The 55,952-nt window shown below is 64.3% G+C and carries 55 protein-coding genes (2 of these 55 cut by a window edge); 22 read left to right on the forward strand and 33 right to left on the reverse strand.

All coding sequences use genetic code 11. The features are described from left to right. The 3 genes from RLDS_RS54570 to RLDS_RS41490 all read right to left on the reverse strand — a co-directional run. Positions 1-933, reverse strand: partial view of a glycoside hydrolase family 99-like domain-containing protein gene (locus tag RLDS_RS54570; protein ID WP_021226322.1) — the 5' end (the start) only. Its footprint begins 3,345 nt before the window's first position; only the first 933 of its 4,278 coding nucleotides appear in the window; it begins with the start codon at positions 931-933; its stop codon lies off the left edge, out of view. Between the two features lie 57 nt (positions 934-990). Beyond that, positions 991-1,605 carry a hypothetical protein gene (locus RLDS_RS41485; protein WP_021226323.1) on the reverse strand — a complete coding sequence of 205 codons (615 nt, stop codon included), beginning with the start codon at positions 1,603-1,605 and terminating at the stop codon, positions 991-993. Positions 1,606-1,749: 144 nt separating this feature from the next. Then, on the reverse strand, positions 1,750-5,169 hold the full coding sequence (locus RLDS_RS41490) for a sulfotransferase family protein (protein ID WP_021226324.1): 3,420 nt from the start codon (positions 5,167-5,169) through the stop codon (positions 1,750-1,752). 334 nt (positions 5,170-5,503) lie between these two features. Between RLDS_RS41490 and rfbA the strand changes: the two genes are divergently transcribed. The 3 genes from rfbA to rfbD are packed head-to-tail and all read left to right on the forward strand — an operon-like array spanning position 5,504 to position 7,784. Continuing rightward, entirely contained in the window at positions 5,504-6,388 is an 885-nt protein-coding gene (gene rfbA, locus RLDS_RS41495) for a glucose-1-phosphate thymidylyltransferase RfbA (protein ID WP_021226325.1), read from the forward strand. Further along, positions 6,385-6,930: a dTDP-4-dehydrorhamnose 3,5-epimerase gene (gene rfbC / locus RLDS_RS41500; protein WP_021226326.1), complete on the forward strand. Its 546-nt coding sequence runs from the start codon at positions 6,385-6,387 to the stop codon at positions 6,928-6,930. Before rfbA ends, rfbC begins: the two co-directional genes overlap by 4 nt. Continuing rightward, entirely contained in the window at positions 6,927-7,784 is an 858-nt protein-coding gene (gene rfbD / locus RLDS_RS41505) for a dTDP-4-dehydrorhamnose reductase (protein ID WP_021226327.1), read from the forward strand. Before rfbC ends, rfbD begins: the two co-directional genes overlap by 4 nt. On the opposite strand, the gene RLDS_RS41510 is transcribed toward rfbD, so the two are convergent. The 4 genes from RLDS_RS41510 to RLDS_RS41525 are packed head-to-tail and all read right to left on the reverse strand — an operon-like array spanning position 7,768 to position 11,442. Beyond that, entirely contained in the window at positions 7,768-8,979 is a 1,212-nt protein-coding gene (locus RLDS_RS41510; protein WP_021226328.1) for a glycosyltransferase family 4 protein, read from the reverse strand. The two genes, rfbD and RLDS_RS41510, sit on opposite strands and share 17 nt — an antisense overlap. Further along, entirely contained in the window at positions 8,976-9,632 is a 657-nt protein-coding gene (locus RLDS_RS41515; RefSeq protein WP_009822221.1) for an ABC transporter ATP-binding protein, read from the reverse strand. The genes RLDS_RS41510 and RLDS_RS41515 overlap by 4 nt, the downstream gene beginning before the upstream one ends. Next, positions 9,629-10,438: an ABC transporter permease gene (locus RLDS_RS41520; protein WP_021226329.1), complete on the reverse strand. Its 810-nt coding sequence runs from the start codon at positions 10,436-10,438 to the stop codon at positions 9,629-9,631. The genes RLDS_RS41515 and RLDS_RS41520 overlap by 4 nt, the downstream gene beginning before the upstream one ends. Further along, a complete protein-coding gene (locus RLDS_RS41525; RefSeq protein WP_236616858.1) occupies positions 10,438-11,442 on the reverse strand; it encodes a hypothetical protein in 1,005 nt (334 codons plus the stop codon). Before RLDS_RS41525 ends, RLDS_RS41520 begins: the two co-directional genes overlap by 1 nt. A gap of 275 nt (positions 11,443-11,717) precedes the next feature. Between RLDS_RS41525 and RLDS_RS41530 the strand changes: the two genes are divergently transcribed. The 4 genes from RLDS_RS41530 (at position 11,718) to RLDS_RS41545 (ending at position 16,260) form a co-directional block, all read left to right on the forward strand. Then, a complete protein-coding gene (locus RLDS_RS41530) occupies positions 11,718-13,031 on the forward strand; it encodes a UDP-glucose dehydrogenase family protein (RefSeq protein WP_021226331.1) in 1,314 nt (437 codons plus the stop codon). 16 nt (positions 13,032-13,047) lie between these two features. After that, entirely contained in the window at positions 13,048-14,082 is a 1,035-nt protein-coding gene (gene gmd / locus RLDS_RS41535; RefSeq protein ID WP_021226332.1) for a GDP-mannose 4,6-dehydratase, read from the forward strand. Between the two features lie 12 nt (positions 14,083-14,094). Beyond that, on the forward strand, positions 14,095-14,994 hold the full coding sequence (locus RLDS_RS41540; RefSeq protein ID WP_021226333.1) for an NAD-dependent epimerase/dehydratase family protein: 900 nt from the start codon (positions 14,095-14,097) through the stop codon (positions 14,992-14,994). 93 nt (positions 14,995-15,087) lie between these two features. Further along, a complete protein-coding gene (locus tag RLDS_RS41545; RefSeq protein ID WP_021226334.1) occupies positions 15,088-16,260 on the forward strand; it encodes a polysaccharide biosynthesis/export family protein in 1,173 nt (390 codons plus the stop codon). Positions 16,261-16,319: 59 nt separating this feature from the next. Here RLDS_RS41545 and RLDS_RS41550 read toward each other — a convergent pair whose 3' ends face one another. Beyond that, positions 16,320-17,420: a mannose-1-phosphate guanylyltransferase/mannose-6-phosphate isomerase gene (locus tag RLDS_RS41550; protein WP_330217102.1), complete on the reverse strand. Its 1,101-nt coding sequence runs from the start codon at positions 17,418-17,420 to the stop codon at positions 16,320-16,322. A gap of 281 nt (positions 17,421-17,701) precedes the next feature. Here RLDS_RS41550 and RLDS_RS41555 point away from each other — a divergent pair, with 281 nt between their 5' ends. Beyond that, the gene (locus RLDS_RS41555; RefSeq protein ID WP_021226337.1) at positions 17,702-18,493 is read left to right on the forward strand and encodes a sulfite exporter TauE/SafE family protein; all 792 of its coding nucleotides are present in this window, start codon (positions 17,702-17,704) and stop codon (positions 18,491-18,493) included. 15 nt (positions 18,494-18,508) lie between these two features. Here RLDS_RS41555 and RLDS_RS41560 read toward each other — a convergent pair whose 3' ends face one another. The 8 genes from RLDS_RS41560 to RLDS_RS41595 form a co-directional block, all read right to left on the reverse strand. After that, positions 18,509-19,621, reverse strand: coding sequence for a glycosyltransferase (locus tag RLDS_RS41560; protein ID WP_031298254.1), 1,113 nt, complete (start codon positions 19,619-19,621; stop codon positions 18,509-18,511). Further along, complete coding sequence (locus tag RLDS_RS41565) at positions 19,618-20,706, reverse strand: sugar-transfer associated ATP-grasp domain-containing protein (RefSeq protein WP_021226339.1); 1,089 nt, start codon at positions 20,704-20,706, stop codon at positions 19,618-19,620. Before RLDS_RS41565 ends, RLDS_RS41560 begins: the two co-directional genes overlap by 4 nt. 3 nt (positions 20,707-20,709) lie before the next feature. After that, complete coding sequence (locus RLDS_RS41570) at positions 20,710-21,525, reverse strand: NTP transferase domain-containing protein (RefSeq protein WP_021226340.1); 816 nt, start codon at positions 21,523-21,525, stop codon at positions 20,710-20,712. Further along, positions 21,525-22,556, reverse strand: coding sequence for a D-alanine--D-alanine ligase family protein (locus tag RLDS_RS41575; protein ID WP_021226341.1), 1,032 nt, complete (start codon positions 22,554-22,556; stop codon positions 21,525-21,527). The genes RLDS_RS41570 and RLDS_RS41575 overlap by 1 nt, the downstream gene beginning before the upstream one ends. A 116-nt stretch (positions 22,557-22,672) precedes the next feature. Further along, on the reverse strand, positions 22,673-24,301 hold the full coding sequence (locus RLDS_RS41580) for an NAD(P)/FAD-dependent oxidoreductase (protein WP_031298258.1): 1,629 nt from the start codon (positions 24,299-24,301) through the stop codon (positions 22,673-22,675). A 36-nt stretch (positions 24,302-24,337) separates the two neighbouring features. Next, the gene (locus RLDS_RS41585) at positions 24,338-25,624 is read right to left on the reverse strand and encodes a PepSY-associated TM helix domain-containing protein (RefSeq protein WP_021226343.1); all 1,287 of its coding nucleotides are present in this window, start codon (positions 25,622-25,624) and stop codon (positions 24,338-24,340) included. Then, the gene (locus tag RLDS_RS41590; protein ID WP_021226344.1) at positions 25,624-27,663 is read right to left on the reverse strand and encodes a TonB-dependent receptor family protein; all 2,040 of its coding nucleotides are present in this window, start codon (positions 27,661-27,663) and stop codon (positions 25,624-25,626) included. Before RLDS_RS41590 ends, RLDS_RS41585 begins: the two co-directional genes overlap by 1 nt. Positions 27,664-27,762: 99 nt before the next feature. Beyond that, positions 27,763-28,173, reverse strand: a complete 411-nt coding sequence (locus RLDS_RS41595; RefSeq protein WP_021226345.1) for a DUF2946 family protein — start codon at positions 28,171-28,173, stop codon at positions 27,763-27,765. Positions 28,174-28,294: 121 nt separating this feature from the next. Here RLDS_RS41595 and RLDS_RS41600 point away from each other — a divergent pair, with 121 nt between their 5' ends. Beyond that, on the forward strand, positions 28,295-28,705 hold the full coding sequence (locus RLDS_RS41600; RefSeq protein WP_021226346.1) for a MerR family transcriptional regulator: 411 nt from the start codon (positions 28,295-28,297) through the stop codon (positions 28,703-28,705). A 40-nt stretch (positions 28,706-28,745) separates the two neighbouring features. Further along, positions 28,746-30,548, forward strand: a complete 1,803-nt coding sequence (locus RLDS_RS41605) for an acyl-CoA dehydrogenase C-terminal domain-containing protein (RefSeq protein WP_021226347.1) — start codon at positions 28,746-28,748, stop codon at positions 30,546-30,548. Between the two features lie 69 nt (positions 30,549-30,617). Here the strand turns inward: RLDS_RS41605 and RLDS_RS56515 are convergent, their stop codons facing one another. The 3 genes from RLDS_RS56515 to RLDS_RS41620 all read right to left on the reverse strand — a co-directional run bounded on the left by RLDS_RS56515 (position 30,618) and on the right by RLDS_RS41620 (position 31,970). Then, positions 30,618-30,767, reverse strand: a complete 150-nt coding sequence (locus tag RLDS_RS56515; RefSeq protein ID WP_169534107.1) for a hypothetical protein — start codon at positions 30,765-30,767, stop codon at positions 30,618-30,620. A 151-nt stretch (positions 30,768-30,918) separates the two neighbouring features. Then, the gene (locus RLDS_RS41615; RefSeq protein ID WP_021226349.1) at positions 30,919-31,434 is read right to left on the reverse strand and encodes a 2'-5' RNA ligase family protein; all 516 of its coding nucleotides are present in this window, start codon (positions 31,432-31,434) and stop codon (positions 30,919-30,921) included. Further along, positions 31,431-31,970 carry a peroxiredoxin gene (locus RLDS_RS41620; protein WP_031298260.1) on the reverse strand — a complete coding sequence of 180 codons (540 nt, stop codon included), beginning with the start codon at positions 31,968-31,970 and terminating at the stop codon, positions 31,431-31,433. Before RLDS_RS41620 ends, RLDS_RS41615 begins: the two co-directional genes overlap by 4 nt. A gap of 110 nt (positions 31,971-32,080) precedes the next feature. On the opposite strand from RLDS_RS41620, the gene RLDS_RS41625 reads away from it, so the two are divergent. Continuing rightward, positions 32,081-32,503: a hypothetical protein gene (locus RLDS_RS41625; protein ID WP_031298261.1), complete on the forward strand. Its 423-nt coding sequence runs from the start codon at positions 32,081-32,083 to the stop codon at positions 32,501-32,503. Between the two features lie 22 nt (positions 32,504-32,525). Here RLDS_RS41625 and mltG read toward each other — a convergent pair whose 3' ends face one another. The 4 genes from mltG to RLDS_RS41645 all read right to left on the reverse strand — a co-directional run bounded on the left by mltG (position 32,526) and on the right by RLDS_RS41645 (position 36,020). Beyond that, positions 32,526-33,524 (reverse strand): endolytic transglycosylase MltG, encoded by a 999-nt coding sequence (gene mltG / locus RLDS_RS41630; protein ID WP_021226352.1) that lies wholly within the window; start codon positions 33,522-33,524, stop codon positions 32,526-32,528. A gap of 152 nt (positions 33,525-33,676) precedes the next feature. Continuing rightward, a complete protein-coding gene (gene fabF, locus RLDS_RS41635; protein WP_031298262.1) occupies positions 33,677-34,936 on the reverse strand; it encodes a beta-ketoacyl-ACP synthase II in 1,260 nt (419 codons plus the stop codon). Between the two features lie 177 nt (positions 34,937-35,113). Then, on the reverse strand, positions 35,114-35,347 hold the full coding sequence (locus RLDS_RS41640) for an acyl carrier protein (protein ID WP_007689016.1): 234 nt from the start codon (positions 35,345-35,347) through the stop codon (positions 35,114-35,116). Between the two features lie 196 nt (positions 35,348-35,543). Beyond that, the gene (locus RLDS_RS41645) at positions 35,544-36,020 is read right to left on the reverse strand and encodes a hypothetical protein (RefSeq protein ID WP_236616859.1); all 477 of its coding nucleotides are present in this window, start codon (positions 36,018-36,020) and stop codon (positions 35,544-35,546) included. Positions 36,021-36,139: 119 nt separating this feature from the next. Between RLDS_RS41645 and betI the strand changes: the two genes are divergently transcribed. The 3 genes from betI (at position 36,140) to ahpF (ending at position 39,236) form a co-directional block, all read left to right on the forward strand. Continuing rightward, a complete protein-coding gene (betI, locus tag RLDS_RS41650) occupies positions 36,140-36,796 on the forward strand; it encodes a transcriptional regulator BetI (protein ID WP_031298264.1) in 657 nt (218 codons plus the stop codon). 107 nt (positions 36,797-36,903) lie between these two features. After that, positions 36,904-37,467, forward strand: a complete 564-nt coding sequence (gene ahpC, locus RLDS_RS41655; protein WP_021226356.1) for an alkyl hydroperoxide reductase subunit C — start codon at positions 36,904-36,906, stop codon at positions 37,465-37,467. A gap of 185 nt (positions 37,468-37,652) precedes the next feature. Further along, positions 37,653-39,236, forward strand: coding sequence for an alkyl hydroperoxide reductase subunit F (ahpF, locus tag RLDS_RS41660; protein WP_021226357.1), 1,584 nt, complete (start codon positions 37,653-37,655; stop codon positions 39,234-39,236). Positions 39,237-39,295: 59 nt separating this feature from the next. On the opposite strand, the gene RLDS_RS41665 is transcribed toward ahpF, so the two are convergent. Further along, entirely contained in the window at positions 39,296-39,727 is a 432-nt protein-coding gene (locus tag RLDS_RS41665; protein WP_021226358.1) for a cupin domain-containing protein, read from the reverse strand. A 90-nt stretch (positions 39,728-39,817) separates the two neighbouring features. Between RLDS_RS41665 and RLDS_RS41670 the strand changes: the two genes are divergently transcribed. Then, on the forward strand, positions 39,818-41,128 hold the full coding sequence (locus tag RLDS_RS41670) for an amino acid permease (RefSeq protein WP_031298268.1): 1,311 nt from the start codon (positions 39,818-39,820) through the stop codon (positions 41,126-41,128). A gap of 95 nt (positions 41,129-41,223) precedes the next feature. Here RLDS_RS41670 and dnaJ read toward each other — a convergent pair whose 3' ends face one another. After that, a complete protein-coding gene (gene dnaJ / locus RLDS_RS41675; protein WP_021226360.1) occupies positions 41,224-42,357 on the reverse strand; it encodes a molecular chaperone DnaJ in 1,134 nt (377 codons plus the stop codon). Positions 42,358-42,417: 60 nt separating this feature from the next. Then, positions 42,418-44,316 carry a molecular chaperone DnaK gene (gene dnaK / locus RLDS_RS41680; RefSeq protein WP_021226361.1) on the reverse strand — a complete coding sequence of 633 codons (1,899 nt, stop codon included), beginning with the start codon at positions 44,314-44,316 and terminating at the stop codon, positions 42,418-42,420. Between the two features lie 176 nt (positions 44,317-44,492). Here dnaK and RLDS_RS41685 point away from each other — a divergent pair, with 176 nt between their 5' ends. The 3 genes from RLDS_RS41685 to RLDS_RS56005 all read left to right on the forward strand — a co-directional run bounded on the left by RLDS_RS41685 (position 44,493) and on the right by RLDS_RS56005 (position 46,030). Further along, positions 44,493-44,963: a copper chaperone PCu(A)C gene (locus tag RLDS_RS41685; RefSeq protein WP_021226362.1), complete on the forward strand. Its 471-nt coding sequence runs from the start codon at positions 44,493-44,495 to the stop codon at positions 44,961-44,963. Next, entirely contained in the window at positions 44,960-45,424 is a 465-nt protein-coding gene (locus tag RLDS_RS41690) for a hypothetical protein (RefSeq protein WP_021226363.1), read from the forward strand. The genes RLDS_RS41685 and RLDS_RS41690 overlap by 4 nt, the downstream gene beginning before the upstream one ends. 276 nt (positions 45,425-45,700) lie before the next feature. After that, complete coding sequence (locus tag RLDS_RS56005) at positions 45,701-46,030, forward strand: hypothetical protein (protein WP_152528054.1); 330 nt, start codon at positions 45,701-45,703, stop codon at positions 46,028-46,030. 434 nt (positions 46,031-46,464) lie between these two features. Here the strand turns inward: RLDS_RS56005 and RLDS_RS41695 are convergent, their stop codons facing one another. The 4 genes from RLDS_RS41695 to sdhC form a co-directional block, all read right to left on the reverse strand. Continuing rightward, complete coding sequence (locus tag RLDS_RS41695; protein ID WP_021226364.1) at positions 46,465-46,956, reverse strand: nucleoside deaminase; 492 nt, start codon at positions 46,954-46,956, stop codon at positions 46,465-46,467. A gap of 177 nt (positions 46,957-47,133) precedes the next feature. Continuing rightward, a complete protein-coding gene (gene sdhA / locus RLDS_RS41700; RefSeq protein ID WP_021226365.1) occupies positions 47,134-48,936 on the reverse strand; it encodes a succinate dehydrogenase flavoprotein subunit in 1,803 nt (600 codons plus the stop codon). Next, positions 48,936-49,325 carry a succinate dehydrogenase, hydrophobic membrane anchor protein gene (gene sdhD / locus RLDS_RS41705; protein ID WP_021226366.1) on the reverse strand — a complete coding sequence of 130 codons (390 nt, stop codon included), beginning with the start codon at positions 49,323-49,325 and terminating at the stop codon, positions 48,936-48,938. Before sdhD ends, sdhA begins: the two co-directional genes overlap by 1 nt. Next, the gene (gene sdhC / locus RLDS_RS41710) at positions 49,325-49,723 is read right to left on the reverse strand and encodes a succinate dehydrogenase, cytochrome b556 subunit (protein WP_021226367.1); all 399 of its coding nucleotides are present in this window, start codon (positions 49,721-49,723) and stop codon (positions 49,325-49,327) included. Before sdhC ends, sdhD begins: the two co-directional genes overlap by 1 nt. A gap of 187 nt (positions 49,724-49,910) precedes the next feature. On the opposite strand from sdhC, the gene RLDS_RS41715 reads away from it, so the two are divergent. Genes RLDS_RS41715 through RLDS_RS41725 form a run of 3 tightly spaced genes read left to right on the forward strand, consistent with a single transcriptional unit; the run spans position 49,911 to position 53,021 of the window. Continuing rightward, on the forward strand, positions 49,911-51,245 hold the full coding sequence (locus RLDS_RS41715) for a methyl-accepting chemotaxis protein (RefSeq protein ID WP_031298271.1): 1,335 nt from the start codon (positions 49,911-49,913) through the stop codon (positions 51,243-51,245). 39 nt (positions 51,246-51,284) lie between these two features. Further along, positions 51,285-52,286, forward strand: a complete 1,002-nt coding sequence (locus RLDS_RS41720) for a 50S ribosomal protein L11 methyltransferase (RefSeq protein WP_021226369.1) — start codon at positions 51,285-51,287, stop codon at positions 52,284-52,286. 18 nt (positions 52,287-52,304) lie between these two features. Beyond that, entirely contained in the window at positions 52,305-53,021 is a 717-nt protein-coding gene (locus tag RLDS_RS41725; RefSeq protein WP_021226370.1) for a dienelactone hydrolase family protein, read from the forward strand. An 18-nt stretch (positions 53,022-53,039) separates the two neighbouring features. Here the strand turns inward: RLDS_RS41725 and RLDS_RS41730 are convergent, their stop codons facing one another. Both RLDS_RS41730 and RLDS_RS41735 read right to left on the reverse strand, forming a co-directional pair. Beyond that, positions 53,040-54,170, reverse strand: a complete 1,131-nt coding sequence (locus tag RLDS_RS41730) for a M14 family metallopeptidase (protein WP_021226371.1) — start codon at positions 54,168-54,170, stop codon at positions 53,040-53,042. Continuing rightward, the gene (locus tag RLDS_RS41735) at positions 54,167-54,760 is read right to left on the reverse strand and encodes a hypothetical protein (protein WP_021226372.1); all 594 of its coding nucleotides are present in this window, start codon (positions 54,758-54,760) and stop codon (positions 54,167-54,169) included. Before RLDS_RS41735 ends, RLDS_RS41730 begins: the two co-directional genes overlap by 4 nt. 201 nt (positions 54,761-54,961) lie before the next feature. Here RLDS_RS41735 and ykgO point away from each other — a divergent pair, with 201 nt between their 5' ends. Beyond that, on the forward strand, positions 54,962-55,087 hold the full coding sequence (gene ykgO / locus RLDS_RS41740) for a type B 50S ribosomal protein L36 (protein WP_004210176.1): 126 nt from the start codon (positions 54,962-54,964) through the stop codon (positions 55,085-55,087). 143 nt (positions 55,088-55,230) lie between these two features. On the opposite strand, the gene pyk is transcribed toward ykgO, so the two are convergent. Next, positions 55,231-55,952: the end of a pyruvate kinase gene (gene pyk, locus RLDS_RS41745; protein ID WP_021226373.1), read on the reverse strand. 745 nt of this gene lie beyond the right edge of the window; the window shows 722 of its 1,467 coding nt (coding positions 746-1,467); its start codon lies beyond the right edge, outside the window; it ends in the stop codon at positions 55,231-55,233.

The following is a 55,952-nucleotide window of genomic DNA, read 5'->3' on the forward strand; positions in this document are numbered from 1 at the left end:
TTCCGCAGCCCGCACCGCCACAGCAAGAGGCCGACCAAGCAGAGGCTTGAGCCAGATGGCCGGGCCATCGACCAGTTGCAACGGGTCTTGGCCCAAGGTCAGCCCCAGGCGCGGCAATGCCGTATTGAGGGCATCGACCAACCTCTTGCGCCCCGCGTCCTGGCGGTCGAGCACGGAGGCACGAACGCCAGAAAGCCCCCATTGCGCATCGCCGACGAAGGCGGATTGAAGCGCGAGCGCCTGCTCAATGGAATCGCCCGAACCATCCTGCGGCGATATCCATAGGATATCTGCATAGCCATCCAGTGCGCCCGACCCGGCCACTCGCGAAAAGCCGCGCGCATTGCCCGCCTCATCCGCTTCACCCAACAGGGTCAAGGAGGCGATATTATCCGGCAGGGCCTCAGTCCCGAGCCGATCCATCGCCCCCATCAGGAACAGGTCGAGCGCGCCAAGGCGGGAAAGCATCTTCCCGATTTTCGCACCGTCATCCTTGAGCGCGAGGTTGAGGACGACAGCGAGCGGGGCATTGGGTTCCAACCCGCGCAGTCCGAACGCATCGGTCGCATGGCGGATATCGCATGTTCCTTCGACCGCCCCAGGCGCCGGCTGATGCGCTTTTGCGACGGATTCGACCAGTTTCACCGGGGACTTGCGCGCCGGCAACGGCTCGCGTCCTTCCGCCTCGCCATAGCGGATATAATGGAGCAACGGGTCCATGCCCGCCGCCACGACATCGGGATTGACCTCGACATAATGACGTGTGTCGAACCGGGGGCCAGGATCGCGCTGAAGCAGAAGGCCGAAGCGCACGAAATGCTGAATGGGGGTGACGTCTACCAGCCGCGCGTCGGGAAAGGTCTTCACATACCAGTCCGCGTCGAACAGCCCGGATTGTTCGACTTCGCGCGCAAGATCATCAAAAGTCAGCATTGTCAGCCTTTGCAAAAAACCGGAAGCGCCCGAAGGCGCGCGTAGAGGGCAAGAGGTTCAGCGCGGCTTTTCCTGCAGCGCGGCCGCGCAACGGCGCAGATCCTCCATCGTGCGATTGACCGAGCGCCCTTCGCGCAGGCCGTGGGTGACGAAATGCTCGGCCGCGTTGACGCCCGCTTCGGACACGTCCGGGTTCTGGTTGAGATACCATGTGGCGTCGAACAGGCTATGCTCGTCCAGCAACGCGCATTTACGCTGCAAACGCACATTGGCTGGCAGATATTTGGGCGCCGCCTGACGCAACAGGGCGCCGAGCAGGCGCGTGACCAAAAGATGAACCTTGTCCGCTTGCGCCACCAGTTCCTGAACGCGCATTTCGCGATCCTGCGCGTGCTTGAGCGCAGACATCAACGTCGCATTTTCCTTAAATCGCGCGGCCAGAGCGGCCTCATGCTCGCGCACCGCCGCTGCCTGCTGATCTTTGGCGGCAAGCAATTCGGCCTTCAGCTTCTGAAGGGCGCCGTCGGCCCGCTTGGCCTGAGCCTCTGCGGCCTGCCGCGCCGCCGTTTCATCCGCCAGCTGTGCGCGCAGGAACCGTAATTCCGCAGCGGACTGATCGTCCGCCGTCGCAGCGGCGCCGACCGCATTCCCCTGGCTTTCCAAATCCACCACCGCTCCGCTTCCTTTGTTCAAAACTGCCTTCCGCCAAGCTCAGTCATGCCGGTTCCCGCCTTTGAACCAAGCGCCGCAGAATGATGCCGCGACTATGGCAACGACCCAGCCGATGCAAGCCTCGGCCCGGTGCGCCTGGCCGCATCAGCGCTTTGCCGACGACTGCGCCAACTCCCGCAGCGCAGCCATTTTCGCGTTGGGCGAACGACCTTCGGCCAGGCCGTGACGAATGAAGTGCAAGGCAGGGTCAAGCGGTGACACGGCAACGTCGGGATAAGCCGATACATACCAGTCGGCATCGAAACCGCCATGTTCGACGATCAGGCGGCGCTGCTGCTGCTCGGTCTTCTTCCGAGTCAATTTGGGGAATGGCAAGACCGCCTGGGCCAGCATCGTTTCCAGCGACGACAACAGGCGATGATAGAGATCGATATTATTTTGCTGTGTCGTCAAAACCGTCGCGCGAAGAATTTCCCTCTTGCGCGTCATATCCTGAAGATCGGCTTCGACGCCCTTCAAATCGTACGCGTGGGCCTTACGCAGATTTTCTATTTCGGCAGCTTGTTGTTCCATGTCGCCTTGCAGGCGCGCAAGTTCTTCAGACCGCAGACGCTCCTGTTCCTGCGTATGCGCAAGCCGTTGACGATGATCGCGAAGCGCTGTTTCATGATTATCAAGCACCTCACGCGACTTGCGCAACTGGTCTTCCCGCTCCCTCAGAACATTCTGAAACCGCTCTTCCTGGGCTTTGACTGTTCGCGCAGCGTCGGCTTTGCTTTCCTCCAGTTGCGCCATCAGATGTTGCACCGACTGGCGCGCACGATCCAGATGTTGGGCTTGTTCGCTACGCGCCCTATCAAGTTGAGCCGCTTGCTGCGCCATTTCGTCCCGCAGACGGGTTAGCTCCTCGACCTGTTCCCGACCCTGCTCCTGCGCATCATCCAGCCGCTGCCGGTGCTCACCAAGCGCGATGTCCCGCTCGGCGAGGGATTGTTCCAGATCGCGCACCTGCTCCTGCGCCTGACGGAGCCGCTTCTGCTCCTCGTCGCGCATGCGCGTCTGTTCGGCCAGGTCCGCCCGAAGCTGCTCGATCGCACCATCCCGTTCGGCGAGATTGGTTTCCGCATCGCCATGCCGTTGGCGCATTTCACTCAGCATCTGCCGGGTTTGCGCCAGTTCCAGTTCGCGATGATTGACCGACGTCTGAAGCTGGATGGTTTCCGCCGTGCGCTCGCGCAAATTCTGTTCGAGCGTCGTGATGGATCGGTTCGCCCGTTCCATGGCGACGCCATGCCGCTCGCGCTCCGCCTCATGGCGGTCGTTTGCGGCGCGCAACTGCGCGTCGCGCTCGTCCAAGGACTGGTTCGCCTCCACCAGGGCCTGACGCGCCTGCGCAAGCCCCATTTCGCTCAACGCAAATTGCTCGGTCAATGTCGCGATTTCGCTGAACCGGGCCTTGAGCGCCTCTTCGGCGGCCGCCTTGGCCCGCTCCAGATCGCGCAGCTTGGCCTGGGCCTGCGCTAAGGATTGTTCAAGCTCGGCGCGTGCTTTCGCATCAGCACCCTGCTGCTCGTGCCAGTCGTTGCGGGCATTGAGCAGAGCCTCGGCCGCCTGTTCGGTTTCCAGCTGGCGCTGGCGCAGAGCGCTCTGCGTCTGCGCCAGTTCATCCTGAAGCCGCGAAAGCTCTTCCTCGTGCGTGGCGCGCTCCTGCGCCAGCTGCCCGGATAATTGCTCGGCGCGCTCTTCCCACTGTTTGGCAAGCGCCTCGGTCTGGGCGCCCTTCACCTGATGGTCGGACGATGCCTGTTCCGCCTCCTCCAGCTTGCGCAAGGCATCGGACAGCGACTGCGCGCTTTCTTCCTGCCGCGCGGCGGCTTGGCGCTCTGCCTCCTCGGCCCGACGCTTGGCCTCCTCAAGGGCGGCGGCGCTTTCTTCCTGCCGCGCAGCCGCTGCTCGCTCCGCCTCCTCGGCCCGGCGCTTCGCCTCCTCAATGGCGGCGGCGCTCTCGTCCCGTTGCGTGGCGGCCTGTCGCTCGGCTTCCTCCGCGCGACGCTGCGCCTCTTCTATCGCGGCGGCGCTTTCTTCCGCCTTCTGCCGCGCAGTCGCAGCCTGTTGCTGCGCCTCCTTCACTGCCGCCAGCGCGCTGGACAGGTCGCCCTCCAGCTTGGCCCGCATTTCCCGAAGCGTATCGCGCTCTTTTTGCGTCGCCAGGTGCCGCGCCTCCAGCGCCTCCTTGGCGCGCTGGATGGCGTCGGCCTGCTCCTGCGCCTTCACCGCGCGCGCCTCGACCTCCGACTGCGCCGCCTTGAGCTCCTCGACCTGCTTGCGCGATCCGCCAGCCTGCTGCTCCAGCAACCGGCCGCGCTCGCGCAGGCTGTCGCGTTCCTTGCGCGCCTCTGCCAGCTGTTGTTCAGCGCTTGCCCGCCCCGTTTCCAGCGCGGAAAGGCGATCCTGCGTCGACGACAGGCTGCGTTCCAGCTCCGCCTTGCCGGCGCGCAGGACGTCAAGCTCGGCCTGTGCAGCGGCCGCAGCGCTCTCCAGCTCGGCCTGCCGGGCGCCCGCCTTGTCGCGCTCCTGCTGCAACTGCGCGATCTTGGCGTGCCGGTCCTCATTATCCTTGGCGATCGTGCCAAAGGCGTGACTGGCCGCGACAAATTGGCTGCGCACATCGTCCAGCGCCGCGCGCCCCTCCGGGCTCTCGCCGTCGGCGGCAAAGCCCATCAGCGTTTCATAGGTGCGAGAAATCCAGTCGGACGCATAGCTGAGCGACCGGAGCACACGGGCATTATCACGATGGTGCCGCATGTCGGCCGAGAGGAACTGCGCGATTTCGCGGCGTGCCTTGACCGAATTGCGCGGCCAGATCAGGCCCAGATCGTCCTGCGTCCGCTCGATGAGGCCGGCCGTATCCTCCAGCAAATCGTCAAACGTCGTGAAGATGCGGCGCAGGCCCCGCGTTCCACGCTCGCCATCCAGCGTATAGCGCAGCCAAAGCAGCACGCCCTTGGACATCAGGAAATTGTTGCGCCGCTCCAGCGACCGCGCGACTTCGACGGGATTGCGCAGCGGATGGATGGCGACCTGATCGACGCCCAGTTCATCAAAAATCGACCGCCAGAAGGGCATCAGGATCGACAGCCGCGGATCCTTGAAAATGAAGAGCGGCGAGTCGCCGAACTCGCTGCCCACCAATTCCATCGCGCGGTCGCGAAAGCGCTGTACCGCCGACGATTTGAACCAGTCCGGGTTGAATTCCAGCCATTCGGACCATTCGCCGCCGCCCGATACGAGCATTTCCTCATTAAGGTCCTTGATCGGCTTCGATTCCCAATAGCCGGTCGAATTCCATTGGTCAGCGCCGATCAGGCGCGGCGGCATGTCACCGCCCAAGAGGTTGAGAGCGCGCGACAGAGCGCTCGTCCCGGACCGGTGCGATGCGACGATCAGGACGGCGGTGCGCTTGGCCGATGAAGACGCAGCGGCCGAAGCCTCCGTCTTCTGTGCCTGACCTGATTTCGCCCCGCCCGAAGCCTGCGTTTTTCCCGTCGACACCTTATCGTCCACCCTTGACCGCCCCTCAGACTGAATGGCCGCACCTTCTGACGCCATGGTCGCGCGTGTCAATCATAAAGCCCCGCCCTGTCCCGCATTGCAACATTCGCAGCGTCTCGCAGCATTGGACAACGCGGCTGTCGCCAAAAGCGAAATGCCATAGCTTTGCCGCACCGCAATGCAGCAAAGCGCAGCCAGAGCGCGACCCGTCCGGGCTTGACCTTCACAGCGCTTTGCCTGCCCCGACCACCCCAAATCCATCACCGGCCACTTTTCGCGCCGCAACATCGCCTTGCAATCGATAGCCGCCAACCCTAAACCGCGACGGTCTTTGAGGGAGCTTGATGTGCGCAAGGGAATTATATTGGCCGGCGGATCCGGCACAAGACTCTATCCGCTGACCAAGGGCGTCTCGAAACAATTGATGCCCGTCTATGACAAGCCGATGATCTATTATCCGCTGTCGACCCTGATGCTGTCGGGCATTCGCGACGTCCTGATCATCACTACGCCCCATGATGCCGCGGCCTTCCAGGCGCTTCTGGGCGACGGCAGCGAATGGGGCATGTCCCTGTCCTATGCCGTGCAGCCCGAACCCAAGGGGCTGGCCCAGGCCTATCATATCGGCGCGGATTTCGTGGGCAGCAATCCCTCCACGCTCGTGCTGGGCGACAACATCTTTTACGGCCACGGCCTGGTCGACCTGTTGCGCAACGCCGGGTCGCGCGACAATGGTGCCACCGTCTTTGGCTATTATGTCAGCGATCCCAAGGCCTATGGCGTCGTGTCCTTCGATGCGCAGGGGCGTGCCGAAACCATCGAGGAAAAGCCCGAACAGCCCAAGTCCAACTATGCGGTCACGGGCCTCTATTTCTATGACGGGCGCGCGGTCGACATGGCGCGCGATCTGCAACCCTCCCCGCGTGGCGAACTGGAGATCACCGATCTTAATCGCCTCTATCTGGAAGAAGGGTCTTTGTCGGTCGAGATCATGGGCCGCGGCTACGCCTGGCTCGACACCGGCACGCATGGATCGCTGCTCGACGCCGCGCTCTATGTGCGCGTGACGGAGGACCGCCAAGGCCTCAAAATCTGCTGTCCCGAGGAAATCGCCTGGCGGCAGGGCTTCATCGACGATGCCCAGCTTGAAAAGGTCGCCGCCCCGCTGCGCAAGAGCGGTTATGGCGACTATCTTATGGGCCTGCTGGGCGGCAAGGGAGCGATTGCGTGAACATCATCGAAACCGCCATTTCCGGCCCCGTCATCATCGAACCACGCGTGTTTGGCGACGAACGCGGCTTCTTTTACGAAAGCTACAATGCCGGCGCGTTCAAGGCGGCCGGGCTGGATCTGAATTTCGTTCAGGACAATCACAGCAAGTCGGCCAAGGGCGTGCTGCGCGGCCTGCATTTCCAGAACCCCAATCCTCAGGGCAAGCTGGTCCGCGTGACCGCCGGCCGCGTCTGGGACGTCGCCGTCGACATTCGCCGGTCCAGCCCGCATTTCGGCAAATGGGTCGGGGTCGAACTGTCCGCCGCTAACAAGCGGATGTTCTGGGTGCCCGAAGGCTTTGCCCATGGCTTCATCGCCCTGGAGGACGGCACCGAATTTCTCTACAAATGCACCGCCACCTATGACCCGTCCGCCGAACATTCGCTGATGTGGAACGACCCGGCGGTCGGCATTGAATGGCCGCTCGAAGGGCTGAAGCCGCAATTGTCGGGCAAGGACGCGCAGGGCAAGGCGCTGAGCGAGATCGAGGCGTTCGCATGAAGGCGCTGATCACAGGGGCCAAGGGGCAACTTGGCCGGGGATTGCAGGCGACCGCGCCGGCGGGCGCGACATTGATCTGCGTCGATGTCGATGAACTCGACATCACAGACAGCGACGCGGTCAATGCTTTCGTGGCGCGGGAAAAGCCGGACCTGATCCTCAACGCCGCCGCCTATACCGCCGTCGACAAGGCGGAGGCGGACGAAGACGCCGCGATGGCGATCAACGGAACGGCAACCGGAACGCTGGCGGATGCCGCCCGGTCCGTGGGCGCGCGGTTCGTCCATGTGTCGACCGACTTCGTGTTCGACGGGCGCGCGGGCATCCCCTATGCGCCCGACGCGCCGACCGCGCCGCTCAGCGCCTATGGACGCACCAAGCTGGCGGGCGAGCAGCTGGCCGGCCCGGATGCGCTGATCGTGCGCACGGCCTGGGTCTATGCGCCGACCGGCGGCAATTTCGTGCGCACCATGCTGCGCCTGATGGCGGAGCGGCCCGAAGTGCGGGTCGTCGCCGACCAGATCGGCACGCCGACCTATGCCCCCGGCCTTGCATCCGCGCTCTGGACCATGGCCGGCAACGACGTGTCGGGCATTCACCATTATACCGACAGCGGCGCGGCCAGCTGGTATGATTTTGCGGTAGCGATCCAGGAAGAAGGATTGGCGACTGGCCTGCTGACCCAGGAAGCGCAGATCGTGCCGATCCCGACCAGCGCCTATCCGACGCCGGCCGTGCGTCCGCATTATTCGGTTCTGGACAAGGCATCGACCTTTGAAGCGCTGGGCGGCCCGACGCCGCATTGGCGCGCCAATCTGCGCGTCATGATGAAGGCGATCAAGACGAACGGCTGACCGGCCGTTCGTCGACCAGCTTCAGCGCGCGGAGCAAGGCCCGCGCGCTGTCGTCCCACCCCGCACCGGCATAAGGGTCCGGGTCCGGCGCCTTGAGCAGCTCGACCAGTCGATCCGCGAGCGCAGCAGGCGTCTCGTCCTGGAAAAAATAGAGGCCCGGTCGCTCCAGTTCGCGAAAGACATGCAGGTCCCGGGCCAACACCTTGCGACCCTGACGCAGCGCCTCGGCGACCGGCAAGCCATAGCCCTCGCCCCGCGAAGGAACGGCAACCAGCGACGCCCGCATATAGAGCGCGGTCAAAAGCTCATCGCTCGCATTATCGAGCCACAGGAAGCGCGGCTCGCGCTGCGCCAGCGCGCGCATATGCGCCTGCAAGGCTTCGGTCCGCCAACCCGGGCGACCGACGACAACGAGATAGGGTGCGGTCGGGTCGGTCCGCCACAGATGCTCCATCGCCGCGATCAAGCTATCATGGCCCTTGCGCGGCTCAATGGTCCCGACCGCCAGCACCATGTCCTGACCCTGCAATCGGTCCAGCGCCGCGGTGCCCTTCGCATCGATACCCGTGGTCGGGCTGGAATGCTCGATCGCGCCGCTGAGCGGCATGACATGCACCTCTATCCGCTCACGCACCGGCGCGGGCGCAGCTTGCAGCATGTCGTTCAGATCGCGCGCCACTTGCCCGGAAATACAGATGGCGCGATCGGCATAGCGCATCAGCAGCTTGATCCAGCCGCGAAAATTGCGCGCCGTACTGTCGGGAAACCAGTCCGGCCTTTGCAGCGGCAACAGGTCATAGACGATCAGGTTGATGGACGCCCCCGCCCGGCACCACCGGGCAATTTGTCGCCGGTGCCGGATCAACCTGTGCGCTGCAAGGTCAAGACCCAGAAACAGGTCCCCCGCCCCCGCCCACACCAAGGGCGCGGACCGTGCAGGCAACGAAAAAACCTGTGTGCCCGGATCAAAATGCGCGACCGCATATCCGCGCCGCGCCGTCGCCGCGACAGGCACCAAGTCGACATCCGATATGTCCGCCTCGATCAGACGCTGCCAGAGCGCGCGAACCACCCGCTGAATGCCGGTGCCCGCATCATGCTGCGCGATGGTGGAGACATCGATGAGGAGGCGGCGTTGCGTCGGCCTAGAAGCTCCCGGCTTCTGCCAGGAGCCTAACCATTTCAGCCAACTCATCCGGTAGCGTTGGCCTGGTAGAAGGCGAAGGCTTCGTCCATGTCGTCAAATTCGGTCAATGTGCTGCGCGCCAGGACGGCGGCGCGGTCGCAACGATCACGCACGAAATTGTCGTTGTGCGACACGATGATCATCGCGCGGTCCTTCCGCTTGACGAACAGTTCGTTGTAGCATTTTTCCTGAAAACGCTTGTCGCCCACCGCCACGATCTCGTCGATCAGGAAGCAATCGAAGTCGACCGCGAGGGAAATGCCAAAACCCAGTCGCGCCCGCATACCGGCGGAATAGGTCTTGATCGGTTCCTTCAGATAACGGCCAAGCTCAGCAAACTCCTCCACTGCCTGTTCGGCCTCTTCTGGATCCTTGTTATAAACACGGCAAATGAACTTGAGATTATCCAGACCCGTCAGCGAATGCTGAAATGCGCCGGAAAAGGCGAGCGGCCAGGATATCGACATGTCGCCCACGATCCGACCGCCAGTGGGTTGTTCGATACCGCCTATCAACCGAATGAGAGTGGACTTCCCGGCGCCGTTGCGACCCAGAATGCCGATTTTTTCGCCACGATTGATCGTGAAGCCCACATCCTTGAAGACCCAATGCCGGCCCGTACGCGTGCGATACGCCTTGCTGATATTTTCCAGACGGATCATGCGGGCACCAGATTGCGGCCTGCGCGGCGGATTTCGACCAGACCGAGCAAGGTTAAGACCAGATTGATTGTCGCCATATAACCCAGGTCGTAATGCGCAACAAATTCGGACCCGAAAAATCCGTCACGCACGCACTCGACGCCATGAACCATCGGCAGCAACAGCACCCATTCGCGGAACTCGGGCGGAAGCGAGTCCACCAGCCAGGCCGATCCGGACAAAGGGAATAAGAGATATTGCATCGGGTGCCAGAATTTATCGACCAGTTCGGATCGGTGCGACAACGCGCCAACGAACATGCCGAGCGCGCTGCCCCACCAGGCCAGCATCAACCATCCGCCGACGACTTTAAGGGGGTCCTCCGGCAAACTGAGCCAACCAATCGCCGCAAAAATGATGGTCAACACCAGGAAGGATGTCGCGACGCTGACCCCTTCCAACAACAGGCGCGAAGCGAAGATGTCGAAAATCTTCACATTGCGGTGATACATCAGCGACAAATTAGGCTCGATGGAATCCACCAGCCGCGATGGCATGTTTCGCCAGACCAGCACGCTGGAATAGCCGGTCACCGCAAATGCGGCGATTGTCAGGCTGGACCCATGAACGGCCTTCAGCGCGCTCCAGATCAGAGTCACGCCGACCGTGAAGATCATCGGTTCGACGAACAGCCACAAAAAGCCGATATTGTGACGGCCAAAGCGCGTGATGACCTCACGCAGGATGAGCGCATGGATGACCCGCCGCTGAATCGCGAAGGAGTGCGCGAAGCTGGTGCGCGGCACCTCCGGACCATTCTCGTCCATCAGTCCTTATGTTCCTTGATACCGCTGACCAGCATCGACAGCACCGCCCAAACGACCATGCCAACGGCGAATACGCCCAGAATGGCGCGCATGCGATGCGGTTCGGTTGGATAATCCGGGATATTGGGTTCGACGATGCGCTCGACATAGGCGCGCTTGCGACGGGCCTCGTTCCGCGCATCCTGCAACGACGTGATCGCCGCCGCCAACACCTTGTCCGCCAGCTGGCTTTCAAGTTGCAGCCGCTGATATTGCGCCGCGGTGGCGGCCAAGGATTTCTGGTTGCCGGCCACCAGACCGACCTGCTGGTCGATTTCGCGGCTCAGCTCGCGCACGCGGGTCTGCAAAATCGGAATTTGCGGATTCTGCGGGGTGAAGGCGCGCAGCTGGACCAGCTGCGTCTTGGTCGAGATCATTTCGTCCTGGAGCTTGGAAATCATCTGCAACTGGACGTTCGCCTGCTGTTCGGGATCGACCACTCCTTCCTGATTCCGATATTGGGAGAGCGCGAGCGCGGCCTTGCGCGCGACCGCCTTGGCCTCCTCCAACTCCTTCGACGCATAGGCGATCAGGTCGGCGCGGGAACGCTGGTTCAGATCATTGACCAGCGTTTCGGCCTGGGCGAGCAACCGGCGATTGATTTCATATGCGTCCTTGGGGGCAAAGGCGCGCACTTTCAGCGTCGTGATCGATGCGCCCGCATCATAGGCGACTTCGATCTTCTTGGTGTAGAAGTTGAACAGCCGATCGCGAGACACGCCCGAGCGCCAAGGGTCGAAACGGTTCAGGACGGAAATGGAATCATTACCATAGGCCCTGGTCACCAGACCGTCGCGATTGAGTTTCGCAAGGGCGTCCCGCGACAGGATATAGTCGCGCGTGGCATAGCCTTCATTGCTGGAATTGCCCCCAGACTTGATTAGCGCGCCCAGGCTGGAGGGTTCGCTCTTCTCCGCATTCTGGACAACAAAATGCGATTCAGAGATATAAAGGTCAGAACTCAAGCCATAATATAAAGCGGCAATCGCCGTAGGAATCAGGACCGAAGCGATAAAGAGAGTCGGTACGCGGCCGACACGATCAGGAATTTTCAGCATTGGCACTCGTCAGCCCATAGTTTGGGCTTGTGTTAGGAGTGGCATCCTTCAAAGTCCAGCATATTGCATCGCGGCACAATAGTGGCGCCCTGGACGTCACGACCTGCCCACTGCATGTTTGTAATCGGCAAAGGGCGTGCTAGGGCGGGCGCTCCTTCCTACAGCAGGGGCTGTCTGGCTTTATGAAAATCACGATGATCGGCACGGGTTATGTTGGCCTTGTGTCGGGGGCCTGTTTTGCGGATTTCGGGCATGACGTGGTGTGCGTCGACAAGGATGCGGGCAAGATCGCGGCGATCGAATCCGGCCGCATGCCGATCTTCGAGCCGGGCCTTGATCAGCTGGTGGGCAATAATGCCGCGGCCGGTCGCCTGACCTTCACCACGGATCTCGCCGCCGGGGTCAAGGGCGCGGACGCGATCTTCATCGCGGTCGGCACGCCCTCGCGCCGGGGCGACGGGCATGCGGACCTTTCCTATGTCTATGCTGCGGCGCGGGAAATCGTCGGCGCGCTCGATGGCCCTGCCGTCATCGTCACCAAGTCGACCGTGCCCGTGGGCACCGGCGACGAGGTCGAGCGGATCGCGCGCGAGCTGCGCCCCGATCTCGACATCCAGTGCGTCTCCAACCCCGAATTCCTGCGCGAAGGCGCGGCAATCGGCGACTTCAAGCGGCCCGACCGCGTGGTCGTGGGCACCACCGGCTCTGAGCGCGCGATCGCGGTGATGAGCCAGATCTACCGGCCGCTCAACTTGAACCAGGCGCCGCTCATGTTCACCGGCCGCCGCACCGCCGAACTCATCAAATATGCCGCCAACGCCTTCCTCGCGACCAAGATCACCTTCATCAACGAGATGGCGGACCTGTGCGAGGCGGTGGGCGCGGAAGTGCAGGACGTGTCGCGCGGCATCGGCCTCGACAATCGCATCGGCGGCAAGTTCCTGCATGCAGGGCCGGGCTATGGCGGCTCCTGCTTCCCCAAGGATACGCTGGCGCTGGTCAAGACCGGCCAGGATCATGACGCGCCGATCCGCATCGTGGAAACGGTGGTGCAGGTCAACGACCTTCGGAAAAGGGCCATGGGCCGCAAGATCGTGAAGGCGCTGGGCGGTGACGCGCGCGGCAAGACAGTCGCGCTGCTGGGCCTTACCTTCAAGCCCAATACCGACGACATGCGCGACGCCCCCAGCCTTGCCATCGTCCAGGCGCTCGAGGATGCCGGCGCGACCATCGTCGCCTATGATCCCGAAGGCATGGAGGTCGCCGCGCCGATGATGCCGTCGGTCACGATGGCGAGCGACGCCTATGAGGCCGCCGACGGCGCCGACGCGCTGGTGCTGGTCACCGAATGGGACATTTTCCGCGCGCTGGACCTGAAGCGCATCGCCGCCTCCATGGCCGGCAAGGCGCTCATCGACCTGCGCAACATCTACCCCCTCGCCGAAGCCCAGGACGCCGGCTTCACCCTGACCCGCGTCGGTGGATCGGGCAGCTGAACCGGCTGACAGGCAGATGAAAAGCGCGATCATCACCGGTATCACCGGCCAGGACGGCGCCTATCTGGCGCAATTGCTGCTGGATAAGGGCTACCGGGTTTTCGGAACGTTCCGCCGGACCAGCTCGGTCAATCTGTGGCGGATCGAGGAACTGGGCATTGCCGATCATCCGCAGTTGCGGCTGGTCGAATATGACCTGACGGACCTGTCCTCCTCCATCCGCCTGTTGCAGCAGTCGGAAGCGCGGGAGGTCTATAATCTCGCCGCGCAGAGCTTCGTCGGCGTATCGTTCGACCAACCGCTGACCACGGCGCAGATCACCGGTATCGGCCCGCTCAACCTGCTGGAAGCCATCCGCATCGTCGATCCCACGATCCGCTTCTATCAAGCGAGCACGTCGGAAATGTTCGGCAAGGTGCAAAGCGTTCCGCAGAATGAGCAGACGCCCTTCTGGCCACGCAGCCCCTATGGCGTGTCGAAACTCTACGCCCATTGGAGCACGGTCAACTACCGCGAAAGCTACGGGATTTTCGGGTGCAGCGGCATCCTGTTCAATCATGAAAGCCCATTGCGTGGGCGCGAGTTCGTCACCCGCAAGATTACCGACACGGTCGCCAAGATCGCGCTTGGCCAGCTTGATTGCCTGATGCTGGGCAATATCGACGCCAAGCGCGACTGGGGCTTTGCCCGCGAATATGTCGAGGGCATGTGGCGGATGATGCAGGCCGATGAGCCGGACACCTATGTGCTGGCGACAGGCCGGACCGAAACGGTGCGCAATTTCGTGCAGCGCGCGTTCCAGGCCATTGGACGGACCATCGTCTTTTCCGGCGAGGGGGAAACCGAAATTGGTGTTGATGCGGACAGCGGCGCGACCCTGATGCGCATCGACCCGCGTTTCTACCGCCCGGCGGAGGTTGACCTGCTGATCGGCGACGCACGCTATGCCAGGGAGAAGCTGGGATGGACGCCGCAGACGTCGCTGGAGACGCTGTGCGACATGATGGTGCAGGCCGACCTGCGCCGTAACGAGGCTGGCGTCAGTTTCTGAACGGAGCCGGACATGACCACCACCCTCATCACCGGCGCGGCGGGCTTTACGGGGCGCTATCTGGCGCGGCGGCTGGCCGACCGGGGCCATCGCGTGGTCGCCCTGCTGCGTGAGCCTGCCGTTCTGGCAGATGTCGGCGTGGCCGAAACCCATATATGCGACCTGTCCGATGCCGCAGGGCTGCGCGCAATATTGCGGCAGGTCCGGCCCGATCATATCGTCCATCTGGCCGCGATCGCCTTCGTCGCGCATGACGATCTGGCTGACATGTATCGCAGCAACATCGTCGGCCTGCGCAACCTGCTCGCCGCTGCGGAAGGCCTTGAAGGCAAGTCCCGATCCGTCCTGGTGGCGAGCAGCGCCAACATCTATGGCAATGGCAGGGCGGGCCGTCTTAGCGAGGACCTGCCCCCCGCTCCCGCCAATGATTATGGCGTGACCAAGGCCGCGGGCGAGATGATCTGCCGCCTGTTCGCCCCCCGCCTGCCGGTCATCGTCACCCGCCCGTTCAATTATACCGGGGTCGGACAATCGCCCAGCTTCCTTATTCCCAAGATTATCGATCATGTCCGTCGCCGTGCGCCCGAGATTGAACTTGGCAATCTGGACGTGGCGCGCGACTTTTCCGACGTGCGCATGGTGGTCGACGCCTATGCCCGGTTGATAGAAGAGCCAGCCGCGATCGGCGGCACATTCAATGTCTGTTCGGGCGAAGCGACCAGTCTTGGTCAGCTTCTGGACAGCATAAGGCGGCTATCGGGCCATGATTTTGAGGTGCGGGTCAATCCGGCCTTCGTCCGCGCCGACGAGGTCAAGAGCCTGTGCGGCGACGCGAGCCGGATCGAATCCGTGATCGGCCCGCTGGCGCGCGTGCCGCTCGATGACACGCTGCAGTGGATGTTGACGGCATGAGGTGACAGGATCGCGGCCGGTCGGTAATGTCCTGCCACCCGGTGCTGGCTGATGTTTGAATTTTTGTGGCCCGTTCGGGCGCTAGGAGACTTGATGACCCGCTTGTCGTATCGCCGTATCGGCGCACGCCTTCCCCGCCTCAGCCTGATGGCGGCGCTGCTGGCGACCGCCGCCTGCACGTCCGTCGGGCCCAGCACGCAGCGCGTTGCAAAAGCGGGCGAAGCCGGCAAGGCGTCCGTTCAGGGCATTCAGGTCATCCGCCTGAACGAACAGATGATCGCCGCGCGGCCAAGGCCCGCGATGCGCGACTTTGCGACCGGGCTGGGGTCTTCGCAGGCGGTCGGGGAAACCGTCGGTCCGGGCGACGTACTGACCGTCAGCATCTGGGAGGCGCCGCCCGCCGTGCTGTTCAGTTCCAACCCGCAAATGAGTTCGGTCGACACAAGCCGGGCGACCGCGCTTCCCGAATTCATCGTCGGCCAGTCCGGCGAGATTTCGGTGCCCTTCGCCGGGATGGTGCCGGTGGCGGGGCGCACGCTGGACGCCATAGAGCGGGACATCACGCAACGTCTGCGCGGCAAGGCGCATCTGCCGCAGGTCGCCGTCCGCCTGTTGCGCAATCAGAGCGCCAATGTGTCGGTCGTCGGCGACGTCAACCAGAGCACCCGCATGCCGCTGACGCCCAAGGGCGAGCGCATTCTGGATGCCATCGCGGCTAGCGGCGGCACCAAGGCTGCGTCGGAAAAAACCGCCATCCAGGTCAGCCGCGACGGGCAGGTCTATATGATGCCGATGTCGGCGGTGATCGGCGACCCCAGCCAGAATGTCGTGCTGCGCTCGGGCGATATCGTGACCGCCCTGTATCAACCCTACAGCTTCACGGCGCTGGGTTCGGCGAGCAAGAGCCAGGAACTGAATTTCGAAGCGACCGGCATCACGCTGGCGCAGGCGATGGGCCGCATCGGCGGCTTGCAGGATGGCCGCGCCGACGCCAAGGGCGTGTTCCTGTTCCGCTGGGAAGACCCCGCGCTGGTGCCTGATCGCGGGGCGGATGTGATGCCCGGTCCCGACGGGCGGATTCCGGTCATCTACCGTGTCGATATGCGCGACCCCGGCACCTATTTCGTGATGCAGAAATTCCTGATTCAGGACAAGGACGTACTGTATATCTCGACCAACCCCGTCGCCGAAGCCCAGCGCGTGTTCAGCCTGTTTGCTTCCACGGTTCTGCCGCTGGTCGCGATCGACAACGCGATTAACCGGTAAGGCAAGGCAAAGGCCGGATTGGCGTCGTGCGCTCTAGCCGTGCGACGCCTCCCTGCCCTTCAGGCCGTCAATCCGGCCGCCTTCATTGCCTCGACCACGCCCCTTACATCCTGCGACCGGTCACGCGGCATCACCAGCACGCCCTGCGCCGTCGACACGACGACGCAATCGCGCAGGCCCAGGGTCGCGACCGGCGGGCCACCATCGACATAGATGAGGTTGCCCGCACCATCGACGGTCACGGCCTCGCCCTTGACCGCATTGCCCTGCGCGTCGCGATCGCGCACCGCCCACAAGGCCGTCCAGGACCCGACGTCCGACCATCCCATGTCGACCGGCACGACGGCGGCATGATCGGTCCGCTCCATCACCGCCACGTCGATCGAGACATTGGGGCTGGCGCAAAAGGCCGCATTGTCCGGCAGGACGAAGCCATCCTGCATCGTCGCGCGCGCCATCGCGTCGACCGCAGCCGCGCGCACGGCGGGCACATGCAAGTCCAGCTCGTCCAGCAGCACGCCGGCGCGAAACAGGAAAATGCCGCCATTCCAATAATGGCGACCACCGGCGAGATAGGTTTCGGCCAGCGCTAGCGGCGGTTTTTCCACAAATTCCGCGACGGCATGGATGCCATTGCCGGCATCGATCACATCGCCCTTGCAGATGTAGCCATAGCCGGTTTCGGGATAATGGGGCTGGATGCCGAACGTCACCAGCCTGCCATCGCGCGCCGCATCGAGCGCGCAGGCAACGGCCGCGCGAAAGGCCGCACTGTCGGCGATGACATGGTCCGACGGCATCACGAGCATCAGCGCCGACGGGTCGCGCGCGGCGATCCACGCGGCGGCGATGGCAATGGCGGGCGCGGTATTGCGGCCTTCGGGTTCCAGCAGGATCGCCGCCGTGTCATAGCCTGCGTCGGCAAGCTGTTGCTGCACCAGCGGCCCATGTGCGCCGCTCGACACGATCAGCGGCCTTTCGAAGCCCGGCAGATCATAGGTCCGCCCGATGGTTTCCTGCAACATTGATCGCTCACCCACAAGCGGCATGAACTGCTTTGGGCAGGCGGTGTGCGAGGCCGGCCACAGGCGCGTGCCCGCGCCCCCGGACAGGATCACCGGATAGATTGTGGTCGAAGAAGAAGAGGAAGAAATGGTCAAAATCCCTGATGGCGGCGCGTGATGATCCGCGGCCCTAGCATGAAAGGCGTAAAGAAATACGCATTGATGCGGCCCTGTCTATGAAGCGGCGGATGGCGATGCAATCCATCGCGATCGGCCACGCTCTTTTTCCTCTTAATGCGGCTAGGGACGCTCCCCAGCCGCGGGACCAATACCGCCACGAACGGGACGATCCGCGAAAAAAGGCTGTTCGCGCCTGCACTGTGCCGATATGTCGAGCCGAGCGGTTCGCCTGGCGGGCCGGCAATCGGGGGATTTGAATGGATTGGTTACACGCGATCGCCGGGCTGTTCGTCGGTGTCATGGTGGGCATGACGGGCGTTGGCGGCGGATCGCTGATGGCGCCGATCCTGATCCTGCTGTTCGGCGTGTCGCCCACCACGGCGGTCGGCACCGACCTGTGGTTCGCGGCGATCACCAAATCCGTCGGCGGCTTCGTCCATCATCATCATGGCGGGGCGGAGGGCCGGCCCGATTATGAAGTCATCAAGCGGCTATGCCTGGGCAGCCTGCCCGCGGCCGTCATCATCCTGATCCTGCTGTCGCAGATCGACGCGCAGCAGATCAAGGGCGGCCTCATCATGAACGCGCTGGGCGTGGTGCTGATCCTTACCGCCATCGCCACGCTGTTTCGCGGGCGGTTTCACCATATGGCGGTGCATGCGCGCAAGGATACCGCGCGCAATTTCCTGCGCTATCAGGCCGGCCTCACCGTGGCGGCCGGCGCGCTGCTGGGCGCGATGGTCACGCTGACGTCGGTTGGCGCAGGCGCGCTGGGCGCGACCTTGTTGCTGGCGCTCTATCCGCTGCGGATGCGGCTGCAAAAGCTGATCGCGACCGACATCGTCCATGCCGTGCCGCTGACGTTGGTGGCGGGCCTGGGGCATTTGTTCATCGGCAATTTCAACCTGTTGCTGCTGCTCAACCTGCTGGCAGGGTCGATCCCCGGCATCATCATCGGGTCGATGCTGGCGTCCAAGGTGCCGGAGAAGGTGTTGCAGCCGCTTCTGGCCTGCGTTCTGGTGGTGGCGGGCTGGCGCCTGCTGGGATAATCCGCGACCGTGGCGTCAAGTCGCCAGCAGCCGATCCACCACATCCCGCCACGATCGCGTGACCGCGTCCATGCCAAAAGCGTCGACGCGCTCTTGCGGGCGAAGCTGCGTCGCCGGATCGATCTGCTTCATCATGGCAAGCGCCATCGCGCCGGCATCCGCCGGGTCGAACAGCCGGCCATAGCGCCCATCCTCCAGCAATTGCGCGGCGTTGCCCGCGCTAATCGACGCGACGCAGGGTGCGCCCACCGCCATCGCCTCCAACAGCACATTGGCCAATCCTTCCCACCAGGACGGCAGCACGAACGCGTCGCAACGCGCCAGCCAGGGGAAGACATTGGCGACGGTCCCCGGCAGGGCCAGGTCGTCGCCAATGCCCAGGTGCCGGGCCTGCGCCAGCAATCGCGCGCGGGCGTCGTCGCGACTTTCGCCCAATAGGATGAGCCGTGCGGGCCTTTGCCGGCGCACCAGCGCGAAGGCGCGCAGCAGGGTGTCAAAATTCTTCTGCGGCGCAAGGCGGCCGATGGCCAGCAGCACGGGCCTGTCGCCACCCAGCCAGGGATGCGGCGCTGCGTCGCCGATCCGGGCGCGCGCCGCTTCCTTGTCGATGCCATTGGCAATGACGGTGACGCGTCCGGCCCGCTCGGCGGCGGCGAAGGCCGGGGTTTCGGACAAGGTCGGCGACACCAGCACCAGATGCGCTGCATCCGCCGCGATCAGGCGCGCCATGCCGGTCCTGGCCCATCGCGTCCATCGGCCCGACGGCGCAGTCGGCACGCGGCGCATGAGGTCGTTGCTGATGCGGTAGAGCCGTTTCGCGCCGCGCATGCCCAGGCTTCCGGCCCAGACGGTGCCATGCCCATGATTGCCGGCCGATATCAAAAGGCGCGGCCGGTGGGTGCGCAGATGCCGGTGGAGCGCGATCGCCGCGTCGACCTTCTCGCGCAGGCGGGAGCGGCCCGCGCCCGGCAATAGCGCATGATGCAGCACACCCGCCACGCCCTCCCCGCCCGGCAACGCCGTCACCAGTTGCACGTCATGACCGGCCAGCGTCAGGTCGGCGGCAATCAGCCGCGCATTGCGCACGACGCCGGTCGCCGCCAGCGCGTGGACATAGATGCAGATCACCGGCCGCGCCGATCCCATGCCATGACAGGCGCGCGCCGCCAGCGCTCGACCGGCAGATGCACAAGATGATGCCGATAGAGCGCACCAAGCCGCGTATCCGACACCCCGCGCCCGCTGACCAGTTGCACTATGTCCGTTCCGGGATTCCAATTGCCCTCGACCAGCACGGGGCCGCCGGACGTCAGGCCGACATCCCACCCGATGACGATGAAACCATCTTTAAAAACTCGATGGGCGCGCAGCGCGAGTGCAATCGCATCGGCCAGATTGGGGACGGGCACGCCCTTGATCGGCGCGCCGCTCACCGGGTGCCGCTCCAGCGCGACGACGGCCTGCCCGCTTTGGCGCCAAGCCGCCATGCAGCATCCGGCGCTATCGACCCCCAGCACAAGGTTGCCGGCGTTGAAATTATCGACCGGACGCGGCCCGCCGGCCGACAGGCGCAACGCCAGGTCGCAGGCTTCGGGCAATCCGTCTTCGTTGAGGCAGGTGACGACCCGCAAGGTGGGGAGCGCGCCGGGGGAAAGGTCGCTCAGCCGCTCATGCGTCGCCAGCCTTCGCTGGATCACGCCGCCTTTGCGCCCCAGAGCGGTGAGGCGCGCGCGCAATTGCATGTCGCTGATCGCGCCTGACGGACCGCGCCAGCCATCATCTTTCCGCGTGTAGCGCTCCACCCCCTGCCCCTTCGATCGAAAGCTGGGCTTGGCGATGATGTCGCTTTCATGTGCCAGCCAGTCCGCAAGATCCTGCGCCTCGGGATCGCAGGCAGGCGGGATCGGCAACCCGGCTTCCTGCGCCTTGAGCGCGAAAAGCTGCTTGTTCTTGAGCGGATTGGCGGCGAGCGGAAAGGCGGCGGGGTTGAGCAGGCGGTGCAATGCCTTGCGATCCCGCATCGACAGGCCGGATCGCCGCACGCTGTCGGGCAGCAGCAGCTTTTCGCTCGCGCTCCATCCGCCCTGCCCCATGATCGCCAGCCAATGCGACAGCAGGCGAGCGCCCCGCGGCCAATGGGCGCGCAGTCCGCCATGATAGGCTGCCAGCAGGCTGTTATCGTCCTGCGGCGGGACCGCGCAGAGGGTCAGCAAGACTTATTCCGCCGCCTGGGCCAGGGGAGATCGCTGCTCCAGCAGCTGCGACGCCACGCCATGGGAGCGTTCATTGTCGACATCGATCGCCGCCGCCCCGTCCGACAGGATCACCGGCGCGATCGTCATGCGAAAGCGACGCGAAAAGCGGGCGAACGTGTCCGCCAGCGTGCCGATGCCAAAGCGAAACCGAATGAGGTTGAGCAGCCCAAAGGCGCCGATGATGCGCGCAGGATGCTTCACGAACTGACCGCCGCTGCGGAACGTCTCGGCCGCTGTCAGCGCTGCCGCATTCTTCAGCCAGTAGGTGTTGCAATTGGAATAGCTGTCGCATGCGAAGCGATAGAATTTGCGCTGCCCCTGCGGATGCGCGGCCAGCACGAAATCGCGGCGGGTGAAGGCGACGGCGGCGTCCGCGCCCTGCGCCTTGCAGCCTTCAATCATCTCGCCGACCGTTTCCGGCGTCAGCAGTACATTATCGGCCGTGGTGATGAGCAGCGGGAAGGCCGCGCCCTGCGCCGCCGCCAGCACCGAATCGACCAGATTGGGCCGCGCCGCCACAGGCATCAGCCGGCCGGTCGCAATCAGCCCGCGCAGCAGGGGCAGGCTTTGCAGGACGGCCGGGTCTTCGATGGCAACGCGGATCTGCCCGATCCGCTCGCTCGCCGCCAGCGCGTCGATCACATGCACCAGCATGGGCTGGCCCGCCACCGGGACCAGGCATTTATGCGTCACGCCCGCCCCCTGCGCCAGCGGGTCGGTCGCTCCGTCGCGCTTGCCGGCCAGCACCAGCGCGCTCGTCCTGCCGTCCATCGGCATCAGGCCGCAACCTTGATCGGCGCTTCGGTCAGCAATCCCTGCCGCTCCAGGCTGTGGCCGATGATGGTTTCGACCAGCATCGCATGATCGACGCCAATCGACCGGGCGGAGCGCGCTATGGTTTTCTTCGACCACAGGTTGCAGGACAGGTTGACCTCCATGAACTGCACCGCGCCGCTCATCGGGTCATAGCGAAATTCGAACCGGCCATAATCGAACGGCCAGAGTTCGGGCACCAGCCGCCGGGTCATATCCTCCAATTGCGTCAGCAGCGCCCGATCCTCGACCAGCACCAGCGGATCGTCGCCCGCGTCGATCAGGCCGCGCTTTTCCTCATGACTGCGCGCGCGATGGGGGTCGGCCGGCACATACATCATTGGCGGCAATATCCAGGGCTGCCCGCCGCTGCTGCCCACGACCGGGACCGCGACGTCGAGCAGCGGCGCCCAGGCTTCGACCAGCACGTCATGCCCTTCCCCATGCAGATAATCGATCTGTGCCCTTGCTTGGGTCCAGTCGTCGACCATCGCCAGCCCCCAGGACGCCGAGGAGGCGTTGGGCTTGACCACCAGCCGATCGGCGTGGAAAGCGGGTTCGGCGGGCAGGCCGCCCCGGCGGAACAGCTGCGCCGGCATGGTCGGCACGCCATGGGCGCGGGCGATCATCTTGCTGAGATATTTGTCATCCGACACGCCGCGCAGGATCGGGCTTGCGCCCAGATGCGGCATATCGCGCCAGCTGAGCAGCAACGGCGCCATCATCTCGCTATTCTGAAACCCGCCCCGATTGAGCAGGGTGACGACGAAATCCGCGTCCGGTCGTTCGAACAGCGCCTCATAGCTGTCGGCGACGCGGATATGGAGGCCGATCTCCTCCATCGTCGTGCGCATTTCATGATGATAGACGGCATGGTTGCCGTCCACCGCGTGGGGCGTGCCGGATGCACGCGCATGTTTGGCGAGGAAGAGGATACGCAGTCGCGCCTTGTCGGCAGGCGATATGCGCACGCAGCGGTCGATAGGCGTCATCATGCGCCTTCATCTAGCCTGCCTGCATGACGCCGCCTTGACGCGCCCATGACCACCGCGCGTCGATGACGCGACACCGGCATGACCGATTTATGCAGGCGATATGTCAGCCCGCGCGGTCAATGCGCGGCATTCACCATCGCCAGCGCGGCTGCTTCGGCCACCTTGATCCCATCGATGGCGGCGGACAGGATGCCGCCGGCATAGCCCGCGCCCTCACCTGCCGGATAGAGGCCCGCGACGTTGAGGCTTTGAAGATCCTTGCCGCGCGTGATGCGCACGGGTGACGATGTGCGGGTTTCCACACCCGTCATGACCGCGTCGCCATGGTCATAGCCCGCCAGTTGCCGGCCGAACACTGGCAGCGCCTCGCGAAACGCCTCGATGACGAAGGGCGGCAGGCAATGCGCAAGGTCCGTCGGCGTCACGCCGGGCTTATAGGATGGCTCCACCGACCCCAGCGACGTGGATGGCCGCCCGGCCAGGAAATCGCCGACCCTCTGGCCCGGCGCCCAATAGCTCGACCCGCCCGCCAGATAGGCCTGGCTTTCCCAATGACGCTGAAAATCGATGCCGGCCAGCGGGCCGCCGGGATAGTCGCGCTCCGGGTCGATGCCGACGACCAGGCCCGAATTGGCGTTGAATTCGGCGCGGCTATATTGGCTCATGCCGTTGGTGACGACGCGCCCTTCCTCCGACGTGGCGGCGACGACGCGGCCGCCCGGGCACATGCAGAAACTGTAGACCGTGCGGCCATTGGCGCAATGATGCGCCAAGCTATAGGCCGCCGCGCCCAGGTCCGGGTGGCCCGCGCACTGGCCATAGCGGGCGCGGTCGATCCAGCTTTGCGGATGTTCGATGCGCACGCCGATGGAAAAGGGCTTGGCCTCCATATGCACGCCGCGCGCGTGGAGCATTTCAAATGTCGGGCGCGCGCTGTGGCCGACCGCCAGCACGACATGGTCGGTTTCGATCACGCTGCCATCGTGGAGGACGAGGCCGCGCAGTTTCTGTGCGCCCTCGCCGTCTGGTTCCAGCAACAGGTCATCAAACCGCGTCTGCCAGCGATATTCGCCGCCCAGCCCTTCGATCTGGCGGCGCATGGATTCGACCATGGAAACGAGCCGGAACGTGCCGATATGGGGATGCGCTTCCCACAATATGTCGTCGGGCGCGCCGGCGGCGACAAATTCCTCCAGCACCTTGCGCCCCAGGAAACGCGGGTCCTTGACGCGGCAATAGAGTTTGCCGTCGGAAAAGGTGCCCGCCCCGCCCTCGCCGAACTGGACATTGGAATCGGGATTGAGTTCGGCGCGCCGCCACAAGCCCCAGGTATCCTTGGTCCGTTCCCGCACCACCTTGCCGCGGTCCAGGATGATCGGTCGGAAACCCATCTGCGCCAGGATGAGGCCGGCGAACAGGCCGCATGGCCCCGCGCCGATCACCACCGGCCGCTTGCCGCCCCAGTCATCGGGCCGATGTGTCACGAAATGATAGCGCGTGTCTGGCGTCGGGCGCACGTCATGATCGTTGGCGAAGCGGGCGAGCACGACTTCCTCGTCCGCCACATCGATATCGAGCGTATAGACCAGCTGGATAGCATTGCGGCGGCGCGCGTCATTGCCGCGCCGGACCAGGCTATGGCCGCGCAAATCCTGCGGTTCGATATCAAGGCGCGCGCAAATGGCGGCGGGCATCGCCTCGGCCGGATGGTCGAGGGGCAGTTTCAGGCCGGACAGTCGGATCATGGCGCTGCTCATAATCGCTCCCGGCCCGAAAGAAAACTAGGCGCGGGACAGCCGCCCCGCCAGCCATTCCCCGCCAAGCGCAGCCAGCATCGACAGGCCGGTCAGGGGAAAGAGCGCGCCCAGCCCCACCATCAACGCGGCCACCGTCCGGCGGGCGGCCGCACTTGCCGGCGGCGGCGCGGCAAGCCGCCCGTCCCGCCGCCGCTTCCACCACAGCACCGGCGCGGTCAGGCATAGCAGCAGCAGGCACAGGCATCCCGCCAGCATCAGCAGCCGGTTGCCCTCGCCATATTGCTGGCCCTGATGGGTGGCGATGCCCCATTCGACCGCCTTTGCGCCCTTGCCGAACTGCCGCCAGTCCATGTCCTGCACCACCGCGCCGGTCGCCGCGTCTACGGCAATGGCGCGCGCGTCGTCGGCACGCACGGTGATCGCCGACACCAGATAGGGCGCGCCGGGGCTGGCGGGCAGAAACAGTTGATAGCCCCCCGCAAGCCCCCGCCGGGCGGCGATCCGCGCGACGGCGTCGACACCCACATCATGAAGCCCATGCCCCATCGGCGCGCCCTGCTCCCGCAGCGTCCAGGGCAGCGCATGTTTGGCCGCGTGCGACCAGGGATTGACCTTCATCGGCGGTCGCCCCGCCTTGTTGGCGGCGATCACCGCGCGCAACCCTCCGCCCCAGACATCGGTCCAGGGCATGCCGGTAATGGCGAGGAACAGGATGACGAGCGCCGACGCAAAGCCCAGCGTGCCGTGCAGGTCGCGCCAGAATAGCCGCCCCTTCGCAGTCCCGCGCAGCGCCAGCGCGGGCTGGCCGCGCCGGGGCCAGCGCAGATACAGCCCCGTGACGCACAGGATGATCGCCCATCCGGCGACCACCTCGACCAGCCGGTTGCCGACCGGACCGGTCATCGTCAGGCTGTGCAGCGACTTGACCGTCTCCATCACGCCGCCATCGCGCATTTGCCCCAGGACGCGGGCGTCACGGGGATCGACGAAATAGGTCGTCGTTCGACCTTCTGCCCCCGGCGTCACCACCCGCCAGCTTTCGCCATTGCTGGCGGGGCGCACAAGCTGGGTCGCTGCCGCACCGGCGCGCGCCTCCGCCGCCGCGACGATGCGCGACGCCGGCAAGGAGGCGCCTCCGACAGGCTGCGTCAGCCGCACCGGATAGAACAGCGCCTCCACTTCTGCCTTGTAGAGATAGAGCGCGCCCGTCACCGCCATCAGCGCCAGCACCGGCAACACGATGAGGCCGGCATAGAAATGCCAGCGCCACATGGCGCGATAGAAAGCGCCGCCGCGCATGTCCCCGCCCATCAGAAGCGCGCCCGCACGCCGGCGTAGAAAGCGCGGCGCTCGATCGGATAGAAGGCGGCGCTGCCTTCGTTGGCCAGCGTGGCCGGATCATCCGCGACATAGCGCACCAGCGCGCTGATATCGCCGATCGCGCGTTCCCTGGTCAGGTTGCGCGCGTCGACGAACAGGGTGACGCCGTCCCGAAGCTGCGCCTGCGCAGTGAGGTTCAGCATCGCATAGCCATCCACCCGCTTGCTGTTGGCATAATCGACCCACGCCCCCTGCGGCAGCCATTCGACCGCCGGGCTGACCGACAGCCGATCCGTCCCCAATGTCAGTTCCGCGCGGTAGAAATGGCGCGGGATGACCGGCAGGCGGTTGTCGCCGAACTGGATGTCGTCGCGGAAGCGGAAATCGCTATATTGATAGACCTGCCGCAACCGCGCCCAGCGGCTCAGCGTCAGGTCCAGCCCGGCCTCTATCCCCTGATGCCGCGTGCGGTCCGCATTGAAGGTCGCGGCGGGGATCAATCCAGCGACCACGCTATATTGCAGCATCTCGCCCTTTATGTCCGCGCGATAGACGCTGACGTCCCAGGTCGCGATGCCCGCCCGGCCGCGCGTGCCGATTTCGGCCGTCCATGCCTTTTGCAGGCCGACCGGCGTGAATCCGGGCGCGCCGCCAGCGGGCGCCTGGCTTAATTCGCCCAAACCCGGCATTTCCACCGAGCGGCTGTAATTGGCGTAGACCTGCATCCGGTCGGATGGTTCGTACAGCAGGCCGATCTTGGGCGCGACGCTGTCGAAATCGGCCTGCCCGCTGCGTGCTGCGGCCATGCGGTTGTCGATCTTGCGCTCGCCATGGCTGTAGATGCCGCCGGCGACCAGCCACAGGGTGGGCAGCGGAGCGATGCGCGCCTCGGCATAGCTGTTGATCGTTTGCGCCTTTTGCACCGCATTGGCGGTCGGGGCGCCGGGCTGGCCATTTACATTGACGAATTGCCGCGCGACCGTGCGCCCGAAGCGTGCCTGGCTGCCCAGCGTCAGTGCGACGGGCATGCCGCCAATGTCGCCGGTCAGGTCGACGCTGCCAAAGACGCCGCGATCCTCCGATCGCTGGTCGATGACCTGATAGATAGGATGGAACAGTTGCTTGGCGTTGAAATAGACGCCGAAGGCGACGGTCGCATCGTCCAGCGCAATCGTCGTGCGGTTCTGCAACCGGATCGAATCGATGTCGCGGGCCTGATCGCCAAACACATTGCCCTTGGACGGATTGGCGATGGCGTCTGCCTCGTTCAGCGCGCCCGCCAGTTTCTGGCGAATGGTCTGGGCGCTGGCATAGAAGCGCGTTTCCACCCGGTCGCTGAGTTTCAGGCCGACATTCCCGTTGAAGCGCAACGCCTTGCGATTGCCATGCACGCGGTCGCTGTCGGACCGGTCGGCGGTGATCGCCAGAAAGGCGTCGCCACGGTCATCGGCATAGCCATAGGCCATCTTGCCGCGCAGCGTGTCGAAACTGCCGCCGTCAAGGCGCAGTTCGACGCCGGGCGCGCTACGGCCCGTGGGCGTCACGGCATTGATCGCCCCGCCCAGCGTCGACCCGCCAAGCCGCAGCGCATTGCCGCCGCGATATACCTCCAGATGCTGAAAGACTTGCGGGTCCAGTTCCTGGAAATCGCCATTGTCGTCAGCGGCGTTGATGGGAATGCCGTCCTGCAACAGAGTGAGGCCGCGCATATGATAGCCACGCGACAGGCCCGACCCGCGAATGGAAATGCGCACTTCCTGCCCGAAGCGGGGTTGGGTGTAGACGCCGGGCGAAAAGCTGAGCGCATCGCGCAGCGACACGGCGAGCTTGTCCTCAAACTCATCGGCGGCCACGACATCGACCCCGCCGGGGGTTCGCTGCACGCGGGCGGCCGCTTCCTCGACGATCGGGCTGGCGGTGACGATGATCGCGCTTTGATCGGCGCTGTCCTCGGCAAAAACCGGATGGGCGGACAGGACAAGGATGAGGGCGCACAGCGGCAGGCTGCGCGCGACATGACGGGAAGACATGGATATAACTTTCTGAAATCAGGTCGACATCATCGGCGCCTTCCAGCACCGAATCGGTCACGCATCCCGACGCGCGAGGCGTGCGGGATCACGGTCTTTTCAGAAAGCGGCCGGTGGACCCGACGAAGGCGGCGGCGGCGCGGCCAGCCGCGCGATGAGGCCGGTCTTGAGCGCGAAAGCAACAGGACCAAAGGCAAGCTGCCAAGCCGGCAGAGGCAGGTCGGCGAGCGCCAGCGGCGGCACGACCGGCTGAACCGACGCGGCAAAGGGGCAATGCTGCTGCCCACCCATGCCGTCATCGGGACGATGGTCGCCATCCGTGGGCGCGTCGCCGCGATCGACCACGACATTGACCGCGCCCTGGCCGGTGCACAGCGTCACCACCACGCCATGGGCGGTGCGCACCGGCATGAAGCCGGTCGGCGCGATCAGGTGGATTGCCAGGACAAGCAGCGCCAGCGCGGCCAGTACGCCACGCGCGCCTCTGCTCTGTCTGATCGCCCCCGTCATGACGCTGGCCCTAGCGGCTTGGCCGTGGCCTGTCACTGGGGCAAAAGGCCCATGCGGAGATATGCGTGACAGGCATAGCACTCACCTTGACGTAAACGTAAAGCGGGATTACATCATAGCCATGGACAAGCGCAGCAGCATTGCCGGCATCGAACTGCCCGATCATAGCGAGCGGGAAAGCTACAGCATCACCGATCTGTCGGAAGAATTCGGCGTTACCGCCCGTGCGCTGCGCTTTTACGAAGATGAAGGCCTTATCTCGCCCGAACGGCAGGGCCTGACCCGCATCTATTCGCGGCGCGACCGGGCGCGGCTGGCGTGGATATTGCGCGGCAAGCGCGTGGGTTTCAGCCTCACCGAAATTCGCGAGATGATCGACCTGTATGACGCCGACGAGGAACATGAGGCGCAGCGGCGCGTCACGGTCGACAAATGCCGGGCGCGCATCGACCTGCTGACCCGGCAGAAGGACGATATCGACGCCGCCATCGCCGAACTCGCGGCCTTCGTCGCCACCATCGAACAGAAATAAGCCCCCTACCCCCCGATAAAGACGTTTTCAGGAGAAGATCATGCCCAGCTATGCCGCCCCCATTCGCGACACCCGCTTCGTGCTGGATCATGTCGTTGGGCTTGAGCGCTACGCCAATCTGCCCAGCTTCGCCGCCGCTTCGCCCGATCTGGTCGAAGCGATCCTGACCGAAGGCGGCAAGGTCGCGGCCGAAATCCTGTTCCCGCTGAACGCAGCGGGCGACAAGGAAGGTTGCACCCGCAACAGCGACGGCAGCGTCACCACGCCTGCCGGCTTCAAGGATGCTTATGAGCAATATGTCGCGGGCGGCTGGACCACGCTGCATGCGCCGGAGGAATTTGGTGGCCAGGGCCTGCCCATGGTCGTCGCCACCGCGCTGGGCGAATATATGACCTCTGCCAATCAGGCGTTCGAAATGTATTTCGGCCTCACCACCGGCGCGATTTCGGCCCTGCTCGCCAAGGGCAGCAGCGAACAGCAGCATCGCTACATCCCCAAGATGGTGTCGGGTGAATGGACCGGCACGATGAACCTCACCGAACCGCATTGCGGCACCGACCTTGGCCTCATCAAGACCAAGGCCGTGCCGCAGGGCGATGGCAGCTACGCCATCACCGGCACCAAGATCTTCATTTCGGCCGGCGAGCATGACCTGGCGGAAAACATCATCCATCTGGTGCTGGCCAAGACGCCCGACGCGCCCGAAGGCAGCAAGGGCATCTCGCTCTTCGTCGTGCCCAAGATGATGGTGGGTGACGACGGCGCGCTGGGCGATCGTAACGCGGTGTCCTGCGGGTCGATCGAACACAAGATGGGCATTCACGGCAATGCGACCTGCGTCATGAACTATGACGGCGCGACCGGATGGATGGTCGGCGAAGAAAATAAGGGCCTCGCCGCCATGTTCATCATGATGAACGCCGCGCGTCTGGGCGTCGGCCTCCAGGGGCTGGGCCAGGCCGAAGTCGCGTTCCAGAATGCGGTGCATTACGCCAGGGATCGCCGGCAGGGTCGCGCGCTCACCGGCCCCAAGGAGCCGGGGGAAAAGGCCGACACGCTGTTCGTCCATCCCGACGTGCGCCGCATGCTGATGGAGGCCAAGGCGCTGACCGAGGGCCTTCGCGCGCTGACGCTGTGGACCGCGGTGCAGGTCGACCTGTCGCACCATGCCGAAACCGAGGAAGAGCGGCAGGCGGCCGATGACCTGCTCCAGCTGCTGACCCCGGTGGTCAAGGGCTATGGCACCGACAAGGGCTTCGACGTTGCGGTGTCGGCGCAGCAGGTGTTCGGCGGCCATGGCTACATCTGGGAAAATGGCGTGGAGCAATATGTCCGCGACGCCCGCATTGCCCAGATCTACGAAGGCACCAACGGCATTCAGGCGATGGACCTGGTCGGCCGCAAGCTGCCCATGCATGGCGGGCGCGCCTTGCAGGCGTTCCTGAAGCTGGTGAATGAGGAAGTCGCCGCCGGCAAGTCCGACGACACCATCGCCCCGATCGCGGAAGCGCTCGAAAAGGCGAGCGGCCAGCTGGGCGCGGCGACCATGTGGCTGATGCAGAACGCCATGAAGAACCCGGACAATGCGGGCGCCGGCGCGCATCATTACATGCACATATTGGGGATCGTCGCGACCGGCCTGATGTGGCTGCGCATGGCGAAGGCGGCCAGCGCGCAGATCGCGGCAGGCGAGGGCGATGCGGGCTTCCTGGAAGCCAAGCTGGTGACGGCGCGCTTCTTTGCCGAGCGGATCATGCCCGACGCGGGAGCGCTGCGGCGCAAGATCGAAGGCGGCGCGGAGACGATGATGGCGCTCGATCCCGCGCAGTTCCTGGCCGCCTGACCCCAGGCCGCCGGACACTCATGCAGGTAAGAGGGCGGTCCCTTTGGGCCGCCCTTTTCCTATGCGCTATCAGGCCGCCAGCGGCAGCGGCGTGTCCAGCACGACCGGGCGTGCGTCCTGCGCCACCGGCGCTGCGGCGGGCGTCAGGGCGGCCATATGGCGTTCGGCGGTGACGACGTCCCGGCGATAGGCGAAATAGAGGGCGATCAGCGAAAACATGGCAGTTCCTTGGATGTGATTTTTGCTGCGTTGCAGCATCACAGCCTATGTGGGCGAACCGGCTCGCCTTCGCAAATGCAAGGATTTCGAACGCGATTGCAGGAAAGTCACCTGTCGTCGCCTGTCAGCGCCATCGCCGGACCGGCCGTTTTCACCCCCGGAACATCGCCTTCATCGCCAAGTCCCACGGCCCGCCGCGATAATGCCAGGCGGCCAGTCCGGCGATGGCGATCGGGCGCGCGCGGAAATCCGCGCGCAGCTGCTGCGCCAGCGCCTTGGCAACATCGGGCGTCACCTTGTTCTGAACCGTGATGTGCAATCGCGGCTTCGCCTGATCCTGCGGGGTCAGCATCCCGGCAAAGGCATCGGCCAGTTCGCTGCGCATCGCCAGCAGCTCCGGGCTGTCGACCCGATAGGCGACACCGCGCCCCAACAGCATCACATCGGTCAACCGCGCGGTCGGCGGCGGGCCGGCGCACAGCCGCTTCAATCGCCCCGCAATCTCGTCCAAGGCGGAGGGCGGCAGATGGTGGAACAAGGTGATATGCGCGCTCAGCCAGTTGCGCTCGGGCGGGAAATGCGCGCGGCGCAGCCCGTCGGCCCAGGCGAAGTCCGCCGCCCCCATCACCGCCGTCACGATGATCGGGGCCGGCGCATCCGCGTTCATGCGCGCGGATTGTCCGCCAGCCAGGCCAGCACCGGCTCCGGGCTGGTTTCGCCATAGGGGTCGTCATCCTCGCCCGCGTCGTTGATGCCCGGCTCCTCGAACCAGGCGACGATCCTGCCGTCATCGACGACCATGGCATAGCGCCAGCTGCGCTCGCCAAAGCCCAGATGGTCCTTCTTCACCAGCATGCCCATGCGGCGGGTGAAATCGCCCGATCCGTCGGGCAGCAGCTTTACCGACTTGATGCCCAGTTGCTTGCCCCATTGATACATGACGAAGGCATCGTTCACGGATATGCAATAGACATCGTCCGCGCCCGCCGCCCTCAGCGCCTCGCTCGATCGTTCGAAGGCTGGGCATTGTTCGGTCGAGCAGGTCGGCGTGAACGCGCCGGGCAGCGAGAAGACGACGGAGCGCTTGCCCGCGAACAGATCGCCGGTGCTCACCTCCTGCCAGCGAAAGGGATTGGGCCCTTCGACACTGTCATCGCGCACTCGGGTCTTGAGCGTGACGTCAGGAACGGATCGACCCAGCATAAGCATATTCTCCTCTATGACCGGACGGCTTCCGTCCCGGCATGTTCAGATATATATTTGGCGATCAACCGGCCACAAGCGATGCCGGTCAAGAGGGGGTAACACGCATCATGTCCACATCCCGTTCCCTGACGATCGTCGGAATCATCCTGCTGCTCTGGAACCTGATGGGGGTGATGGCCTTCATCCTGCAATATGGCATGGACCTCGATGAACTCGCCCGCACCGATCCGGTGACGGCCAGGGCGTTCGCGGCCATGCCCGCATGGCTGTGGATCGACTATGGCGTGGCGGTTGCGGCCGGCACGGCCGGCGCGGTGGCGCTGCTGATGCGGCGGGCCATCGCGGTGCCGCTGTTCCTTGTGTCGCTCATCGCAGTGCTGATCCAATTTGGCCATACGCTCGGCATGACCGACCTTGTCGCGCAAAAGGGGCTGATGGTCGCGGCCGGCTTTCCCGCCTTCGTCATTCTGGTTGCGATCGTGCAACTGGTCTATGCGCGCTCGATGGCAAAAAAGGGCCTGCTGCGCTGACCGGCCGCAGTCCGCAAAGGCTTTAAAGCTCGCCGCGCGCGCGGCGAATTTCGAACCATTTGCGGACATTTTCATTATGCTGCTGCAAGGTGTCGGCAAAGATATGGCCGCCCTTCCCATCCGCCACGAAATAGAGCGCCTTGGTCTGCGCCGGATGCAGCACCGCCACGATCGACAGCCGGCCGGGATTGGCGATCGGTCCCTTGGGCAGGCCGGTCATCGCATAGGTATTATAGTCGTTGATCGCCGCGATTTCCGACTTGCGAATGCGCCGGCCCAGCGGCTTGCCGCGCGTGATGGGGTAGATGATCGTGGGGTCGGCCTGTAACATCATGCCCGCGCGCAGGCGGTTGGCATAGACGCCCGCGACCGTCGGCCGCTCCTTGGCGACGGCGGTTTCTTTCTCGACGATGCTCGCCAGGATGATCGCCTCGCGCGGGGTCTTCACCACCAGATCGGGCGCGCGCTCGGCCCATAGCTTGGCGAGCAGCTTCGTCATCGCGTCCTGCATGCGTTTCAGAACGGCGGCGCGCGGCTCGCCCTTGTCGAACGCATAGCTGTCGGGCAGTACGCTGCCTTCCTCGGGCACCTTGATATCGCCGGTCAGCTGGTCATTGGCCATCAACCGCTCATGCACCAGGATAGAAGGCATGCCTTCGGGGATGGTGATGAGCCGGGTGAGCGTTTTCCCGCCCTGCAGGATCGCCAATATGTCCTTGTTGCTGGCCTGCGCGGGAATGACGAACTCGCCTGCCTTGATCGGCGTCGATCCGCCGAAGACCTTGGCGCGGGTCAGAAAGGCATCGGCCGATCGCACCGCGCCCGCCTGCTTCAACAGCACGGCCGCATCGGACAGCGTCGCGCCTTCGGGCACGGTGATGCTGACATCCTTCGCCGCTGGCCCGTCCTCGCTCCAGCCGGCAACGAAGCGGAACGCGATGAACGCCGCCACCGCAAGGCCAATCAGCAGGATGCCGCAGCCGATGCGGCGCGTGGGGCTTGAGCGGGATCGTCTTGCCATGGGGATTCCAGTCCGTCCCGCTTTGTTGCTTCATCCTCCCCTTTAAGGGGAGGTGGCTGGCGCGGAGCGCCAGACGGAGGGGTGTCCTGCTCTGGATAGGGCGACACCCCTCACCACTTCGTGGTCCCCCTCCCCTTACAGGGGGAGGACTATCAAACCGCCTTCATGATCAGCGACGCGTTGGTGCCGCCAAAGCCGAAGCTGTTGTTCAGCACCGCGCGCACCTTGCGCTCCTTGGCGACATGCGGGACCAGGTCGACGCCCTTGCAGCTTTCGCTCGGTTCATCGAGGTTCAGCGTCGGCGGCACGATCTGGTCGCGCATGGCGAGGATGCAGAAAATGCTCTCCACCGCGCCCGCGCCGCCCAGCAAATGGCCGATCGCCGACTTGGTGGACGACATCGACATGGACGACAGATGGTCACCGAACAGCCGCTTGACCGCGCCCAGCTCCAGCTCGTCGCCCAGCGGCGTCGATGTGCCATGGGCGTTCACATAGTCGATATCTTCCAGCGACAGGCCGGATTTCCTGAGCGCCATTTCCATCGAGCGATAGCCGCCGCTGCCTTCGGGATGCGGGGCGGTGACATGATAGGCATCGCCCGACAGGCCATAGCCGATGACTTCTGCGTAGATTTTCGCGCCGCGCGCCTTGGCCCGCTCATACTCCTCCAGCACGACGACGCCCGCGCCTTCGCCCATGACGAAGCCGTCGCGGTTGACGTCATAGGGGCGGCTCGCCTTTTCCGGCGTGTCGTTGAACCCAGTGCTGAGCGCGCGCGCCTGGGCAAAGCCGGCAATGCCGATCGGGCAGATCGCGCTTTCCGCGCCGCCCGCCAGCATGACGTCGGCATCATCCATCGCGATCATGCGCGCGGCGTCGCCGATCGAATGCGCGCCCGTCGAACAGGCAGTGACGACGGCGTGGTTCGGCCCCATCAGGCCATATTTGATCGACACCTGGCCGGAGATGAGGTTGATCAGGCGGCCATGGACGAAGTGCGGCGAAACGCGTCCCGGCCCCTTGTTCGCCAGCACCAGCGATTCGCTTTCGATGCCCGGCAGGCCGCCAATGCCCGACCCGATCGAGCAGCCAGCGCGCAGCCGTTCTTCCTCCGTCATATTGTCGAGGCCCGCGTCGCGCAGCGCTTCGCTGGCCGCCGAAATGCCAAAGACGATGAAGGGATCGACCTGGCGCTGAATCTTGTGATCGACGTCCAGTGACGCGTCATAGCCATATTCATGATCGGCCGGCTTCACTTCGCAGGCGATGCGGCACTTGTAATCGGTCGCGTCGAAGCGCGTGATCGTGGCCGCGCCCGATTTCGACGCGATGATGTTCTTCCAGCTGGTTTCGACATTCCCGCCCAGCGGGCTCACCATGCCAAGGCCGGTTACAACGACACGACGCATATCCTAGCTCCGAAAATTCATGGACCTTATGCCGCCCATGTAGCCACTGAAAGCGCGCTTGTGAACGGCGCGCCAGATATGAAAAGGCTCCCCACGCCTCGGAAATCCGGACAGGAGGAGCCGTTTCTCGTTCGCCAGCGCAGTCCTTCCCTCGCAGGATCGGACCGGGCGGACAAATTACTGCTTGCTGTCGATATAGTCGATCGCATCCTTGACGGTGGCGATCTTCTCGGCAGCGTCGTCGGGAATTTCGACGCCGAATTCTTCCTCGAACGCCATCACCAGCTCGACGATGTCAAGGCTGTCGGCGCCCAGATCGTCGATGAAGCTGGCATCCTCGGTCACCTTTTCGGCTTCGACGCCCAGATGCTCGACGACGATTTTCTTTACGCGATCCGCGGTCTCACTCATGAGAGGTCCTTCTTGACAAATATCGTTGGTGGTCTGTGAACAACCGTTAAGGCAATGCCCTAGAGCCAAGCCCCGATAGAGGCAAGAGGCAAGGCCGCCAAGCCCCTTCGTTGCGATGCGATGGCGATCCGGCACGACGGGGCGTGCAAAGGCCATCGCCCACATGCAGCCGCCAATGCCGTGCCCTTACGCGCGGTCACCGGCAATAGCCCTCCTCGCCGGCAATCACGATCAGGCAATTTTCCTTCTCCGCCAGCCATTTGAAGCCCGTTTCCGCGCCCGTTCCCGGCCGGATCGTCAAATCCTTGCCATCGCGGGTGAAGCGGATCATGGCTCCGTCCGCCACGCCGTCATAAGTGCCCTGCCGATCGAGCGTATCCTTGTTGGCGACGGCATAATGACCCGGCCTGCCGTCGGGCGACGGCTGAATGTCCAGGAACAATCCCTCCGGCCCGGTCCAGCGACCGACCCAATCGTCCGTCGCCATCCGGTCCGTCGGCGCAGGTGCGGCGCCCACGGCGTCCGGCTCGGCCACATTCTCGATGGTCGGGGCCGATGCAGCGGCTTGGTTGCTGCCATTCGCGCTGTCCGGATCAGCCCCGCCGGAGCACCCGCTCGCCAGCAACATCAGCGCCGCGCCGGCAAGACTTTGCGGCATGAGGGAAAAGCGCATGATCATCTCCTTGTCCTGACCCGCCTTGTCGAACCCGTGGCCCGGCCGTTCGATCCTCCGTCCGCCGCTTGCCAGAGGACGCTGGGCGGGTCCAAAGAAGCATATGGGAAGGACAGGGCATGGCGCAACCGGCAGAACCTAGAGCAAGAGCGCGCTTCGTGCGCGAAACGCCCGACGTGCGGCGGCAGGCGCTGATCGACGCGACCGCCCGCTGCCTTGCCGAAAAGGGCGTCGGCGGCACCTCCGTCCGCGCGATCTGCGCGAAGGCGGGGGTGTCGTCCGGCCTGCTCACCCATTATTTTCCGGGCGTCGACGCGCTGATCCTGGCCACCTATCGCGACGTGGGCGCCAGGGTATCGACGGCGCTTGATGCCGCGATCGCGGCGGCGGGTGATGATCCGCGCGATCGGCTGCGCGCCTGCCTGCAAGCCAATCTGCGCCCGCCCGTGCTGGACCCCGATCTGCTCGCCACCTGGATCGCCTTTTGGAGCCTGGTCACGTCCGATCCCGCCATCGCCGCTGTCCATGCCGACGTCTATCGCGGCACGCGCCATCAGCTGGAGACGTTATTGGGTGAGGCCGCACCCCAACTTTCGCAGTCGCAAAAGCGGATCGCCGCCATCAGCCTCACCGCATTGGTGGACGGCCTGTGGCTGGAATTGTGCCTCGACCGGTCCAGCTTCACGGCCGAAGAAGCGCAGGCGATGGTGGAATCGGCGATGTTGCAATGGCTTGGCGAGATTGACGGCCCGGTCGATAAGTTTGCAGCGCTCTGATCGCTTTTCTCACTCAAGACATCCGAGAAAACCAATTTCCATTCGGCCTGCCCCCTCCCTACATGAGCTTCGCAACTGCAACACATTTTGCGAGGTAATCAGCGCCCATGGCTCTCATCAACACTCCCCTGCAGCCCTTCAAGGCCACCGCTTACAAGGACGGCAAGTTCGTCGACGTGACCGACGCCGACGTCAAGGGCAAGTGGGCTGTCTTCTTCTTCTATCCCGCCGACTTCACCTTCGTCTGCCCGACCGAGCTGGAAGACCTGGCCGACATCTATCCGACGCTCCAGGGCATGGACGTGGAAGTCTATTCGGTGTCGACCGATACCCATTTCTGCCACAAGGCCTGGCACGACACGTCGCCAGCGATCGGCAAGATCAACTATTATATGCTCGGCGACCAGAATCATCAGCTGTCGAACCAGTTCGGCGTGCTGCGCGAAGGCGTGGGCCTCGCGGATCGCGGCACCTTCGTGCTTGATCCCGAAGGCGTGATCCAGCTTGTCGAAATCACGCCCGAAGGCGTCGGCCGCAACGCTGCTGAACTGCTGCGCAAGGTCAAGGCGCTGCAATATTGGGCCGCGCATCCGGGCGAAGTCTGCCCCGCCAAGTGGGAAGAAGGCGCCGAAACGCTCGCGCCTTCGCTCGACCTCGTCGGCAAGATCTGAGACGCGTCAAGCGTCTGCGTAAGCACCGCCGGTTTCCCGCGCTTGCGGGAACCCGGCGGGCCCTTCGCACGATATTCCAACAGTTTTTTCGCCGGGGTCTTTGGGTCGCACCATCCCCGCAACGGGCCGCCGCATCCCCTCTCCCCAAACGGCGGCCCGCCTTCTTTCAACGGAGCCAGACAGATATGTTGGACGCAAATCTCAAGGGACAGCTGAAAAGCTATCTGGCGAACATCACCCAGCCGATCGAGCTGGTGGCGTCGCTGGATGAAGGCGCAAAGTCCCGTGAACTGAGCGAATTGCTGAACGAAATTGCCGAACTGTCGGACCATGTGTCCGTCACGACCGGCAATGCCCCTCGTAAGCCCAGCTTCATGATCCGCCGCATCGGCACCGACATTGGCGTGACCTTTGCGGGCATCCCGATGGGGCATGAATTCACGTCCCTGGTGCTCGCTTTGCTTCAGGTCGGCGGCCATCCGTCAAAGGCGGCGCAGGACCTGATCGAGCAGGTAAAGTCTCTCGACGGCGATTATGCCTTCGAAACCTATTTCTCGCTCTCCTGCCAGAATTGCCCGGACGTGGTGCAGGCGCTCAACCTGATGAGCGTGCTCAACCCCCGGATCAGCCATGTCGCGATCGACGGCGGCCTGTTCAAGGACGAGGTCGACGCACGCAAGATCATGGCCGTGCCCACCATTTTCCTCAACGGCGAACCCTTCGGCCAGGGGCGGATGGAACTGGAACAGATCGTCGCCAAGATCGACAGCGGCGCCGAGGCGCGCGCGGCCGAAAAGATCAAGCGCCAGGACCCGTTCGAAGTATTGGTGGTCGGCGGCGGCCCCGCTGGCGCTGCGGCCGCCATCTATGCGGCGCGCAAGGGCATCCGCACGGGCGTCGCGGCCGAACGTTTCGGCGGCCAGGTGCTCGACACCATGGATATCGAGAATTTCATCTCGGTCAGCCGCACCGAAGGCCCCAAGCTCGCCTCCGCTTTGGAAGCCCATGTCAGGGATTATGACGTCGAGATCATGAACCTGCAAAAGGCGGCGAAGCTGATCCCGGCCAAGACCGAGGGCGGCTATCATGAGGTTGTGCTGGAAAATGGCGCGTCGCTCAAAGGCCGCACCGTCATCCTGTCCACCGGCGCGCGCTGGCGCCAGATGGGGGTGCCCGGCGAGGACGAATATAGGAATAAGGGCGTCGCCTATTGCCCGCACTGCGACGGGCCGCTGTTCAAGGGCAAGCGCGTGGCGGTGATCGGCGGCGGCAATAGCGGCGTCGAAGCGGCGATCGACCTCGCCGGCATCGTCGCCCATGTGACGCTGATCGAATATGACAGCCAGCTGCGCGCCGACGCCGTCCTCCAGCGCAAGCTCGCCAGCCTGCCCAATGTGAAGATCATCACATCGGCCATGACCACGCAGGTCAACGGCAATGGCGAAAAGGTGATGGGCCTGTCCTACAAGGACCGCAACCATGGCACCGAACATGATGTCGAGCTGGAAGGGATTTTCGTCCAGATCGGCCTTGTTCCCAACACCGAATGGCTGAAGGACGCGATCGCTTTGTCCCCGCGTGGCGAAATCGAGATCGACGTCCGCGGTGAAACCAGCCAGCCCGGCATCTTCGCCGCGGGCGACTGCACCACCGTGCCCTACAAGCAGATCGTCATCGCGATGGGCGCGGGGTCGACCGCGGGCTTGTCCGCCTTCGATTATCTCATTCGCCTGCCCGCGGCCGACGAGGTCGAGGCGCAAGCGGCGTAACGGCACAACCCGAGCGGGGTTGCACGGCGGCCGGTCCAGCAATGGGCCGGCCGTTTTTGCTATTGCGGCTGCGCGTCCGGGGGCAGGCCAAGCGGCGCCTGCACCCGGTCGCCATGGCTCTTGGGGGCGGAAACGACGAGTATCTCCACCGGCGCGTCCCCGTCATTGCGCGCCTGATGCGGCACGCCCGGCGCGATTTCGATCCCCTGCCCCGGTGTCAGCCGATAGACGTGCCCGTCCCTTTCTATCGTCAGCACGCCGTCCAGAACATGGAAATATTGCCGCGCGGCCCGGTGATAATGGCGTATCTCCGCCGCGCCGGGCGCCAGCCGTTCCTCGATGACCGACAGGTCCGGCCGCTGGACCAGATGCCATCCGTCGTTGATGCCGCCCCAGACATAATGCTCCGCCTCCGCCTTGGAAATGGGGCCGGCAGCGGAAGGAACAGCGGCGGAACCGGCAAGGCCCAGCAGGATAAGCGCGAATGTCATGCTTTTCTGGAACGGATCGGCGCGCTTCGTCCTCCATCAGGGCGCACCCTGTCTGGCAATAAGCGCGCCGCCGCAGGACAGGCCGCCGCCATGGACCCCGCCCCGCCTTCCCCACCCGACGCCCCGCCCCCATCCCGCCCGTCGTCACGCACGCTCGGCCTTGCCGCCTGCATCGCGCTGGTGATGGGGAATATGATCGGGTCGGGCGTGTTCCTGCTGCCCGCCAGCCTGGCGCCCTTCGGCTGGGACGCGGTGGCGGGGTGGATATTCACCATCGCCGGGTCGCTCATACTGGCCTTCGTCATCGCGCGGCTGACCATCGCCATGCCCGACGCCAGCCCATCGCAGATGATCGCCCGCGCCTTCGGACCGCTCGCCGGTTTCGCGATTGGCTGGACCTACTGGATTTCGCTCATCATCACCAACGTCACCATCGCGGTGGCGGCGACCGCGAACCTCAGCAGCCTGCTGCCGGTGCTGGCGCGGCCGGGCCTTGGTGCGCTGTGTTCGATCGGCTTTCTGTGGCTGATGGCGGCCATCAACCTGGCCGGCGCGCGGGCGGCCGGGGTCGCGCAAATCTGGACCACGGCGATCAAGCTCATCCCGATCGCTGTCGTCCTGATCCTGCTGTTGCTCATTCTGGGCAGCGGCCGGGCGGACGTCGTGCCCTTCCCGGCGCAGGGCCTGACCGGCGCGGGGATCACCGCCTCGGCCGCGCTGACGCTCTGGGCGCTGCTCGGCTTTGAATCGGCCAGCGTCGCGGCCGACAAGGTGCGCGATCCGGCCCGCACCATCCCGCGCGCGACGCTCATCGGCACGGCGGCGACCGGCCTTATCTACCTGATCGTCTGCTCCGGTATCGCGCTGACATTGCCGGCGGCGCAGACGCAGACCGGTTCGCCCTTCGGCGCCTTCGTCAGCCATTATTGGGCGGCAGGCCCCGCCGGGCTGGTGGCGATCTTCGTCGTCATCAGCTGCCTTGGCGCGCTCAATAGCTGGACGCTGCTGCAAGGCGAAGTGCCGCTGGCGATGGCGCGCAATGGCGAACTGCCCCGCTGGCTCGCCGTCACCGACGCGCGCGGCACGCCGCGCCGCGCGCTCATCCTGTCGACCATCCTCGCCAGCCTGATGCTGGTCGCCAACAGCCTGCAAGGGCTGGTCGCGCTGTTCACCATGATGGCGCTGCTCGCGACATCGGCGACACTGTGGCTCTATGTCGGCTTCGCGCTCGCCAGCCTGCGGTTTCGCCTGGTGATGCCCGCGGCCTTTATCGGCCTTGGCTATGCGCTCTGGACCTTATGGGGCGCGGGGCTGATTGCCAGCGGATCGAGCATCCTGCTGATGCTCGCGGGCACGCCCTTCTACGCCTGGGCACGGCGGGAGCGGGCACAAGCTCCATAATCCGTTCGCTTCGAGCCTGTCGAGAAGCGGCTGGCGCCGCGATGACTGGTTCTCGACTTCGCTCGAACCGAACGGGGAAGGGAATGGGAAGGACGTCAGTCCCCCCACATGTCCTTTAACTTGGAGAAAAAGCCCGTCGATTGCGGACATTCCTCGCCCGTTTCCGTCTCGCGGAAGGCTTCGAGCAACTCGCGCTGCTTGGCGGTCAGCCTGGTCGGCGTCTCGACGTCCACCTGGATGACCAGATCGCCATGACCACGCCCGTTCAGCACCGGCATGCCCGCGCCACGCTGACGGATCTGCTTGCCCGACTGAATGCCGACGGGAATCTTGATCTCATGCCGGCTGCCATCCAGCCCCGGCACTTCGATGATGCCGCCCAAGGCGGCGGTCGTAAAGCTGACCGGCGCGCGGCAGAACAGCGTCGTGCCGTCGCGTTCAAAAATCGCATGACGCTTCACATGCAGGAAAATATAGAGGTCGCCGGCCGGCGCGCCGCGCGCGCCCGCTTCACCCTCGCCCGACAGGCGAATGCGCGTGCCTTCATCCACGCCGGCGGGGATCGTCACCGACAGCGACTTGGGCTTGTCGACGCGGCCCTCGCCCCGGCAGGACCGGCACGGGCTTTCGATCACCTGCCCCGCGCCGTGGCAGGACGGACAAGTGCGTTCGACCACGAAAAAGCCCTGCTGCGCACGCACCTGGCCATGACCATGGCAGGTGGCGCAAGTCTTGACCCCGGTGCCCGGCTGCGCGCCCGATCCGTCGCAGCTGTCGCAGGCGGCCGACACTTCGATTTCGATCTGCGTCTGCTTGCCATGATAGGCTTCGTCGAGGCTGATCTCCAGATCATAGCGCAGATCGGCGCCGCGACGCTGCTGCTGCCGCCCGCCCGCGCCGCCAAAGCCCGACTGGCCGAAGATCGTCTCGAATATATCGCCCAGATCGGAAAAGCCGCCGGCCTGACCACGGAACCCGCCGCCGCCTCCGCCGTTCTGTGCATTGGTATAGGCGGCATGGCCATAACGGTCATAGGCTGCCCGCTTCTGAGGGTCTTTCAGACACTCATAGGCTTCCGACACGGCCTTGAACTTGGCCTCGCTGTCGGTGCATCCCCCGGTGCGATCCGGGTGATATTTCATCGCGAGCTTGCGATACGCGCTCTTGATGGTCGCGCCGTCCGCGGTGCGCTCGACCTCGAGCAGCGAATAATAGTCCGTTTCAGTCATAGCATTCCCGGCTGAACCCGCCGCCGCGCATCACACGGGCGGCGGGCGCAGTCTATCGGCTTACGCCTTGTTGTCGTCCACTTCGGAGAATTCGGCGTCGACGACATCGTCATCCGCCTTGGGCGCGTCGGCTTCGGGCGAAGCAGCGGCGGCCTGTTCCTTCTCGTAAATGGCCTGACCCAGCTTCATGGCAACCGTGGCGAGTTCCTGCGCCTTGGTCTTCATGGCTTCAGAGTCGCCGCTTTCGATCGCGGACTTGGTCGCGGCAATGGCGGTTTCGATCTCGCCCTTCAGGCTCGCGTCGACCTTGTCGCCATGCTCGGCCAGCTGCGCCTCGGTCGTATGGACCAGGCTTTCGGCGTTATTCTTGGCCTCGGCTGCCTCGCGGCGCTTCTTGTCCTCTTCGGCAAAACGCTCTGCATCCTTGACCATCTGGTCGATGTCGGCGTCCGACAGACCACCCGACGCCTGGATGCGGATCTGCTGTTCCTTGCCGGTGCCCTTGTCCTTGGCGGACACGTTGACCAGGCCATTGGCGTCGATGTCGAACGTCACCTCGATCTGCGGCACACCACGCGGCGCGGGCGGAATGCCGACCAGGTCGAACTGGCCCAGCAGCTTGTTGTCCGCCGCCATTTCGCGTTCGCCCTGGAACACGCGGATCGTCACCGCCTGCTGATTGTCATCAGCGGTTGAATAGGTCTGCGACTTCTTGGCGGGAATGGTGGTGTTGCGGTCGATCATGCGAGTGAACACGCCACCCAGCGTCTCGATGCCCAGCGACAGCGGGGTAACGTCCAGCAGCAGCACGTCCTTGACGTCGCCCTGCAACACGCCCGCCTGAATCGCCGCGCCCATGGCGACGACTTCGTCCGGGTTGACGCCGGTGTGCGGTTCCTTGCCGAAAAAGTCCTTCACGGCCTCGCGCACCTTGGGCATGCGGGTCATGCCGCCGACGAGGACGACTTCGCTGATCTCGCTCGCCGAAACGCCCGCGTCCGCCAGCGCCTTCTTGCACGGCTCCATCGTCCGCTTGATGAGGTCGGCGACAAGGCGTTCCAAATCGGCGCGAGTCACCGTCTTGACGAGGTGCTTGGGACCATTCTGGTCGGCGGTGATGAAGGGCAGGTTGACCTCGGTCGTCTGCGCGCTCGACAGCTCGATCTTCGCCTTCTCTGCCGCTTCCTTCAGACGCTGGAGCGCCAGCTTGTCCTTGGTGAGGTCGATGCCCTCGGCCTTCTGGAAGTCGGCAGCCAGATATTCGACCAGCTTCGCGTCGAAATCTTCACCGCCCAGGAAGGTGTCGCCATTGGTCGACTTCACCTCGAACACGCCATCGCCAATCTCCAGGATGGAGATGTCGAAGGTGCCGCCGCCAAGGTCATAGACCGCGATCGTCTTGCCGTCCTGCTTGTCGAGACCGTAGGCGAGCGCCGCCGCGGTCGGCTCGTTGATGATGCGCAGAACCTCAAGGCCCGCAATCTGGCCCGCGTCCTTGGTCGCCTGACGCTGGGCGTCGTTGAAATAGGCAGGAACGGTGATGACCGCCTGCGTGACCGTCTCGCCCAGATAGGACTCGGCGGTTTCCTTCATCTTTTGCAGGGTGAAGGCGCTGATCTGCGACGGGCTGTAATCCTGGCCGCCGGCCTTGACCCAGGCGTCGCCGTTCGGGCCCTTGGCGATCGAATAGGGGACGAGTTCCATGTCCTTCTTGGTCATGGGATCGTCGAAGCGGCGGCCGATGAGGCGCTTCACCGCGAAAATCGTGTTGTCCGGGTTGGTGACCGCCTGGCGCTTGGCCGGCTGACCGATCAGACGCTCGCCATCCTTGGCGAAGGCGACGATCGAGGGCGTGGTCCGCGCCCCTTCCGCATTTTCGATAACCTTGGGCTTGCCGCCATCCATCACAGCCACGCAGCTGTTGGTCGTGCCAAGGTCGATCCCGATAACTTTTGCCATTTTTTCCTCTTTTAACCCCAAATCATGCGTTCAGCGGTTGAAGGCCAAATACCCCACGAAAGCGCCAAGGCAAGGCCGGTTTGCACGGGGGATATAGGCGTGCTTTCGCTTGGCACAAGGCGCAGGGGCGATTAGCTATGCAACCGACCTGAAACAAGACAGACATGGAGTGAGAGATGCGTGGTCCCCTTGCCCTCATCGCGCTGGCAGCGCCACTGGCCCTGACCGCCTGCGGAGACCCCGCCCCCACTTATATCGACCAGGCCTGGGTGCGCCTGTCGCCCAACAAGGATCGCCCCTCGGCCGGCTATTTCGTCGCCCATGGCGGCGACAGCGCGACCCGGCTGCGCGGCGTGCTCACCGATTATGCGCTGAAGGTCGAGATGCACGAAAGCGTCGAGGACAATGGCGTCATGACGATGAAGCCGATCAACAGCGTGGACATTCCGGCCAAGGGCACGGTGACGTTCGCGCCGGGCGGCAAGCATCTGATGCTCTGGGGCGTCAACGACACCGCGATCAGCCGGGGCAAGATGCAACTGACCTTCCTGCTCGACAATGGCGACCGGCTGCTGGTCGACGCGGTGATCCGCAAACCGGAGGGTGCCGCCGCGACCCCGGCCCCGTCGGACAACAGTGCCAATTGACCAGCCGGCCGCTGACGCCGGGCGAAGTCGCGCTCGCCCGCCCACTGTTCGGCGCCGCGATCGACTATGCGCGCGTGCGCGTCCATGACCGCGCCTGGTGGCCGCTCCAGCCCCGGCGTGTCACCATGGCGCCCGATGGCGACCTGTGGTTCCACCCGCAAGGCGGCCTGTTCTGCGCCGATTTTTGCGACCAGCCCCTCCCTCTCCAGGCGCATTTCATCCACGAAATGACCCATGTCTGGCAGGCGCAGCGATCGGGCAAATGGTGGCTCCCGCTGATGCGCCATCCTTTTTGCCGCTATGATTATGCGATCGTGCCGGGCAAGCCCTTCGCGCGCTACGGCATTGAGCAACAGGCCGAAATCGTGAAACACGCCTTCCTGCTGCGTCAGGGCCGGACGGTAAAGGACAAGCCGGGGCTTGAGGTGTATGAGGCACTGCTGCCGTTCGCGACCGGGTGACGGCTTTTTATCGGGAGCACGCTCCCACCTCTTCCGTCACCCCACGCTGCCGCCGTCATGCTGGCATTTCTACCGTCCCGCTCCGCAATTCCACCGTCATCCCCGCATTTCCACCGTCATCCCCGCGCAGGCGGGGATCCATCTCCCGACACTGCACTAGGCACGACAACAGGAGACGGGCTCCCGTATCCGTGGGGCTGACAGAAGGGGTGGGAAGCGGACAGGTAACTTTTGTTTTGAATTGGATCAAATCTACCCTACAGTCATCGGAATTCAATGGTCGATGGCGAAATGAAGAAGACATTACTCGCGCTTGTTGGCTTATATGCCGCCCTAGTCGGTTTTGGCCTGTGGAAGTCATTGACCGCAACAAGTTATTATGGATCCGGATTTCTATTCAATTTTACGTTCCCGTTTTATCTTATTAATGAATACGCTCTTAGAATTTTCTTTTCACAAAGCTATTTTGATATGTTTTTAGGTCACGTTCATCGACCCTATTTGGCGGCACATGCAGCCTTAGCAATTTTGGATTTTTGCATTATCGCATATGCAGTTTTTATATTTCTGCGATTGAGCCGCCAGAAGCGCGATAACAACGTCTAAAGCTGGGAACCCATAACGCTTGGTTCACCGTCCAAAAATGGTCCCTTCCAGACCATCCTCCCCTGTAAGGGGAGGTGGCTGGCCGTAGGCCAGACGGAGGGGTGTCCCGCTCTCGACAGGGTGACACCCCTCCACCCACTTCGTGGTCCCCCTCCCCTTGCAGGGGAGGATTTGACCGTCGCTCTTGGTCGATACCGGACGGACCCACAGCCACCCGTCTCCCGGCAAATATCTGTCCTATTCCCGTCTTTTCCGCTTCATCCTTGGCGATGCGCCCGCAGCCCATTCCACCCGTCAATCCCCTACACCAACGCCCTGTTGGACGTGTCGCTTCCTGGTCGCCTCGCAGGCGCTTGGTGGTCGCGTCATGGTCGCTTCGGGCCGAAAAGGCCCGACGACACTGTGAACTTCGCACCCGTCTCGCGGCGCGCCGATCAGATATTGCCCTGAAGCTCCTCAGGCACGTCATCGTCGGGACCGAAATAGAGCGACGCGCACGCGTCTTTCAGGCACCCGCCCTCCAGCGTCAGGTCGTCGCGCCAGGCGTCGGCGATGAAGTCCATCGTGTCGAGGTGGCGGTCCTCGAAATACATGGCGTGGACATCGTCGCGCCCGGCGCCATAGACGATGCGGCCAATCTTGGTCCAGATCGACGCCATGGTGCACATGCCGCACGGCTGGAGCGTCGAATAGAGCGTCGCCCCGCGCAAATCCATGTCGCCATGGACCTGCCCCGCCGCGCGGAAGGCCATCATTTCGGCATGCGCGGTCGCATCGCACCGTTCCTCGGTTTCGTTGACGCCCTGCGCCAGCACCGCGCCGTCGAGCACGATGATCGCAGCGATCGGCGTGTCCTGCGGCGAACTACCCTTGCTGCGCGCAAGGTCGATCGCGCGTTGCATCCATTTGCTGTCGGTTTCGTCCATGCCGGTCCCTTCCGCCCTGTGGCGCCTTCCCGGCATGGACGTTTGGGATCGGCGCGCGTTCCCCGCTTGCGGCGACAAGGCAAGAGCGCCGCCCGGATCAACCGGTCGGCGCTTCCCCCAAACAAAAAGGGCGGACCCGCCGGCCCGCCCTTTTCCTTCAACCTGTCTTCGCGGTCTTTAGTAAACCCGCGCCTTGGGCTTGATATAGTCCGCTTCGTCGGTGAGCGTATAGTCGTGGACCGGACGATAATCGAGGCTGACCTTGCCGCCCTTGCCGCCCCAGCCGTCGAACCAGCTGATCGTGTGCTTCATCCAGTTTTCATCGTCGCGGTTGGGGAAATCCTCATGCGCATGCGCGCCACGGCTTTCCTTGCGGTTTTCCGCGCTGACCATGGTGCAGACCGCCGACGACATCAGATTGTCGAGTTCCAGCGTCTCGATGAGGTCGGTGTTCCAGATCAGCGAGCGGTCGGCGACGGACACGTCCTCCATCCGCTTGTTGACCTGCGCCATCTTCTGGACGCCCTCGGCCAGCAATTCATTGTCGCGGAACACGGCGGCATGCTTCTGCATGGTGTGCTGCATTTCCAGACGGATCGCGGCAGTGGGCGATCCGCCCTTGGCATTGCGATATGTGTCGAGGCGCGACAAAGCCAGATCGGCCGCATCCTTGGGCAGCGGCTTGTGGCTGCCATTGGGCTTCAATGTGTCCTTGAGGTGCAGGCCGGTTGCGCGGCCGAACACGACAAGGTCAATGAGGCTGTTGGAGCCAAGGCGGTTCGCGCCATGCACCGATACGCAGGCCGCTTCGCCCACGGCATAGAGGCCCGGCACGACGACTTCGGGATCGTCGCCGACCTTCGTCACCACCTGCCCATGATAGTTACACGGAATGCCGCCCATATTGTAGTGGACGGTCGGCGTCACCGGCAGCGGCTGGCGGGTGAGGTCGACGCCCGCGAAGATCTTGCCGCTCTCGGTAATGCCGGGCAGGCGTTCGGCCAGCACCTTGGGATCGATATGATCGAGGTGCAGGAAGATATGGTCCTTGTTGGGACCAACGCCGCGCCCTTCGCGCATTTCCATCGCCATGGAGCGCGACACGACGTCGCGGCTCGCCAGATCCTTGGCCGACGGGGCATAGCGTTCCATGAAACGCTCGCCTTCGCTGTTGGTGAGGTAGCCGCCCTCGCCGCGCGCGCCTTCGGTGATGAGCACGCCCGCGCCATAGATGCCGGTCGGGTGGAACTGCACGAATTCCAGATCCTGGAGCGGCAGGCCGGCGCGCAGCACCATGCCGCCGCCGTCGCCGGTGCAGCTATGCGCCGACGTGGCCGAGAAATAGGCGCGGCCATAGCCGCCCGTCGCCAGCACGACCGCATGGGCGCGGAAGCGGTGGATGGAGCCATCCTCCATGCAGATGGCGATGACGCCCCGGCATTCTCCATTTTCCATGATCAGGTCGATGGCGAAATATTCGATGTAGAAATCCGCGTCATATTTCAGCGACTGCTGATACAGCGCGTGCAGCATCGCGTGGCCGGTGCGGTCGGCCGCGGCGCAGGTGCGCTGCACCGGCGGGCCTTCGCCCATATTCTGCATGTGACCGCCGAAGGGACGCTGGTAGATCGTCCCATTCTCGTTGCGGCTGAACGGCACGCCGGCGTGTTCCAGCTCGATGACCGCGGCAGGCGCTTCGCGCACCATATATTCGATCGCGTCCTGGTCGCCCAGCCAGTCCGACCCCTTGACGGTGTCGTACATGTGCCAGGTCCAGTGGTCCGGGCTGTTGTTGCCAAGGCTCGCAGCGATGCCGCCCTGCGCCGCGACCGTGTGGCTGCGGGTCGGGAACAGCTTGGTGATGCAGGCGGTCTTCAGGCCCGCTTCGGCGCTGCCCATGGTGGCGCGCAGGCCCGAACCGCCCGCGCCGACCACCACAGTGTCATAGGTGTGATCGATGATCTTGTAGGCTTCGGTCATTATTCGGCAGTCCCCGTGAAGGCGATCTTGGCGATCGCGAAGATGCCGGCGGCCGCGCCGCCAATGGCATAGAAGTTGAGGAGCAGGATGCAGAGGAAATTGAGGCCCTTGTCATGGACATAATCCTCCAGCATCACCTGCATGCCCAGGCGCAGGTGCCAGAAAATGCTGACCAGCATCAGCATCATCGGCACCGCGACCAGCGGGTTGGCGATCCAGCCGACCACGCTGTCATAATCCAGGCCCGGCAGGCTGATAAGGCTGAACAGCAGCCACAGCACCAGCAGCAGATTGCCGACGGCGGTATAGCGCTGCGCCAGCCAGTGATGTGCGCCTTCCTTGGCGGAGCCGAGACCGCGAACGCGGCCGATACCAGTGCCCGTGCCCATCAGAACGCCTTTCCAAAGAAGATATAGGACCAGAAGAGGATGGTCAGGACCGCGCCAGCCAGGAAAACGCCGATCGACCAGCTCTTGTTGGTGCGCAGCTCATAACCCGCCCCCATGTCGAGGACGAAATGGCGCAAGCCGGAGCAAAGATGCTGAAAGAAGAACCAGCTAAGCCCGATCATCACCAGATAGCCGATGGGCGATGTCGCGCAATTGACGAAGGTCGCATAGGCTTCCGGGCCGATCGCGGCGGCCATCAGCCACCAGACCAGGCCCAGCGCGCCGACCGTGGCCAGGCCATTGCCCGTCACGCGGTGCATGATGGAAACGGCCATGTGCGGGCCCCATTTCCAGATCGTCAAATGCGGCGAGAGCGGCCGGCTGGTGGTTCGCGCCATGTCTACCCTTGTCCCTGATCTTGTGCTCGAGTCCCGTCCCCTTAAGAGCGAAGTGCGACAAGGGCAAGCCGCGCCAGCGCGGGAAAGCCTGCACTTTGGGGGCGGTCTGTCATAAGAAGTGATTAACCAAAGGCAGCTAAGGGTGATGCCAGTTCATCCTTCACCAGACCAGCAAGGGCACTCATCCATGCCGTCGACCGTATCTGCTGCTACCCTGAACCCCGAACTGATGGCGGAAATCGACGCCAGCGGTGACGTGGCGCGCGCCGCGCAGGAAATCGGCCAGCTGATCGAGGCGGACATACCCAAGGTCGGTGAGGCCTTTTTCACCTCCTACATGCGCGACACCGGGCTGGATCAGCGACTGGGCAGCGCGATCGTGGAGCGGATCCGGACCGAGGCGCGGCACTATGTCGAACAGAAGCTGCTGCATTTTCGGCAGGGCGACTGGGCGCGATCGGCCGCCAACTGCGTGCGCCATGCGCGCAAGCATGACGTGTCGGTCCGGGCGGTCATCACCGCAGTCGCCAGCGCCAACGAAACCATCCTGGATCTGCTGTGGGAGCGGTGCGCCGACGATCCGGGGCGCGCGCGCCGGTTGCACCGGGCGATGTTGCAGATTGCGATGCTCGATTCGGGCGTCATGAGCAATGTGCTGGCCAATGATCAGGCCGAAGCGCAGAAATCCGAACGGCAACGCTATGGCCTGTTGTTCGAACAGCGGATCATGGGGGAAATCGACGGCGCGACGAAGCTGGGCGAATCGCTGCGCGAACAGGCCAAGGATGCATCGGCCGCGACCCGTGGCATGCTCGGCAAGGCGTCGGAAGTCGCCGCCGCCGCCGAACAATCGGCGCTGGCGATGCGCGAAGCCGCGCGCACTTCCGCTGGCCTCATCCGCGCGATCGAGGACGCACGTACGGAAGTCGAGGGCGCCGCGGACGTGGCGCAGCGCGCCGCACAGCAATCGGGCGACGCGGTCAGCATGTCGGCCACTTTGTCGGAACATGCCAAGTCGATCGAATCGATCCTGGGCCTCATCCGCGACATCGCCGGCCAGACCAACCTCCTGGCGCTCAACGCCACCATCGAAGCGGCGCGCGCCGGGGACGCCGGGCGCGGTTTTGCGGTCGTGGCGCAGGAGGTCAAGAGCCTCGCCAACCAGACCGCGCGCGCGACCGACGAGATCGCGAGCAAGATCGCCGACATCCAGAATTCGGCGCGCCAGTCGGTCGAAACCAACGAGCGTATCCGCGACACGGTCGGCGAGGTTCAGGCCAGCGCCGATCGCATCCGTCACGCCATGGACGCGCAGGCGCAGACGGTGACGATGATCACCGCTGCGGTCGATGAAACCGCGCTCGCCGCCGACTCCATGTCCAGCACCATTTCCGCGATCCGCCAGGATACGGAAATCGTCGCCTCGGAAATCGACCAGCTGGAACGCGGCTTCATGAGCGTGGAGGGCAAATTGGCCGGGCTGCGCAATGCGTCGTCCGACTTTGGGCGGCAGGTCGCCTGACGCTTCCCCTGCTTGCCCTGCTGGAGTAAGGCCGGCGGCATGAATGATGCCGTCGCCGCGCCAGCCGGGCAAAGCTGGAAAGTCACCCTGCCCTGCACCCGCGCCGAAGCCGAGGCACTGGACGGCGACATCGCCGCCTTCGCCCTGATGGACCGCCCGCCGGTGCTGATGACCAGCGAGGCCAGCCCCGACGACGAGGATCAGTGGCAGCTGGACGCCTATTTCGAAGGCAAGCCCAGCGCCGCCGCCGTCAAGCTGCTGAAGACGCTGGTGCCCAGCGCCAGCCGGACCAAGCCGGCGATAGAGCAGCTGCCCGATGAGGAATGGGTGACGATCAGCCAGCAGGGACTGGAGGCCGTCACCGCCGGCCGCTTCCACGTCCGCAATCTGGCCAGCGATCCGGAAGCACCGGGCCATGTCAATCTGCTGATCGAGGCCAGCCGCGCCTTTGGCACCGGCCAGCATGAAACCACCGCCGGATGCCTCGCCATGCTGGACCGGATGCGGCGCGTGGGCATGCGATACCGCAACGTCGCCGACATCGGCACCGGCACGGGGCTGCTTGCCTTCGCCGCGCTGAACCTCTGGCCGCGCGCCCATGCCATCGCTTCGGATATCGATCCGGTCGCGGTGGAAATCAGCGCCGACAATGCCCATGCCAATGGCGTCATGCTGGGCAGCGGCGCCGGGCAATTGGCGCTGGTGACGGCGGCCGGGGCGGATCATGCCGCGATCATCGGCCGCGCGCCCTATGACCTGCTGATCGCTAACATCCTGGCCGGTCCGCTAATCGAACTCGCGCCGTCCTTGTGCGCCCTGGTCGAGGATGGCGGCACGATCGTTCTGGCAGGGCTGCTGAACGGCCAGGCTGATGCTGTCCTGGCGGCCTATCGCGCGCAGGGCATGCGCCTCGCTGAACGCAGCGACCGTGGCGACTGGCCGACATTGCGGCTGCGCAAACGGCCCCGTATCGGCTGGAAGAGGCCGCAACGACTGCGAGCGAACGCGCGCGGCGAAGCCCCCGGTTTTGGCAGCATTTAGACCCTCAAGGAGACGATCATGACCATCCTGCGCGAACCGCTGGTTCATCAGATCGACGGAGAGCCGTTCGAGCATATGGTCGTCGCCGATGCCAAGGCCGGTCCGCGCCCGGGCATTCTGCTCTTCCCCAATGTGCTCGGCACCAAGGAAGCGGATGTCGCCTATGCGCAGAAACTGGCGGAGCTTGGCTACAGCCTGCTGGTGGTCGACCTGTATGGACAGGGCAAGCGCACGACCCGGGCCGAGCCGGATGCGGCTCGCTACATGAATGCGCTGCGCGCCGACCGCGCCCTGCTGCGCAACAGGCTCAATGCGGCACATATGGTGCTCAAGGGTCTGGACGTGGTGGACGCGGGCCGGACGGCGGCGATCGGCTTCTGCTTTGGCGGCCTGTGCGTCCTCGACCTGGCGCGCAGCGGCGCGGACATTGCGGGCGGGGTCAGCTTCCATGGCGTCTATGACCCGCCGCCCTTCCCCAATGCCGCCATCAGCGCAAAACTGCTCGTCTGCCATGGCTGGGACGATCCGATCGCCCCGCCCGATGCAACTGTGGGGCTTGCCCGTGAACTGACGCAAGCCGGATGCGACTGGCAGATCCATGCTTATGGCCACACCGGGCATGCCTTCACCGACGAATCGGCTAACATGCCGGACAAAGGCCTGGCCTATAGCCCCGCCGCAGACCGGCGGAGCTTCCAGGCGATGACGAATTTCCTGTCCGAGCTGTTCGGCTGACGCGCCAACGCGCAGCCGTCACAGATCGTCGATCATCTCCGCCAGCACCGCCAGGCAATCCTTGGCCAATTGCATCGACCGGGCCGGCGACCAGCCATAATCGGCGTCGGGCAGGTCGTCATTATCCTTGAAGGGCATTTCCAGCGTCATGGCCACCGCCCCGAACCGTTCGGCCACCTGATTGGTGGACATGGACAGATTGGCCTTGCCCGCACCGGCCACCGGATAGCCTAGCCGCGTCTGAAAATCGGGCGTGCGCTGCGCCAGCGTGTCACGGTAGCGATGATAGAGCTGCGACTGGCGCTCGGTGATGGAGGGAATGCCGTCAAAGCCCGCGATGAAAACGGCGGGTATCGCCTCGTCGCCATGGACATCCATCGCGAAATGGACGCCGCTTTCATCCATGGCGTTGCGCACCAGCAACACCTCCGGGCTTCGCTCCGCGCTGGGCTCGTGCCATTCGCGGTTGAGGTTGACGCCCGCCGCATTGGTGCGCAGATGCCCGCGCCGGCTGCCGTCGGGATTCATGTTGGGGACGAGATGGATCGTCGCCTTCTGCCGCAACAGGCGCGCGACGGCGTCTTCTTCGTCGCACAATCGCTCCAGTGCGCCTTCCATCCACCATTGCGCCATGGTTTCACCCGGATGCTGACGGGCATAAAGCCAAACCTGCCTGGGACCATCGCCCAGCGTCAGCATATCCATCGGTTGCCCGTCCAGCGTCAGACCCAATTCACGATGAACGACGCCCGGCTGCCCCGCCGCCCAGGCGATCAGGTCATGATGGCGCTCCATCGAATAGGGCGCGAAATAGGCTATCCACACGGCATTGCTATCGGGCGTCAGACGGATGGTGAGCGTGCCGTCGGCGTAGCTGGTGTCGGCAAGAAACCAGTTTTCGCGATCTTCGCTGACCCTGGCGCAATAGCCGGGCCAGCCATCGGGATAGGCCGACCGCGCGCCATTGACGATGGCCAGTTCCACATCCTGCCCGGCCGCATTGGCTAGGCGGAAATGAAACCATTGGTAGAAATCGCTCTGGTGATCGGTGACAATCTCCAGTTCGGCGCGGGGGCCTGACGCTGTGTCGGTGATGGAAAGGACGCGAATGTTGCTGCTATCGAAAGCGCTGGAAATGCTGATGCTCATTTGACCGTTATAGTGCGACCGGATTCACCGGGATAGCCCCTGATCAACGCACTGGCGAGCTTCTGCGCGGCGGCGGCGGGCTGCGATTCGGGCGATCCCTGTTTGCCTTCGGTATAGGCGCGCCCTTCCCAGATGGTTGTCGAATCGGAACGCCGACGCAATTGCACCTGCAATTCGGTCGTCACAATATCCTTGGGTTTGCCGGACAGGTTGATGCCCACGCCGAGCCCCAGGCCGGAGTAGCCGCCGCTGCCGATTCCGCCGCCGACGCCAACCGACACAGGCTTGCCGCTGCGATCTATGCCGCCCGGCCGGAAGCTGCGGCGAAAGTTGACGAGCGCGACATATTCGCTGCTGGCACCGGCCGAAACGGGCGAAAATCCGACCTGCGCGAACTGCTGCTGCACCGACGCGGCATAGGTCCGAAATTCCAGGCTGACGTCGGGATTGCCGGGCATTTCCTCGACAGCGATCGTGCCGGATCGCGCCGGACTGTCGATGTGGAAACGCGTCACCTCCACTGGCGGTACGGTCGCGCAGGCTGCGAGTGGCAGGGCCAGGATGACGGCGATCAGGGGACGCTTCGACATGACTTCACTCCAACAGGCATTTGCCGGACACACGGCGCGACGGACATAATTCCTTCTCAACGCGTGAAGCCACCAAGTTGCTGCATGAACGATGAACAGGGGTAAAAATGGGCGCATCGCGCTTGACTTTGCGCCTTCCGACCCATAGGGGCAGCGCTTCGAAATTCAGACCGAAACCAGATTCATCGAAGGCCGACTGCCATGAAGATCCGCAACTCGCTCAAGTCGCTCAAGGGCCGCCACCGGGATAACCGCGTGATCCGTCGTCGCGGCCGCACCTATGTCATCAACAAGACGAACCGTCGTTTCAAGGCTCGCCAGGGCTGAACGACGACCGCCGCTTCGTCAGGGAAGCAGCGTAGCCAAATATGAAAGGCGCCCGGTCGATGACCGGGCGCCTTTTCTCGTAGGCAAAGCGTATGGCAAGGCAGGCCCGGCAAGAGGGATTCCCTCTCGCCGAACCCCGCGCCTCAGAAGGATGGCGATTCGTCGCGCCCCTTAAGCTCGTCGCCGCGAATGGCCGCGACATGCAGGACGTTGGTCGATCCCGGCGTGCCAAATGGAACGCCCGCCAGGACGACGATCTTGCCGCCTTTTTCCGACATGCCATGGCGCAGCGCCATGCGCCGGGCCTTGCCGATCATCTCTTCGAAATTGCCGATATCCTTGGTGCGGACGGCGTGGACGCCCCAGGTCAGGCCCAGCTTGCGCGCCGTGTCCGATCGCGGCGTCAGCGCCAGGATGGACGCCGATGGCCGTTCGCGTGCGACCCGGCGCACGGTGCTGCCCGATGAGGTGAAGCAGGTGATGGCGCTCGCGCCCATGACCGACACGATGCTGCTCGCCGCTTCCGCCAGCGCGTCGGCCGTCGTCGGGTCGGGCCGCGTCTCGGTGAAATGCAGTCGCGCCAGATAGCCCGGATCGCGCTCGACGCTATGGGCGATACTGTCCATCATCGTCACCGCTTCGACCGGCCAGTCGCCCGCCGCCGTTTCGGCCGACAACATGATCGCGTCTGCGCCATCATAGACTGCGGTGGCGACGTCGGACACTTCGGCGCGGGTCGGCGATGGCGACTTGATCATCGATTCGAGCATCTGGGTCGCAACGACAACCGGCCGTCCCAGCGTGCGCGCGGTGGCGACGATCTGCTTTTGCAGCGGCGGCACGGCCTGCGGCGGCAATTCGACGC

Source organism: Sphingobium lactosutens DS20, assembly GCF_000445105.1.
Classification (GTDB): domain Bacteria; phylum Pseudomonadota; class Alphaproteobacteria; order Sphingomonadales; family Sphingomonadaceae; genus Sphingobium; species Sphingobium lactosutens.

Coding starts and splice junctions, on each gene's coding strand:
- rfbD (WP_021226327.1), top strand. CDS start 6,927: ATGAAGGCGCTGATCACAGGGGCCAAGGGGCAACTTGGCCGGGGATTG.
- RLDS_RS41510 (WP_021226328.1), bottom strand. CDS start 8,979: ATGAGTTGGCTGAAATGGTTAGGCTCCTGGCAGAAGCCGGGAGCTTCT.
- RLDS_RS41515 (WP_009822221.1), bottom strand. CDS start 9,632: ATGATCCGTCTGGAAAATATCAGCAAGGCGTATCGCACGCGTACGGGC.
- RLDS_RS41520 (WP_021226329.1), bottom strand. CDS start 10,438: ATGGACGAGAATGGTCCGGAGGTGCCGCGCACCAGCTTCGCGCACTCC.
- RLDS_RS41530 (WP_021226331.1), top strand. CDS start 11,718: ATGAAAATCACGATGATCGGCACGGGTTATGTTGGCCTTGTGTCGGGG.
- gmd (WP_021226332.1), top strand. CDS start 13,048: ATGAAAAGCGCGATCATCACCGGTATCACCGGCCAGGACGGCGCCTAT.
- RLDS_RS41540 (WP_021226333.1), top strand. CDS start 14,095: ATGACCACCACCCTCATCACCGGCGCGGCGGGCTTTACGGGGCGCTAT.
- RLDS_RS41545 (WP_021226334.1), top strand. CDS start 15,088: ATGACCCGCTTGTCGTATCGCCGTATCGGCGCACGCCTTCCCCGCCTC.
- RLDS_RS41555 (WP_021226337.1), top strand. CDS start 17,702: ATGGATTGGTTACACGCGATCGCCGGGCTGTTCGTCGGTGTCATGGTG.
- RLDS_RS41570 (WP_021226340.1), bottom strand. CDS start 21,525: ATGCCGATGGACGGCAGGACGAGCGCGCTGGTGCTGGCCGGCAAGCGC.
- RLDS_RS41575 (WP_021226341.1), bottom strand. CDS start 22,556: ATGATGACGCCTATCGACCGCTGCGTGCGCATATCGCCTGCCGACAAG.
- RLDS_RS41580 (WP_031298258.1), bottom strand. CDS start 24,301: ATGATCCGACTGTCCGGCCTGAAACTGCCCCTCGACCATCCGGCCGAG.
- RLDS_RS41585 (WP_021226343.1), bottom strand. CDS start 25,624: ATGGGCGGGGACATGCGCGGCGGCGCTTTCTATCGCGCCATGTGGCGC.
- RLDS_RS41590 (WP_021226344.1), bottom strand. CDS start 27,663: ATGTCTTCCCGTCATGTCGCGCGCAGCCTGCCGCTGTGCGCCCTCATC.
- RLDS_RS41595 (WP_021226345.1), bottom strand. CDS start 28,173: ATGACGGGGGCGATCAGACAGAGCAGAGGCGCGCGTGGCGTACTGGCC.
- RLDS_RS41600 (WP_021226346.1), top strand. CDS start 28,295: ATGGACAAGCGCAGCAGCATTGCCGGCATCGAACTGCCCGATCATAGC.
- RLDS_RS41605 (WP_021226347.1), top strand. CDS start 28,746: ATGCCCAGCTATGCCGCCCCCATTCGCGACACCCGCTTCGTGCTGGAT.
- RLDS_RS56515 (WP_169534107.1), bottom strand. CDS start 30,767: ATGTTTTCGCTGATCGCCCTCTATTTCGCCTATCGCCGGGACGTCGTC.
- RLDS_RS41615 (WP_021226349.1), bottom strand. CDS start 31,434: ATGAACGCGGATGCGCCGGCCCCGATCATCGTGACGGCGGTGATGGGG.
- RLDS_RS41620 (WP_031298260.1), bottom strand. CDS start 31,970: ATGCTGGGTCGATCCGTTCCTGACGTCACGCTCAAGACCCGAGTGCGC.
- RLDS_RS41625 (WP_031298261.1), top strand. CDS start 32,081: ATGTCCACATCCCGTTCCCTGACGATCGTCGGAATCATCCTGCTGCTC.
- mltG (WP_021226352.1), bottom strand. CDS start 33,524: ATGGCAAGACGATCCCGCTCAAGCCCCACGCGCCGCATCGGCTGCGGC.
- fabF (WP_031298262.1), bottom strand. CDS start 34,936: ATGCGTCGTGTCGTTGTAACCGGCCTTGGCATGGTGAGCCCGCTGGGC.
- RLDS_RS41640 (WP_007689016.1), bottom strand. CDS start 35,347: ATGAGTGAGACCGCGGATCGCGTAAAGAAAATCGTCGTCGAGCATCTG.
- RLDS_RS41645 (WP_236616859.1), bottom strand. CDS start 36,020: ATGCGCTTTTCCCTCATGCCGCAAAGTCTTGCCGGCGCGGCGCTGATG.
- betI (WP_031298264.1), top strand. CDS start 36,140: ATGGCGCAACCGGCAGAACCTAGAGCAAGAGCGCGCTTCGTGCGCGAA.
- ahpC (WP_021226356.1), top strand. CDS start 36,904: ATGGCTCTCATCAACACTCCCCTGCAGCCCTTCAAGGCCACCGCTTAC.
- ahpF (WP_021226357.1), top strand. CDS start 37,653: ATGTTGGACGCAAATCTCAAGGGACAGCTGAAAAGCTATCTGGCGAAC.
- RLDS_RS41665 (WP_021226358.1), bottom strand. CDS start 39,727: ATGACATTCGCGCTTATCCTGCTGGGCCTTGCCGGTTCCGCCGCTGTT.
- RLDS_RS41670 (WP_031298268.1), top strand. CDS start 39,818: ATGGACCCCGCCCCGCCTTCCCCACCCGACGCCCCGCCCCCATCCCGC.
- dnaJ (WP_021226360.1), bottom strand. CDS start 42,357: ATGACTGAAACGGACTATTATTCGCTGCTCGAGGTCGAGCGCACCGCG.
- dnaK (WP_021226361.1), bottom strand. CDS start 44,316: ATGGCAAAAGTTATCGGGATCGACCTTGGCACGACCAACAGCTGCGTG.
- RLDS_RS41685 (WP_021226362.1), top strand. CDS start 44,493: ATGCGTGGTCCCCTTGCCCTCATCGCGCTGGCAGCGCCACTGGCCCTG.
- RLDS_RS56005 (WP_152528054.1), top strand. CDS start 45,701: ATGGTCGATGGCGAAATGAAGAAGACATTACTCGCGCTTGTTGGCTTA.
- RLDS_RS41695 (WP_021226364.1), bottom strand. CDS start 46,956: ATGGACGAAACCGACAGCAAATGGATGCAACGCGCGATCGACCTTGCG.
- sdhA (WP_021226365.1), bottom strand. CDS start 48,936: ATGACCGAAGCCTACAAGATCATCGATCACACCTATGACACTGTGGTG.
- sdhD (WP_021226366.1), bottom strand. CDS start 49,325: ATGGGCACGGGCACTGGTATCGGCCGCGTTCGCGGTCTCGGCTCCGCC.
- sdhC (WP_021226367.1), bottom strand. CDS start 49,723: ATGGCGCGAACCACCAGCCGGCCGCTCTCGCCGCATTTGACGATCTGG.
- RLDS_RS41715 (WP_031298271.1), top strand. CDS start 49,911: ATGCCGTCGACCGTATCTGCTGCTACCCTGAACCCCGAACTGATGGCG.
- RLDS_RS41720 (WP_021226369.1), top strand. CDS start 51,285: ATGAATGATGCCGTCGCCGCGCCAGCCGGGCAAAGCTGGAAAGTCACC.
- RLDS_RS41725 (WP_021226370.1), top strand. CDS start 52,305: ATGACCATCCTGCGCGAACCGCTGGTTCATCAGATCGACGGAGAGCCG.
- RLDS_RS41730 (WP_021226371.1), bottom strand. CDS start 54,170: ATGAGCATCAGCATTTCCAGCGCTTTCGATAGCAGCAACATTCGCGTC.
- RLDS_RS41735 (WP_021226372.1), bottom strand. CDS start 54,760: ATGTCGAAGCGTCCCCTGATCGCCGTCATCCTGGCCCTGCCACTCGCA.
- ykgO (WP_004210176.1), top strand. CDS start 54,962: ATGAAGATCCGCAACTCGCTCAAGTCGCTCAAGGGCCGCCACCGGGAT.